Raw genomic sequence first — 46,941 nt, 5'->3', positions numbered from 1 at the left:
CTGAAGGCCTTTTATTAAGATCAATTTACTCAAAGAATATGTAAGATTTAAAATCTGGTTCAAACGTACTATGTTAACCATTAACATTATACTGATGAGCGTTTTAAAACAAGTATTAGGAGTAGATGTTGCCCAGAAGGAACTCGTGGTTACGCTAGGCCGGTTGCTGGCAGATTTAAGTATTGAGTTATATGCTTTTAAAGTTTTCAGTAATAGCGAAAAGGGCTTTATATCCTTGCTGACATGGACTAAAAAGCTGACAGATACGAACATTGGAGTTGGGTTTGTAATGGAAGCGACGGGCGTTTACCATCAGAAGTTCGCTTATTTTTTGGATGATCATGGTTACGCCTTAAGTATAATTCTGCCAAACAAAATAAGCAACTACATCAGAACTTTGGAGGTTAAAACGATTACTGACAAAAGTTGTTCGGAAGCCATCGCAAGGTTTGGGTTGGAGCGAAAGCTAGATAATTGGAAACGCCCTAAAAAAACATATAAAAGCCTGCAACAACTCACCAGAGAGCGAGACCAGGTGGTTTTAGAGCGATCAATGGTAAAAAATCAGCTACACGCGGAATCTCAGGAAGCAGAGCCACATGAGCGGAGTTTGGAGCGTTTGAAGGAGCGGATTAAGTTTCTTAGTAGTCAGGAAAGAGAGATTAAAGAAGATATAGAGCAGGTTGTTAATCGGGATGCTGAGCTCAAAAAAGAAGTGGAAATTATCAGTAGTATTCCAGGGGTAGGAGAATTGACGGCTGCAATTATTTTGGGAGAAACAAATGGTTTTGAATTGATACGAAATAAGAAGCAACTCACCAGTTATGCAGGCTTTGACGTCAAAGAAAAACAATCAGGGACTTCGGTGAAAGGCAAACCAAGAATATCAAAAAAAGGAAACCGAAGCCTTAGGAAAGCAATGTATTTACCATCAATGAGCGCAGTAAAATGGGATGATAATTTCAAAAATATATACGTAAGGATCGTCAGTAAACAGGGTATAAAGATGAAGGCCTTGATAGCTGTCCAGAGAAAATTATTGGAACTGGCGTACACCTTATTTAAGACCAAAGCAAGCTATGACAAATCATACGAAAGCAAAAAGGTGGAACAAAAAAATAGCATGTCAGCACAAAAGGCATAAACATGCTATACTGGCTGGCTCTGGGCCGCCTTCAAACAAAGGTATAAAAAATTGAAATTTTTATAGGTTGTCAACACAGAATCTAGAAAACCGCCCAAACCAACAAACAGAAGACCGATCAGAGCACTTTCTATCATGAAAATTGTTACTAATCCAGCTATAACTAAAAGTGCCGTAATCATGTACTCTTTCTTTTTTGGGGGCGCAACTTGCTGTGCCATTATAGATTGACTTGTTCCTGTTGTTCTCGTGTGCGCAGAGCCGAAACCGCCACCAAATCCTCCGCCGTATCCGGCTCCCCCACCGGACGTCCGGCTTGTGGTATTGATTTGCTGGGTTCCCATCTGATATATCACACTTAGTTTTTGCACATTGTCAGAGCTGCATTGGGTACATTGCATAGTATATAAGGTTTAGGTGTTTGTAATCAAGAATGTTTGAAACTCAGGCAAGTCTATTAGGTTCCATTACTTCGGGTATACGGCAATCTTGTTAAAGGGAATCAAAATCCCCTTGCTTGATATTACTCCGTTTCTTGAAGGTTTCACGTCATCTAGATAATCTGCCAGGTCTATCTGCTTTCGTCCACCGTCACGGTACACGTTTAAAGAGCACCCCCAAGACCCGCAACAATCCCGGCCTTCGGATCGCACAGCATACTCCATTTTTCCATCTCCGTTTATTATTTCAGTGGTATAAACGTAAAATTGGTCTCTTCACCATCCGTATATTCGGTAGTTTTCAGAATTGAACTCGTCAATTCTCTGATTATCACATAATTTTTTTCTTCATTAACCTGACTTCCGGTTTCCCAATATACAAGCCGGTCCGATTTTGTGGAATGCCACTTCCAATTCATATTGGCTTCCTCAACGATATGAGTACCTGCCAAAAACTGACCAAAGTATGTACCTGCCTTAGAAAAAATGACATTAATTTTATCAGCACCGAGATCATTATCGTTCAAAATATATCCGTCCTCAAACTTTGTCAGAGTCCAGGCTCTAGCGAGCAACTCCGTTTTTGATCCTGTGATAGCTATCGATACCTTATCCCCGCTTACTTTCACCGTGTTGGCATTCCAGGTAACACTACCGGATAATTTTGTCCCCTCAATAGAAATGCCAGAGACCTTACCATTGTTTGCCAGTGTAATTTCATTACCACTCACCACCAGATATTTCCCTACAACACCGTTCTTGTTAAGTTCCTGATAAATAAATGTACTGTCTGCCAGAAATTCTATCGAACCCGTTTCTGCCAAAGTTCTCACGGATTCGAGTCCCAAAGTCCATTTACCTAGAATTTCAGTACTCAATTCCGCCTTGGTTTTTTCAATAGCAGGTTGCTCAGGTTGAGGTGCCGTGTCCTTTGAGCATGCTCCTAATAATATTAAACATAGCATTAGGAAAACAGGTAAACATGTTGATTTTTTCATAGGTCAGTTCCTGAAGTTGATTTTTTACAAAATATATTAAAGAGTATCCGCCAAAACAGTAAAAAGATAATTGTAATTGACAATGCATATCAATCGACCGCAAACGCATATACGTCTATTGCATTGGCACTACCGTTTGGTTTACCGGCAAAGAAATACTCTCCCTTCTCCAGCTTTTGTGAAGGGACCAGCTTATATACTCCGTTGCCGGCGGGCAATATGTTGCAACTGATAGTGTTGTTGCCCGACTTGGCTCCTCCGGTAGGTTTTGCAGAGAAATGAGCAGCGGTACGTTTGCCCTTTTCAATTTTGGTTTTGAATAAAACAAACTCCGGCGCTCCTGCCCCAGTATTGACCAGAAAGCTCACCGAATCGGTTGCCTGCGAACGTACTCCTGCACTGGTGCCGGAAATTTCGTACTGTGCAGTAGCACCGCCATATCCGAACGCTTTTAATTTTGTGGCTGTGTTGGCTATATTCTTTTCCAGCGCTTTCAATTCTTTATTACCGGCTACATACAGATAAGGATGATTAATGAGTTCCACCTTTGCCGCAATCTGCTTTTCCTTTACTGGCTTTGCACCTGTAGTTTTTTCCGCCGGCAATGCTTTAGGACTTTCGCTTTTGGCAGCGTTTTCCACCATCGCCGAAATGACCTCATTGGCAACCCCCTGCTTCTTAAGGTTAATAAGCATAGCGGATGAGACATTAAACTTATTCTCCCCGTTGTTGATTGTAGTGATAATCACTGATTTGTCGAGACCAGCTTTGGTAAGCGAGATAATGGTTTGATTGGTTAGTACTTCTGGTGTGCTTTGGGTAAAGCCCTGTGTTGCTAATAAAACACTGGCCAGAGTGGCGGTAGCAAAAAGTTTTCTGAACGTTGACATGAGTTGTAAAGGGGATTATACATGTCAAAACAATACATATACACGTTGTACCCAATCAGTTTTTTCCCAAACAGGCTAAATGATTTCCCAACAAATGATAATTACTTCCCGGATTTACAAGACACCTATTAAATCCTGAAAACCGGTGACTTTTTTACATACTTTCATTTTAGCACTCCTTAATTATTTCTATCTTACCAGCAACTCAACACCTTCCTTTAAAAACGTTATGAAATGATGACGGAGAAAAATCTGAAACTTCACAAGCAATACAAATCGCTGTTCCTTAATCACTCTGAGAGTACCCGAAAAAAAACAATTCTTATTTCTCTGACTATCAGTATTTTTTCGATATCCATGAGCTTCGCCTTTCAGGATAAACCTAATACCAGGGATCCTTATGAGAGACTTTTAGAAACTACAAAAGAATACAATCTGGCTGTTGCAAAAGGCGATTCTGTAGCGATAGCCGAAAATTCTTATTTACTGGGCAAACGACATATTGCCTTAAGTGATTATGCAGAAGGACAAAGGTGGCTTTTAAAAGCTTTAAGAATCCGGGAACGTATAGGTAATTTTGAAGACATAGGTAAAATTTACATGCGGATGCAGGAAATTCAAATTATATTGGGAACGCATCAATCTTCTGCATTTTATGCAAGAAAAGCACTGTTTAATTTTCAAAAAGACGGAAAGAAAAGAGGTTTGATGACAGCCTACACGGCAGTGGGAACTTCATTTATGCACCTTGCCAAAGCAAATAAAGATCACAGTATCAGTCTTGCCGTAAATCCTTTTCTAGACAGCGCCATCCACTATTTCAGACAATCCAACGTTCATGCCATCCCTCTTGGGTTTCATGGTGACGTTGGTGAGAATTACAGACATTTGTCCAATTGCTTCATACAAAAAGGAGATATCCGGCAATATGAAAAATATGTAAATCAGGCTGCTCATATCTTTAAAAGTCAAAATTTTAAAAGAAACGAATTACATTTATCTCTGGATGCTGTCGATATTTACCTCGACAAATCGAACTACCCCAAAGCCGAAAAATGGCTAATCAATGCTGAGAATCTGGTAAAGTATCCTGAAATTACTGACAATCTAAAGCAAAGTTTGCATATAGCCCGCGCCAGATTTTACGCCACACAGGAGCATTGGGCGAAAGCCTACTTTCATGTCCATCGTGCCTATGAATTAGACGTGGCAAATGCTCAGTTATATGGAAGACAATCCGTTGATGGAATCAGAAAAATACACGAAGGTGAATTAAAAGAAGTAGAGTTAAAAGCCCGGCAGAATGAGGTCCGGATTTTACAGAATAATGCTAAAATCCAAAACAAAATGACATGGACCATTTCCCTACTCCTGGCTGTGTCATTGATGACGGCACTATTCTTCGGAATCCTGTATAAAAAATACCTTTCGGTGAGCAGGCATAACGCGTTGCTGATTCGCGAGCAGAGTCATAGAACAAAGAATGATCTGCAATCTGTATGTAATCTGTTGAACTTGCAGCTGTTCAACGTTTCCGACGACGCTACGATACAAGTGTTGCAGGAAAGTTTGCTCCGTGTCGAATCAATGACCATGGTTCATCACCAATTGTATCAGGCCGACGACCTTGCTAAAATCAACCTGGAGCACTACATCAAAGATCTCGTAAATAGCGTGTTAAAGATCTATCATAAAAGCCAAATAAAAACTATTTTCGACATAAAACCCTGCTGGCTAAGTTCAGAAAAAGCGGTTTCATTTGGACTTATATTGAATGAATTAACCACGAATGCATGTAAGTATGGTTTGAATGAGGCCACCGCCCAATTAACCGCCAAGTGTGAAGAACGTGAAGGTGAGATAAACGTTTATTTTTCGGATAATGGCCCGGGCGTATCACCAGCATCCGAAGGCAATGGATTTGGTATAAATCTGATCACAATGCTAACGACTCAACTCAAGGCCACCGGACATTTCAACACAGAAGGAGGCTTTTCATACACCATGACTATTCCAATTACAGATACCTGGAAATCAAAAATCGCTAAAAGAGCTAACGATCCAAATATAATTCATGAGTACAGCCATTAATATTTTAATTGTAGAGAATGATATTTTGCTGGCCACCAATATAAAACTTAGTCTGGAAAAGGAAGGGATTGGTATTGCGGGCATAGCTAGCAACCTGGAAAATGCAGTTGAATTAATGAAGCGGTGTGACGTAGACCTGGCACTGATCGATATTGAGCTTGATGGCCCTGAGGATGGAATTATTACGGCAAGTGAACTTGTCAGAATAAAATGGATTCCGATCATTTACATAACAGGTAATACACCATTAGTCATTGGAGACAGGATTAAAAGAACTTTCCCTGCGGCTTTCCTGCAAAAACCAATCAGAATGAAGGAATTACAAGTGCAAATAGAAATTGCTTTACATAACTTCAATGAAGGGAATTTGCCGAGCCCATCAAAAATAGAAACAGAACATATTTTTCTCCCGACAGTAAATGGACTCGTCAGCGTAAAAATTAATGAGATTCTCTATGTAAAAGCAGAACGCATAAATGCTCAGTTGTTTCTTACCCAGACTGAAAGTAAAAGACTTCATCAAAATAACGGTTCTGCAGTGCTTGCTTTTGTTAACAAAGGCCGCATAGCCTCACGGCTGCCTTCGCAATTTTTCGAACTCTCCCGGTCATTTCTGGTAAACCTAAGTCATGTAACGAGAATAGATGGAGCGACCCTCTATCTGCAGGCTCACTCCATCCCTATTCCTGATGGACGTCGAAAAGCATTACTTGAAAGACTTACTGTCGTTAAGAACAGTTAGACATCAGTCCCTATCTGTCAAACTTCCTCCTGATCGCCTTCGTCAGTTTTTTCACCGATGCTGACTGGGAGTTGTACCCGTTTGCTCCGTTCGGACTGGCTTTATAGTATTCAGACTGCCATAGCTGATCTCCTTTTTTGTTCACCATAGAGGCACTCAGTGCTACCGATTTCCCACCCCAGGAAGTCCAGGTTACACCACCGGAAACCTTGCTGTCCAGCTTGATAATAAAATCTGCGCTGGATTTAGAACCAGCTACATTCCAGTACCCCCACTCCTTCAAGGCACCTGCCAATTCCTGTGCAGCGCTTTGTCCTACGTCGCTTTTATTGGCTTCAATGTAAACGGCATTTCCCTTTTGCAATGCCTGATCCTGACCGCTAGCCCATATGGGGGCTGCAATCAACAATGCTAACATGTAAATTCTCATAGTGGTGACTGATTAGTTCAACCACAAAGCTCGGCAAGGCTCCGGTCATTTTCTATCCCTGAAATCAGCCATTTTACTTACCTGAAAAAATGGCTGATTTCAGGGATAGTATGGCTCTGCTCTATATCCCAACTTTGCAAAACCAATTATTACTCATTCAAAACACACCGTAAAACTTGACGACTATGAAAAAGACACTCATTCTCACACTGATCACGCTATGCACACTTCCTTACTATGCTTCTGCCCAGAATACCTCCATTTTCGTAGGAGGTATGGGTGGAGGAAATCTCTCACTGTATAGTTACACGGGCGATTTTGCCAATACCTGGACGTCTTCCAGTGCCAAACCCGGATTGAATGGTGGGGTCGTCTTCGGAGCAGAATTTGGCAAGATGGCCGTTGTTTCCGGAATTAACTTTATTCAGAAGGGGACTAAATCTGAAACTGACAATTATCGTCTTGATGGCAACTATGTTGGCTATCTGAAAGGCAGAGAGAACACTTCATTCATTAATATTCCCCTCCTATTCCGTTATCAGTTCTTTGGTGATAAATTCGGTTTGGTGGCTTCTGCCGGTCCAACTTTTAACATCGGGCTTACCGGGAGTTCCCGCCTTGAACTGGAAGTGGCTAATGTGGGATCAGAAAGCCAGTCAGGAACGATACGCTTTGGGAAAGGTATCAATAATACATACCGTCGTTTTCAGCCGGGATTTATGCTTGGGCCGGGCATGCTGATGCGCGTAGGCGAAAAGGGCAAATTGGGTGTCAATATCATGTGGGACCTGGGCTTCAATGCCATCAACGAACGTAATGCACAGGCAAGACGCATTGACGGAAAAGTCATGAATGTGTCCACGATTCTGGGCGTCAGCTATACACACCACTTTACTTTTTCTGACAAGTACTAACGCCTCCAAACTCATTCTGCTATGCTGATTTGTAATAACTGTGGCTGTGTGCATCAACAGCAGGTTACGATCTGCACGCAATGCCGGATTCCCGGGGATTTCACCATTACACCCGACCAGCAATACCAGGCACCTGTTACAGAAAGTGTCATGTGTGTCAATTGTGGTAACCATATTGGTTCAGACCTGCTCAGATGCCCGGAATGCCGGTTTCCGTTGGATAAATCGGCCCGGCACCAAACCGATAAAAACCTGAGCCCTTTTACACGTAACCTTAAAACGGGTTAACTCATAACGATCAAACCATTTTGACTATGGCCAGAAATCGCGAACCTCAAATTTTTAACATATCATTTCTGGACGTGATTTGCGGAGCATTGGGAGCTGTAATCTTTCTTTTCATAGCAGTACCCAAAGGCGGCTCATCACCTTCCGGCAAACAGCAGCTTGCGATGTCATACGATACGCTGCACCGTCAGTTTTTTGCAACCATTCATGATAGTCTCAGACATAAAAAACCCGGTGACACTTTACTCGTAGTTTTGGCTGATTACCGAGAACTACCCGGACCTGAAGCATGCCCCGATTGCCCGGAATACTCAGAACTTCCGGAGCGTGTCAGCGAAAGGACGGCAGCGGCAACTATAAAGTCCCCAGGCAAAACGGAAAAAGCCGATACGGCAACTGCAAAACCGCTACCTGCTCGTCCTGAAGATCCAAAAAGAAGCAAATACCTGGGCGATCCGCCCGGTGTACCTTGTAAGGTATCCTTTGAAGTAAGCTGGGCAGACATTGCCGACAACGTCGACTTGTTCGTTTGTAAAGGAAGCAAATGCGTCTCTGGCGGAGCACGGGAAATCAAGGATATCGGACAATGGGACAGTGGCAAGGCGAAAACCAGGTTTTTCGGAAGCGATCTCAGAACTACACAGGAAGCCGTACGCCAGTTTGACAAGATACTTCCTGGTGAATACAAGATTTATGCACGCTTCAAGGAAAGTACCAAAAACAACACTTCGGTGCATGTGCGTGGGCTGGTTTATTCGAAAAGTGAGGCGGGCGAGGAAAAAGGTGAACCATTCTCAGGAACCCTGCAACTTGGTGCGGAAAGAGTACTGCTCGGTACCGTAACCCTCCCCGACAACGGCGACTTTCAGCTTGTAAAAAACTAAATATAGTCTCAGGATCACTCAAAAAATATTCACAAATGATCACCAGTAAACGACTTTTTCACCTGGCAATCAGTATCGTGGCGGCAGTTATGATCTGGTTTGCGCTAATTCTTCTGGCTTCCATGTCCTTAGGAGCAGGATTTAAACGCTTCTTTGAAGCGTTCGGAGGTTCCTTTGGCGGATATGTTCATGCCGTAATTTACACAGCATTCATATTCGGGCTATTAGAGGTTCTGGATTACCAGAAATTTATAAAGAAGCAAAATGAAGGTTTCAAACTAAATCTGCTTCCAGTTCAGGATCAGTTGATTCTTTCACCCGAGGAGGTGGCTAAAATTAAACTCAATGTCATTGATCTGGAAAAACACGGTTTGAGCTATTTGCTGACCGATTTTATCAAAAGGGCCTGCACGCAATACCGCAACAACCAATCGATCGGTGAAACACTGCAGGTGCTGAATGCCCAAATTGACAATAGTAAAACGGAGCTGGAAGGCCGACTGGAAATAGCACGTTTCCTGATCAGCGCCATTGCTTCGCTGGGTTTTATAGGCACCATTCTTCACCTGGCAGCAGCTATAGGTCTGTTTCACCTGGCCAAAACAGAAGAGGGAATGCCGCTGATTACACAAAGCCTCAATGTTTCTTTCGACACAACCTTTATCGCTTTATTTCTGGGCTTGATACTCAGCTATTTCTATCACCGGTATCTGGAAAACCTGGACACATTTTACTCCAGAATGCGGTCTTACATTATAGATAACCTGATCAGCCGTATTTACAAACCTCAGTAATCAGCACACATTTCTTCACCTTTTAGCCGGAAATCATGAAAACACTTCAAAAATTCAATCCGCTATTTTTCCTCGCACTTCTATTTATTTCCGCCTCCTGCGATCCGGATGACATCAATACGCTGGGAGGCAACCTGAATGTAAACAAACAGTCTGTCAACGACTGGACTTATCAGATAATGAACGATGGTTATTTCTGGTATGATCAGATGCCTGCCAAAAGTGCTACGGATTTGTCTGAAGAACCAGGCAATTACTTTGAAAAATTGGTATACCGCAGACAAACCCATGATCGTTTTTCAATGATCACCGATGATATAGATGCCGTACAAAAGCAGTTCAATGGGGTAAGTAAGGTATTCGGAATCCATTATATGATGGCTTACACTGATGCTTCCAAAACTAACGTCGGAGCATTTCTCAGCCACGTTTCAAAAACAAGTCCGGCAGAAAAAGCAGGACTGAAACGTGGTGATGTGATCACCAAAGTGAACGGTACAGCACTGACTGAAAACAATTATGTAAATCTTTTGGGCGGTTCTGAAACCATTAAGGTGAACCTGGGTGCTGTGAATGATGGTGTCGTTCAGACGGATGACAGTAAAACAATTAGCCTTACCAAAGCTGAAGTAACTGAAAACCCTATCGCCTATTCGAAGATTATTACCAAGGGAAACAAAAAAGTGGGTTATTTAGTCTACACCCAATTTGTACCCGGCACGGACGCGAACAAAGAACTGTATGACAACGAACTCAGAAGCATTTTTGCCGATTTTAAATCAGCCGGAGTGAATGAACTCGTCCTTGATCTGAGACTCAACGGTGGTGGCTACATGAGCTCTGCAGTAACTCTTGGCTCGCTGATTGTCAGTAACTACAGCGCTTCCAAGATTTTCTACAAAGAACAATGGAATGACAAGTACATTAAATACTGGCAGGAAAAGAACGGAGCAGATGCACTCACCTATAAGTTCTCTAATGAACAAAGTAACATCGGGGCACAATTGGGCAGGATATTTGTATTGACGTCGCAAGGAACTGCCTCTGCCAGCGAATTGATCATCAATGGGCTGCGTCCACACATGAACGTGGTGACTATCGGAGATCATACTGCAGGTAAAAATCTGTTCGGTACTTTGATCGGAGATGATAAAAAACGCTGGAAATATGGAATTTACATCATGCTTGGACAAACGGTAAATGCAAGCGGAGATTCCGACTACGGCACCTCAGAAGGCATAAGTGCCGACAGGGCCGTGCAGGACAACCAGTTGCCTTACAAAGCATTTGGTGATGAAAACGAAACACTTTTGAATGTTGCTTTGCGCGAAATGGGCATCCAGACCACGCCAAACGCAAGATTGTCGACGCCTGTAACAAGTCAACTGGTTTCCGAAAAACCACTGAGAGATTCGCCGTCGGTCTGGAATGAACAGATGATCAAAGATGTTCAGTTACCTCAAAAAACAGATTTATGATATTTGTTCGAATAAAGCTTATGTCTATTAAAAAATGACAGACCTTGAAACATAGAACTCAATTCTGGATCATTATTGCGTTTATACTGACGCATTTCCAACCGGCCTTTGCACAAAGTCCGGTTGGTGGCGTTTCATATGCCGATAGCCTTCGCGCTTCGTTGAAAAGCAACGCATCGGATACGGCGCGGATAGAAACACTTTTTCTGTTGTCCGATCATTACAGTGATAAAGATACCTCCCTTGCATTTAAATATGTAGATCAGGCCGCTACCTACGCTAAAAGACACCCCTATTATCAGGCACTTACCCACTTCTACCGCGCAGGTGTCTTTTTTGAATTCGACTATGCCAAAAGTCAGGCTCAATATCTGCAAGCCGAACGTCTGTTAAGAAACTTCAAAACAAAAGAAGCGCTCATTTACCGTTCCCGTAGCTGGGCTAATTACGGGGCACTTTATCAAAGACAGGATAATGAAAAAAAGTACGTGGAAGTACTGATCAATCAATCTATACCGTTGGCTGTGCAAGCAGGAGACAGTATCAGAGTGGCGAGAAATTATCAGAATCTCGGAATCATTTTTTCAAACCAGCTGGATTATACCAAGGCTGAGAAATACTTCAGACAAGCCATTTCCATTCTGGAGGCTTCGGGCTCCCGGTCATTGGAGCTCGTAGATGCGTATGTTTTCGGAGCCAAAAACTATATTTATCTTAAAGACTACCCGCCTGTGAAGCCCATGCTTGACAGCGCGCTGGCGATCCTTTCGGTTGATCCGGAGTCTGCCTACCTGACCGACTTATACATGGTAGAAGGCATGTATTATTCCAGACTCAAACAATTTACTTCGGCTTTAAAGAGTTTCAATAAAGGTATCGCACTTGCAGCAAAGCTTAAACGTCCCTACGATGTCCATAGCATTACCCTGCAGAAATATTTCACCTACAAAGCGATGGGTGATTATAAAAAAGCTTTTCAACTCCTGAAAGATTTGGCGGCGCAGGAGGAAGTGTATCCGCATCACAAAAACAGGATGCTCTACTATTATGAACTGGCACAAACGTCGGAGAAGCTTGGTGATATGCGATCGGCTTACAACTGGCTGCACAAATATTCCGTACTAGCCGATAGCGCCAATGAAGAACGAGTCAAAGCAGATATTACCGAGGTAGAAACGAAGTATCAGTCGGCCGAAAAAGAAAAACAGATTTATCAGCTACAGGCAAAAAACGAAAAAGCTGTATTGACCATCAAGAATAATAAACTTGTGAACTGGTTATTAGCCGTTGTTTGCCTCTTTCTTGCAGCTGTCACGATTCTGGTACTTTTGTTTTACAGAAACAATAAACGATTGTGGCAGCAGCAACAGCAATTACATGAACTTGAAGTGCAAAAAATAAAGCAGGACCACCGTATTTCGATGCTTTCCGCCATGCTTGAAGGTCAGGAGCAGGAACGCACCCGCCTCGCCAGGGACCTGCACGATGGATTGGGAGGACTTTTGAGCAGCATCAAAATAGAGCTTTCGCAAGTTTCCCGTCAACCCTTTCCACAAGTCAATGAAGGTATCACACGTACTTTATCGCATCTTGATGATGCAGTAAACGAATTGCGCCGAATTGCACGAAGTCTGATGCCTGAAATTCTGATGAAATACGGTCTGGCGGAAGCCACCAAAGAATTTTGCAAAAACCTGAAAGAAACGGGCGTCAATATGGTATGCCAGGTATTCAACTACAAAGGTACGTTACCACAGGAAAAACAGGTGGTGCTCTATCGGATCATTCAGGAGCTGGTCAACAATGCACTTAAACATGCATCGGCATCTCAGATTCTGGTGATCATCCAGCAGAGCGGGGAAAATCTTTTTGTCACTGTGGAGGACGACGGTAAGGGATTTGATACTACCAAACCCAACACAAAGAATGGAGCCGGCCTGACCAATGTAAAAGCCAGAGCAGATTTTTTGAACGCATCATTTGATATCCAATCAACGCCGGGTAGTGGCACCACCGTTACCGTAGAATGCAGTATATAGCTTATGAAAGTATTTATCATAGACGACCACCCCATTGTTTTGAACGGCTTGAAGAACCTGCTCGAAACAAGACCCGAGATAGAAGTTACGGGTATGTACGACCTTGGCGAACCCATGATTGAAGCCATTGACTCTAATGTGCCTGACGCCATGCTCATGGACGTGAACCTGCCTGACATCAACGGAATAGCCCTTTGTCAGAAAGTCAAACAGAAACACCCGCAAGTCAAAATTGTAGCATTAAGCGTACACAATGAGAAAACAGTCATTATGGGAATGTTACAAAGCGGAGCCAGTGCATATGTACTGAAAAATGCAATCGGTGACGACATTATCGGGGCTCTGCATGCTGCTATGGACGGACAGATATTTCTCTGCCAGGGATCACAAAAGGTATTAAGCAACAATGAAAGTAATGATTTAAAGGAAATCCCCCGCCTGACCCGCCGTGAAAAAGAGATTCTTCAACTGATAGGGAAAGGTTATACAACCCAACAGATCGCATCGGCATTATTTATCAGTACACATACCGTGGAGAGCCACCGGAAAAACCTGATGGAGAAATTTGGCGTTCCCAACACGGCAACGGTCATTAAAATGGCAACTGATTTCGGGTTAATGAATTAAGTTGACTAAAGAGATGTACCTCCTTAGGAGACACATCTCATCAATCTTATAATCTGGGCCGGATTTTAGTAACTACTCGCTTCATTCAGCGAAGCAACGTCCTGCTCGTCCAAAGTAATCTCTGCTGCAGCTGTAATGGTTTTTAGCTGATCCGTTGACGTAGCACTTGCAATCGGTGCAGCCACATTGGGACGCGTAAGCAGCCAGGCCAAAGCAATTGTCGCAGGTGTAGAATTATGCTTTTCAGCTACGTTGTCGAGTGCTGCCAAAACTGCCAGTCCTTTCGGATTTAGATAACTTTTAGCTCCTCCACCCCTTGGGCTCTTTCCAAGATCTGCCTCCGAACGGTATTTACCCGTCAAAAATCCGGACGCCAGTGAATAATAAGGTAGCACGGCCAGATCGTACTTCGCTACAATTGGCGCATAATCCGTTTCAAATTCTTTTCTCTCTACAAGATTATACAACGGTTGGTAAACCTGATAGGACGAGGCACTTTTCTCTTTCGAATATTCCAAAGATGCAATCAGATTCTCCGGGCTCAGATTCGATGCACCAATCACACGTACTTTGCCCTCTTTCACCAGCTGGTGATGCGCTTCAAGCGTTTCATCTACAGGAGTTTTTCCGTCATCCTTATGCGTATAGTACAAATCTATGTAATCCGTCTGAAGTCTTTTTAAAGATTCCTCGACTGTTTTCAGGATGGTTGCTTTGCTCACATCTGCCGGTCTGATACCGTTTTCAAATCCTACTTTCGTTGCGAGTACGATATCGGAGCGGTTACCACGTTCCTTGAACCACTTGCCGATAATGGTTTCTGATTCACCGCCACTGTTACCTTCTGCCCAAAACGAGTAAGTATCCGCTGTGTCGATGAAGTTGAATCCCGAATCAGCAAACGCATCCAGAATTTCAAATGATTGTTTTTCGTTGAGCGTCCATCCAAACACATTACCACCCAAATTCACAGGTGCGATGTGAAGATCTGTTTGTCCTAATTTTACTTTTTTCATTTTAATTAAATTTTATTGAAGCTTAAGCTGTTCAGACTGGGAAGCATCATTGATGTGCTGCCTTTACTTGTATCAGGTGTAAATGTGTACTATTTTTGAATATAAACTACATTTACATGTGTGAAATAGTAAAAACTTCAGCAATGTTGAATAAATGATACAATCAGTAAAGAAAACGTTTGATATCCTTGAATACATGGCCGCGAATGGAAACCTGGTCAGGCTACAGGATATAGCTGAAGCGCTGTGCATTCAACCAACCACTGTACATAATTTTCTTGCCAGCCTTAAGCAACTCGGCTATATCGAACAGGACGAGCTCACGCCTCGTTACAGACTTACAGCTAAAATAAATACCCTCGACTTTTCCAGAGCGTCCATTCATAAGCTTCGTAGCGACTTCAAGCCGCTGTTGGAAACGCTTGCTGAACAGACCGGCGAAACGGCTTACCTGGCTGTGCAAATGGGAAGTTATTTTCGGTACGAGTGGATTTGCGAGCCTAACCGTACGATTAGGATCTCGCTGGATATGGGACGGGAATATGAAATGCAGCACACTGCCATTGGAAAGCTATTTATGGCTTATTCGCCTCAACTGGCAGGTGTTATCCAACGTAATCTTGACCCGGAAACAATCACGAAACAGCAGGTTGAACTTTCCCAAATAGTAGCCAATGGATATGCACTTGATTTAGAAGAATATGAAAAAGAACTTCACTGTGTAGCTGTGCCCTACCTGTGTTCCGGGCGCGTGGTAGCGGTAATCGGTCTATCGGGACCGGCTTATCGCTTTGATGTCACACGTTTGCATCAATCTGCGGAAATAATCAGGAATGCATTGCGGTCTTTACATAAATAATGCTACCTCATTTGAACCTGACCTCAACAGACAGCCCCACCTGATATGGCTGAGACTTCCAGGTATGTGCCCCAACTGACCGTTTTGAAAAACTATATTGAGCGTAAGGGCCAATCTGAATCCTGCTGTGCTGTGTATCAACTATCTGCCTTGCTATTCCTGCATTAGCCCAATACATATTTTGTCCCGTTGGCCATACACGTGTGTATTCTGCTCCTAATGTTGCACGATTAAGCTTTGCAAAGTTGTCGGGAAGCAGCAAAGTTCTTCTTACCGATAACCCAAGCAAATGCAACTTCTCATCAATCTTATGCAACTCCCCTATCGGCAAGGCAGTATATCCCTGATCGTCCTGTCTGTCAACTTTAATTCTCGAACTACCAATTTCATATGTATTCCAATTACGCAGATACCCGTAACTGAGCAGCAACTGGAATTTCCTTTTTTCAATACCGGCGGAAATCTTATAAGAAATAGATCTGGCAGATAAGGCAGGTGCAAATTTTACATTCTGGTAAGACAATTCCGGCAGTGAATTCAGATGGACAATTTGAAAAGTCGGCAACGCCGCCATTGAGAAAATCCACTCAGTAGGTGAAGTAGAATAATTTTTAACAGAAGGGGTCATTGAATCAACTTCAGGAATCCCGATAACACTGGTAAGATTTATTTTTTCAAAAAAAATATCCCTGCCGTCAAGCAAATGTAATTCTGTCTGCTTGGATAATTCTTCTGACTTCGTTTCAACCGTTGTGCTTTCATTAAAAATAGCAGCTGGAACACCAGATCCTGTTTTATTGATTTGCTCATTCTCCGGCACCAAAATCCGTGAGACTGGTTGTACTACAGTGAGACTTGGATTTACTGGTCCAGTTTCCATTTTTTTCGATGGAAATTCCGGGTTACTATTTGCTGAAAAGTTACTTCTGGTAGGAGTTGATACCGATTGACCATTTTCCGTTTTTGATCTGATATCGTTACTTGAAACTGAATCCTGACCTTTTCCCCGAACAGATTCCTTTTTCTCCGATAATGAAAATACCTTCTCCCGATGACCGCCTGACTTCAGATTCTCCGGAACATATAGCAGTCCCATGAGAACGATCACAATTGCTGCTCCCCAATAATAAAATGTACTTATACCTGCAGAAGAACCAAAAATGTTCCGGCGCACCGACTCATCCACCTCAGGCGCAAAATCATCAAATCTTTCCCGCAGGTGTCTGCCCAGCTGGTCGTCAGGATTTTCTTCCGGTGTATTCATAATCCTCTATTCCGGTTTTCTGTAATTTTTTCATCAACAGGACTCTGCCCCGTTGCAACTGAGATTTCGATGTTCCTTCAGATATGCCTAGCATCTCGCCAATCTGCTGGTGGGTGTAACCATCAATCAGATAAAGGTTCACAACCGTTCTGTAACCATCCGGAAGAGAATTAAGCGTTTTAAGCAGCACTTCCATGTCCAGTTGGTCAATAATCCGGCACGAGTCGTTCAGCTCTATATCAGTAACATTCAGCTCAATGGATGTACTCAGCAACTCTTTTTTTGTTGTCGCGTGATAATAGTTAATCGCAGTTCTCACTACTAATGACTTAACCCATCCATCAACCGATTCAGCATCCCTGAGCTGATCTATGTTTTTGAAAATCTTGATAAACGACTCCTGCAAAATGTCATCTGCCTCCGCCTCGGTTTTAGCATACCGGAAACACAATCCTTTTAGTTTGTTCTTATAGTGATCAAAAAAAGTATTTTGCGCACGACGCTCCTGCCTGCGACATCCTTCAATGATGTCGGCCAGTGAACCAGTACTACGCTTTTTAAACAAATTCATTAGGGGTGTTCAATTATCGCCGGAGCGATTGTGTCATAAAGACGATTGATCTTCTCAAAGATCCTCAGTATAATCCCAGATAACTTCTTGTGATAGGATTTCCGTTGCTGTCAAAAACGATGAACCAAGCTTGTGACCCGTACATAGTTCCATTATGTTTTTGAGTGCCTACGTGATAGCTAACTACGCCATCATACTCTCGCTTTTGTATCCCGGCAAATTGTCCGGTAAAACCGAATCCCTGATAACGAGGCTGCGCCAGGTAATTTTGAATACTGACCGGCAAATCGGTTAGCCCGGACAAACTCGTGAGCTGATCCCCGCCGGCAACCAGCGTCAGGTCGTTGTTAAAGATAAGCTGAAAGTACGTATTGCCCGAACGAACATTCAAATTGTAAATAAGCTTTCCGTCATTTGTATTTGTTATCGTTGCATTGGAGAACTGTAAACTCTTACCAGCTATGTAGTCACGGATGGACTGAGGGATATCCTGGATCTCCTGAGTTGTCACTTCAGATTTAACCGGACGCATCTCCAGATTGTAAGTATTCTTCCCGGAAAGATATGTAACACCCCACCTAAACAGATAACTTTCATTATTCCATTCATAGTCGGCCAATAGCCATCTTCCATAATTCCCCTCCGTAACCCAACTGTATTCCTGCTCCTTAAAGTTAGAAAAGCTTCCCCCTGCTATAGAAGAAGGATTCAGAAGATTTTTTAAACTATCCGGTACAGGCTCTCCGGCAAGGCGATAGGATACAATAATGTTATCGGGGTTCACAGCAGCATTGTATTTTTTCGAAGCGGATTCCAGATCCACATTCCATACCCTGTCTTTGATCACCTCACTGAAAACGAGATTCTTCGGATTTTCATAACTCTTTTCAATCAGCTGAATCACTCTGTCGGGTACTGTGACCCTCTGTGGATTGACTTCCTTCACCTGATTACAGGACACAAAAGCGGCCAACACAAATACCAATTTGGAAATTGATTTGATCATATAAAAACGTGGTGAAAGATTACCGGCTGCGTTATGACCAAGAGATAATAGTTTAAGAAATTTCATGATCGTTTAAATTTTCTTTTGGTTAAACCCATTTTTCGAACACGATAATCTGGCAGCCGGCCGCATCTTCAGATTGAGTATTCATGGTGTTTTTTAAGTCAGACAGGAAAATTTAAAACGGGGTTGCATGAAATGCTAAAAAATATTCGGAGTAAAAAAATCGCTCATTCTAAAACTACTTTTTCTTAATCGTTCGAATCTGTATTTCTGGCATAATTTTATCTGTTACTCATCAGCATCTAACTTATAATAAAAGCAACTCAATGGCAGTAATTGGTGATCTGATCAAGAAAGCCCTCGATATAACCGGCAAAATAATATCCGAACCCGAGGCAACAGAAGCACAGCAAAATGTACTCAGAAAATTACTTGAAAAAGCAAAATTTACTGCCTTCGGAAAGGCCTATCATTTCGCAGAAATTCTGGAGCATCCTAATCTCATTTCCGAATTTCAGAATAGAGTTCCGGTACATGATTACGACAAACTAAATACAGAATGGTGGCATTATTTGCTTAAAGGTCATCAAAATGTAACATGGCCGGGAGGTCAGCAATATTTTGCGATAAGCAGCGGTACCACAAGTAGCAACAAACATATTCCGGTCACGGATGACATGCTGACATGTATACGTAACGCCGGAATTTCAGAGATTACCAACATTTCAGCATTTGACTTACCGGGAGAGTTTTTCACCAAACAGATACTAATGCTGGGTAGCAGTACCAGTCTTATCCACAAGGATGATTTTCTGGAAGGCGAAATAAGCGGAATCAGCGCTTCTAATCTGCCGACATGGTTCAATGGATTCTATAAGCCGGGCCCGGAGATCGCCTCAATGAGCGATTTTGATCAAAAAATTACAGCCATCGCAGAGCAGGCTCCCGACTGGGACATTGGCTGTTTATCCGGTATTCCTGCCTGGATCGAACTTATGTTAAAAGAGATCATTCGTTATCATAAGCTTGAAAACATTCATCAGATTTGGCCAAATCTGATGGTTTACACCACTGGGGGCGTAGCATTTGAGCCTTACAGGAAGAGTCTCGAAAAGCTGTTTGCACATCCATTAATTTACATAGATACTTACCTTGCATCAGAAGGGTTTATTGCCATTCAAAAGCGGCCTGATACTTCTGCTATGGCACTCTTTCCCGACAATGGCATATTTTACGAGTTTGTTCCTTTCACTCCTGAAAACGTAGATGAAAACGGACTTGTCAGAGAGAACGCTACCGTTCACGCACTGGCCGACGCGGAAGAGGATATAGAATATGTGTTATTGATCTCAACAGTTTCCGGGACCTGGCGCTATATGATAGGCGACACCGTGATTATCACAGATAAGGCCCGTTCAGAAATAAAAATTACGGGCCGTACCAAGCATTATCTTAATGTGGCCGGAGAGCAGCTTTCTGTTACGCAAATGAACGAGGGACTGGCAGTACTGGAACAGCATTATGACGTTTCGATCAAGGAATATGTGGCCTCTACGGTTCATGAAAATGATCAGTACATTCTTAAATGGTACGTAGGTTGTGATAAAATACCAGATCGGCAAAAGGTAGCAGACACCCTGGATGCCGCTTTAAAAGAACGAAGTAAAAATTACGCCGTAGCCCGTACGAGAGCACTGAAAGGAGTTCAAGTGGAGCTTATTCCCGAGCAACTGTTTTACCAATGGAGCCAGGAAACTAAAAAGAAAGGTGGGCAGGTTAAAATTCCACGCGTCATGAAGCAGGAAGATTTTGAGGAATTCGGGTTATTCGTGTCCCGCAACATTTGAGTTTTTCAGTCCTTCTTCCAGTGCTCTCACCTGTTCCACAATATCATCCGGCGATAAATACAGGCGTGCAATCTTACGCTTGTATTTATCCGGTAGCGAAGTGTGATCCAGAATATAATGTTTGGTAGCAATAATATACCTGCCCAGGCCGTGATTTACCGCAAATGTATCTGCTGTACGTTCCGCTTTCCTGACGTATTTGGGAGATAGCAGATATCCCAATCCGAAACAAACCATTCCCCATACGCTCCTGTTTTCATAGTCCATAACATGTCCCAGTTCGTGACCGATCCATCCAATCAGAACCTCAGCCGGCAACTGGTGAATCGGCTCCGCGGCATGTGTGAGCCTGAAGAGCGCGCTAATATTGATCTGATACTCACGCTGATTCGTAAAAAATGAACGTATTACCGGCTGAGCCTGCATAACCGAACCCTTAATCCGCTGCCGGAATTGGAAGCGGATAGGTGTATGAGCCAATTCGGGATAGAAAGAAAGTGCCGTGGCAATCTCTGCCGAGAGAACCGAAGGAATCTTTTTATTGGTAAAATCAGAATTGATATGATGTTGGTAGTTCATGGAGGTACTACTGATTTTCATGGCCGAAATACTTTAAGATAGGCCTGAAAATATCGTACCGGACGTTACCTGATCATTATACCAACATAAGTCTTCTTTTGACGCGTGCCGCCTGGTCGTCGGACAGGCATAGTAAATAGGAAACAAAATCATCTGAATCGATTCTGATGTGATAGCCCTGTTCGGCTTTCGACATCATCCATGTAAACTGAGCATGTTCGTGTTCGATCTGTTCGACCGGATAGCAATGTCCTGTAGCCAGCACACAAAAAAGTTGAGATTTGAATTGTCTGGCAAGATTGAGAATGTCCTGAATGTGATTATTCATTGTAAAGGGTTATTAAGTGTAAGAATTAGTTAGTTTCAACAAAAAGGGTTTTGGTTGATGATTACACATAGAAATACTTTGTATTAAAATCCGCGCATCAATCGTTTCTGACTGCCCTTTTCTGTCTGTGTCAGACCAATTTTTTGCACGATTTACTGCGCTGCTACACCTAAAAAATTAAAAGATTGGTTGCCGGGAAATGCTGTTGAAAACGGAAATCCAGAACCGTACAACCATTAAAATAGTCTTAAATTTACTCAAAAAAAATTATTTCCTAAATCCACAAATCAACGATAGTTCGGGTTTCGCCGCGCAAGATATACCATATAATGATCTGAAACTAAGCTTACTATTAATATCATGGTATTCCATGATTCCCGGAAAAAGCCCTTGCACTTATAACAACATCATCCTGACCCGATAACTACAGTCAATAGACTTTGAAAGAGTCAAAAAGTAACTGGCAGTACCATCACATAAAAAATCCTTCGCAGAGCCGAGCAATACAATCAGCTTAACGAAGGGAAAAGTAAATTTATTTCTGGCTGTAGATTTATGTCGACTATTCAGACCAGCACTTTTTTCATCATGATATCGGTTTGCTCATCTGTTCCCATTCGGAAAGCATGTTTGTCAAATGCTACAAAACCATTTTTTTCATAGAATCGCGTAGCCTTTGCATTTTCTTCCCAAACGCCTAGCCAGATATACGTAACACCACTACCTGCGGCCACTTCTAAGGCCTTATCATAAAGTAATTGACCTAGCTTTTTACCGTGGTATTCACTTTTCACATAAATCCGTTCTATTTCCATAGAGGCCTCATCGTGTAATTCGGTCTGCGCAGATCCAAAATTCACTTTCAGGTAACCTACTGCCCTACCTGCGTCACTTAAAATATAAAATTGGGAATCAGGATTTAGCAATTCTCCTTGTAACTTTCCCAAAGTCAACTTATCCTGAGCATATTGCTCCATATCTTCCTGAGAATTGTGAGGTGCGAATGTCTCAAAAAATGTTTCCTTCGCGATTTGCAAAATACTTGCCAGGTCCTCAATATCAGCTTTCGTAATTACCATCATTTAATGTTGAAATCTAAAAATCCCGCTAAGCTAACAACAAAAATGCCTATCACGATAGACCAAAACGGAACTATCATGATAGGCCACCAGATTGTTAGAAGGTTAACTAATAATATATAGCTAACCTGTTATCGTCACTTTTACCCTACTTACCACCCGGATTTCGTTTGGAAGCCTGGTTACCATAGTTGCTGGTTTTACCGGTATGATTTTTGATGTTCCTGGGAGCCGATCCGCTTCCTTTTTTCATGGTTGTATCCGGCTCAGTCATGTTCTTTCTTCGTTTTTCGACAGCCTCTTTGGTCGTGAGCATGGGCTTGGGATCATCCACTTTTGAATATTGATCAGGTTTCTTCGGCTTGGATCCCGATGCCGCGGGGGCAGCCGCAGCTCCTTCTCCTCCGCCAGCATCGTTCGCCTTCGCAGTGGTGTCTTTGTCCGCCTCATTAGCAGGTTCCACTTTCTGAGTCTCTGTTCCACTGGAGCCCTTTCCTTCTGAATTGGTGTTACTTTGCGCGTTACACACTGTAGCCGCAAATAACAGAGCTGTAAATGATACAATTGATAATTTCTTCATGACGTTCGGTTTTTAAAATTCGTTGGTTCAACATAGAACACGATGACTCTAACTCACACCTTAACAACATCGTCGATCTCATCTGTGCTCATTTCATCAATGTTCACCACGCTTTGTAAAAACATGTGCCAGCAACCACAGAGGTCAGGCTCGTCACAAAATAAACAGACCCGAAATAGCTATTTCGGGTCTGTTTGTTAACCTGGTAAAGATTAATTGCAGGCCTCTCAAAATTCTTTCTCTTGAAGAGAGACGACGACTCAAATGCTATTTTACACGTTTCGCATTTGCTTCAAAGGTATACAATGTCCCCTTCAGATTATCCTGATCAACTTTAGCAAGGTCAATGGCAATTTCACCAACTTCTGCCGATTCAAAGTATAGGACCAGTTTATCAGCTGTCTCTTCAACTCTGGTGATCGGTCTTTTCGGTGCTGAAGCATCCGCAGGTACAGATAATTCGCCGGTCAGTTTTCCATCCTGACGAACAAGATCAGTCAGAAACTTCATATCACCCATTGGCGTGTCTTTGACCGAAATCTCCCATTTACCTGCAAAGAAATCCGGGGTAGTCTGACCGTACGTCACTACACCCACAAACATGATAATCGTCAACAATAGGTACTTCATTTTTTTCATGTCCATTTCAATTTTAAAAGTGAATAAACAAAGGTAAATTATTAATATTATTATTATCTAATTTTTAGATAATAAATTTTCCTGACTTACTTTTGATGAATACTACGGGTTTATGTTAAAATCAGTAGCAGAAAACACGTTGAATCATTTCCAAAAAACGGGGAAATTGTAGTTTTGCTTCCTCAAAAGATATAGGTACATCAAATGCAATTACCCAGCGAACAGGATTACATCCAGCAAATCTCTATTGACTGTGTCATTTTCGGTTATCAGCACGACCAGCTCCATGTCCTGATACCGAAACTTAAATTTGAGGGTAACTTTTTTGCCTTACCGAGTGGTTTCGTACTCCAGGACGAGGATCTGGATGCTGCAGCGACGCGGATATTACAGGAACGTACGCAAATATCGGGTGTGCAACTTCACCAATTTTACTGCTTCGGAAAAGCCAACCGTAACAGCCGCGCATTCATGGATCTTCTGATCCGATTGAATCCCGAACTCGATAATCTGGAACAAGCGAACAGAAAGGAATATGACTGGTTTACCCGCCGCTTTATATCGGTAGGCTATTACGCATTGGTTGATATCAACAAGGTCATTGCCCGGAAAAGCGATCTGGATCAATCTGTTGCCTGGCGTATGATAGGGCAATTACCTGATATGATCATGGACCATAATCATATTGTTCAGCGTGCTATACATAGTTTGAGATCGTCTTTTGATGAGAGACTCAGCGCTTTCGAGCTATTGCCGGAGACTTTCACGATGAAGGAATTACAAAAAATGTATGAATCAATATTCGAAAAGCAATTTCCGATGAACAACTTTCAAAAGAAGATACTCGATATGGATGTACTGGAACGACTTGAGAAAAAATTCACCGGAGCTGCCAACAAAGCTCCTTACGTGTACAGATTAAAAGACAACTTACGCAAATGAATAGTTATTTCTTTACGAACTGATTATGTATTCGGGGATGGGCTAACTTATCCATCCCCGAATTGTCATTCTACTCATTCTTACGGGCTACCATAAAGCTTTGTAAAAGAACAGAAACCATCACAAACGATATGCCTACATAGAACGATGTATTCACAGTTTTACTTTCTCCAAAGAACAAAAACGCCATAATGATTGCGTAAATCGGCTCCAGATTAAAACTCAGATTAACGGTGAATGCTGATAACTTTTTCAAAGCCTCTGCAAAGAGTACATAAAGCCCTACTGTACAGAAAAGAGACAACAACAGCAGATAAAAGGTGTCTTTCAAGGAAGGGATGAGACTTTCTACGGGAAAGAATAACAGATACAAAGGCATGACCAGCCCGAGACCAGCGGTACCGCCAATCATCTGATAGTAGTTGATCAGTTTACTATCGTAATTACGAACCAGTCTTTCATTGTAGATAGTATACAGCGCCGCAAAGGCGGAAGAAACAGTCCCCAGTATAATTCCAAGTTGATAAGAGGCATCAAAATGAAAAATCAGCCCTATCCCAATCAGAGTTATCAAACTGAGCAGTAATTCAGAAAGAATCAATTTTCGCCTGATCATTGCACTGAATATCGCAGTAAAAAAGCTTGTCAGACAATAGCAGACGACTCCTATCGATATGTTGGAATACTTGATACTTGCATAGAAGAAAACCCAGTGAACGGTTATCAGTAAACCAACTTTTGCAATGTTTAACTTATCGCGGAGTGGGAAGTCAGCATGAACTTTGAGCAGTTTGAGAATCATGAACAGCCATATTGCTGAAAACAATACCCTGTACCAAACAAGCAAACCTTCATTGAGTGAGATTAATTTACCGAACACGCCGGTGAAGCCAGCAAGTATTACAGCCGTGTGTAATACCAGATATGATTTTTTCATAAGAAATGATATTCCTCTAATAACTTTAAATTACCAATTTGTAAAAGTGGAGGCATAACGAACCATCCCTTTGGTCAAGGGAAGCGTGGCCTTCACGAATTCATTGAAAATTTAAGGCATTGGGGGTGAGATCACATTCCTACGGTTCATGCAGCTATTTTGTTTTTTGCAAAGGTAATAAAATCATGCTGCATTCGTAAAATCTGGTCCAGAAACTAGGATTGTAAAAGTTTTTGTCAGAAATAAAATACTATTCATCAACAGGTTACATTTTGGCTTTAACTTCCAGTTTGCCGCCTGTGTCTCTGAACACACACCTCCTCACCTCTACAATACCTTTGTAAACAGTATTCAGAAAAAAATAACCCGGCTTCGCTAAAGGAAATCCGGGTTAGTGCATCACGAAAACAAATCATTTCATTCCACAGGATGCTCAGTCAGCCTTGTATTCAGATTATCATATCTCAACAGACCTTTCCAGCTACCTCTTACCTCGTGATTTTGTCCTGTAGTTTTGTTCACGATTGATGCTTTGAATGAGCAATTGATCACATGAGCCTGAACACTCCGATCGATAACAATCTTTGACTTTGCAGGAACATTTATACTCACCGTGTCCGACCAAAACTTTCCGTACGGCACTTGCACTGAATCCCGGCTAACCGGCAGCTTGGTCGCGAAGTAAGAAAACGAGCCATCCGCGATCAATTGTGACGGTACATGCACTTCAAATTTTTCAAGATAAAGGTCTGCTGGAAGTAAGTTAGGTTCCGATACCTGAAAATAGGAAGTCTTGGCAAGCTTGGAATAGTCCTCTGTGAACTTCCTGGCCAGCTTTGCATTACTGTAGTTATAAATAGTGGTATCTCCAAGACCGACCATCAGTGTATCAATACGATCACCGTCCGACATAAAATACTGAATATCTTTAAGTTGATAGTCAGCTTCAGGCGTAATTTCAGGCTCAGTTCTTGATGGTTTGGAACAGGAAGCTAATCCAACCATGCAGCCAAAGGCTACGCTCAAAGAAAGTAATTTTACGTTTGAATTTTTCATGCTAAAATATCTTTTACTGCAAAATTGTAACCGAATGGTTAATTGATAGAATAAGAATTCCGGATATCGTTTTTACTCTAAAAAAAGCAGTTTTAGAATGTAATCTGATTGCTGCCGGTTTCACGTTTCATTTCCGAAGAAGTTTTCAAGTTATCCATAATCCGAAAGATCCCCATGCTGGAATGCTTTTTTAATCATCAACCGATAATACTGTCAACAGAATCAAAATCACCAAACATAACAAATCATGCCAAGTAACAATCAAATAGACGACGAACAATACGATGACGAGCTCCCGGGAAATTATCCGGCTAATGAGGACGTGTTTCGTCAGGGACTAATAGAATCGGAAGTGGATCCTGAGGATATTACCAGGTCAAAAGAGCCCCTGGATGTCGATGCAGAAGAATGGAATGAGAAAACGTTTGCTACAGATCCTGTAGGCGACGATCTGGATGTTCCCGGTTCGGAATTTGACGACGAGGATGAAAAGATTGGTCGTGAAGACGAGGAAAATAATTATTATAGTCTGGGCGGCGACAACCATGAACGTCAGGAGGAAAATCAGGGAGATTGATCAGCAGCAAGCAAGCAGCTACTATCTTTTCAAAAAACCGAAGCACTGCCCTACAATGCAAGACTTCGGTTTTTTTCTGGAAACCACCTTAACGTTAACTGCAAAAAATGAAGGTAAAAAGCATCAAACGAAGCAATATAAGCGCAACTCTTTCGATCTATCTATAATACATCCTCTACTCATATGTTATGCTATTCGATTTTCACCTGTTTGTATTCTGTGTACTTATTATTCAACCGCTTTGTGAGATAGAGGCTCAACCTCGTTTCACACGAATGAGAGCCGGATTTGCTATTGACGCTGGCGGAACAGCGCCCGCTGGGGCAGTTTCTGCAGAGATGCCCTTGTACTATGGCGAGCATGGCTTTCTGAATATGCAGGCAGGGATAGGGCTTGCAGATTTCACAACACTTGAAAATTCATTCTCCACATCTTTTTCAACTACTTACAACCGGATCTTGAACGGATACCGTCGCGACCTTTGTCGGCCAGCGCCTGATCATAACAAATTTGAGTTATATCTTGAAACAGGATTAGCCCTGTCTACTTTCCATCCCAGAACTTTCTATGCCGGTAAGAATCGCTTGCGTTATCATTTTCATCAGATGGGGATTATTGGTTTGCGAACCCATTATGTAAGCCCTAAATGGATTTATACTTTTAAAATCAGGGCAACACCGTTATTAACCCCAGACATTCAATTTTGGGCCGGAGCATCAGCTGGTATTGGCTGGCGATAATGTGTACCGCCAGCTAATACCTTTTCTTATTTTTTCAAATACCTATACACTTCACTCCCCGCAAGCAGAAATGCTCCTACACCAAAGTCAGCGGTAGATTCCGCATTCACAACCTGCCCCGGAATTGCCTTCTCTCCTATTGGCTGAACGTAGCCCAGTTTGCCGTCCTCCTGCAGAGCCACTTTTGAAAGGTAACTCCAACTCTTCTTGACAGCTGGCAAATATATTTTTTTACTAAGAATTCCATTATTGATTCCCCACATGATACCATACGTAAAAAACGCAGTTCCGCTTGTTTCAGATCCGGGAGCATGTAGCGGGTCCAACATGGATCGCGTCCAGTAACCTTCAGGCTGCTGAGATTTCAAAACTGCCTCAGCCATTCCTTTGTATTTCGCGAGGTACTCCGCACGATGCGCGTCGTTCTTGGGAAGATCCTGTAACACTTTCGCTAAACCGGCAATCACCCAGCCATCGCCCCGCGCCCAGAAATCTTTTTGCCCGTTGGCACTTTTATGCTTAGGGAAAACGTATTTGGCGTCTCTGAAATAAAGCTTCGCCTCACTATCATACATGATACTGTTTGCGTAAGTAAAATACTCATAAAGTTTATCCAGATAGATCTGCTTACCGGTAACCTTGTACAATTTGGTCATCACCGGCATTACCATATACAAGCCATCGGCCCACCACCAGTAATCATTCGCAGACGTGCTCATCTGATACTCCATTACTTCAATGGCTCTGGCAATTTTCTGCGGATCTTTCTCCAGGTTATACAAATCGATATAGGTCTGAAAGCAGATTTGCCAGTCACCAAACAAAACATAATCGTCCTTTTCGCCATAGCTGTACTTCCAGGCTGACTTATCATCTGACTTGGCTCCTTTCCACTCATTGTGCACAGCCCAGTCTTCAGAATATTTACGGTAAGCCTCATTTTTGGTAAGTGCATACAATTCCATATTGCCTGTGTGGTACGCCGCATGATCCCAGAAAGCCCGTTTTTGAGCAGGATTATTTTTCTGCCAGTAATCGTTGGCTTTCGTGACGCTGGCCAGTACCTCGCTTGCCGCAGGTAGGGATTGAGCCTGAATTTTGGATGCTGTCACAAAGAATAACAGCAATAAAAGAGAATGAATGGTCTTTGTCATTTTGCAATAGATTATGAGTTACAAAGGTACCGACCCCTTCTTCCGGATAAATACTATAATTTGACCAAAAACAAGCAATAACAGCCTACTTCGCATTCCGTGGCAATTGAATTATCGAAAATCAACCAGTCAAATCAGAAAACAAATTGTTCCGCAACCCATTTTTATAATTATTGCAATATTATCTTATCCTCATACCTTACATCCAGTGCTGGTTACAATATTTTAATGTCCTTTTAACACCGTTTTAACCCCCTATTAACTGTAAATAACTGTTTTTGTACCGGAATTCACTCCTCCAACAAGCCCAGATTGATGGCCAAGGCATTTAGAAAATATTTCCACTACGTTGTAATACTCCTGCTGACCGCATGGGGCATTCACCGCGCCCATGCCGAGGAACAGCAGCTACAAGAAAATACCTCTCTTTATTTTGCCAACATCTGCGTAGGTCCGAATCTGGAATGCAACGATCTGATCATTGGTCATGGTCACTCCGGAAAAGCATTCAGAGACCGTGTTAAATACATCACTGAGGAAAATTTCAGAGCTGTTTTCAAATCTTCAGTTCAGAAGCAGGCTCAGGCCGCTACCAACTATTTTACCTCGACAACAGTAAGCCTTTCTCATTACCTGCTTCGTTTGCCTGTTCTTACCATTGCTGATAACCTTTCAGTATATATAAAATCTTCTCTGTACCTCCTGCTCCGCGTTTTGAGGATTTGAGAGTTTAGGGCGTACTATATCTTATCTACACTGTTCAGCCTGGTTTTCCATTAAACTATGCCCTGGTACCGACATGTAGTTACAATCCGAATTTCACTATTTCATATAACACCATCATCATGAATAAGCTTATCATGTGCCTGAGTCTGTGTGCCTTGTTTTTCCAGACAAGCTGCGACTCCAAAAAAGAAGAAAAGGAAGAAGAACACACACAATACCTTGTTACAAGTCCCTTAGAACGAGATACATTGGTAACCAAGGAGTATGTAAGCCAGATCAAATCTATCAACCATATTGAGCTTCGCGCTCTTGAAAGAGGTTATCTTCAGAAGATATACGTCGATGAAGGACAGGCTGTTAAAAAAGGACAACTGATGTTCCAGATCATGCCTTTGATTTATCAGGCTGAGACTCAGAAAGCACAGGCTGAAGCAAACTTCGCTGAAATTGAATTTAAAAACACGAAGTCACTTGCTGACAGCAATGTGGTGTCTAAAAATGAGCTGGCACTTGCTCGTGCGAAATTCGATAAAGCCAAAGCAGAATTGAGACTTGCGCAAACACACTTGGGCTTTACGGAAATACGTGCTCCGTTTGACGGCATCATGGATCATTTTCAGGTGCGGCTGGGTAGTCTTGTAGATGAAGGGGATTTGCTCACAACCCTTTCAGACAACAGCCAAATGTGGGTTTATTTCAATGTGCCGGAAGCCGAATACCTCAATTACAAAACCAGAGAGAGCGGTAAAGATCCGTTGAAAGTACAACTGGAAATGGCTAACCAGCAACTTTTCGATCACCCGGGTGTAGTGCAAACCATCGAAGCCGACTTCAATAATGAAACAGGTAACATCGCTTTCAGAGCAACCTTCCCTAATCCGAAAAGATTGCTGAGACATGGTGAAACTGGTAATGTTCAAATTAAGGAAGAATTGAAAAATGCGCTGATGATTCCTCAGAAAGCTACGTTTGAGGTTCTGGATAAAAAGTATGTCTATATCGTTGACAAGGACAATGTAATCCGTTCCAGAGAAATCACCATCTCCGCTGAGCTTCCTCACATTTTTGTAGTATCCGGTGGTCTGAAGAAGGATGATAAAATCCTGCTGGAAGGCCTGCGTCAGGTGCATGAAAACGACAAAATTCAGTACAAGTTTATGCAGCCTGATTCGGTGATATCTCATTTAAATCTGTACGCTGAATAGGCGGTCATCCCAAACGAAAAGACATGTTTAATAAATTCATAAGACGCCCTGTATTCGCTATCGTAATTTCGATTATGATAGTCTTTGTAGGAGTATTGGCGATCAAGAAACTACCTATTTCCCAATTTCCCGACATTGCTCCGACCACGGTCAATATCTTTATTGCCTACCCCGGAGCCAGTGCTGATGTATTGGTAAAATCAACATTGATTACACTTGAACAGGCTATTAACGGGGTGCAGGACATGCGGTACATCGCAACGGACGCAACCAGCGCAGGGGAAGCGACGCTTCGGATTATTTTTGAGCCCGGAACTGACCCTAACGATGCGGTGATTCGTGTAAAAACAAGGGTTGACCAGGTGATGCCTTTGCTACCTGAACTGGTACAACGTGAAGGGGTGATTATCACACCTATTCAGCCTAGTATGTTGATGTACGTTAACCTTTATTCGAAAGAAAAAAGTATTGACGAGAAGTTCCTTTTCAACTATGCAACGGTGAACATGATCCCCGAGATCCAGCGGACAAAAGGGGTTGCAAGAGCACAGATCCTTGGTAGCCGTCGGTACGCGATGCGTGTATGGCTGAATCCGGATCGTATGCGTGCTTACAGTATTTCTACTGAGGAAGTAATGAAAGCGCTGGGCGAGCAAAGTATTATCGGACGCCCCGGCCGACTGGGACAAAGCTCTGGTATTGCGGCCCAGTCTCTGGAATACGTACTTACCTATAAAGGGCGCTACAGCGAACCGAAGGAATACGAGGATATTATCATTCGCGCCAATAAAGAAGGAGAAAGTATTCATTTGAAAGACATAGCGACCGTGGAATTGGGTAGTGAGTTCTTCGATATTTACTCTAACCTGGATGGTCACCCGTCTGCCGCGATCGTACTTCGCCAGAATTTTGGCAGTAATGCAAGTGATGTAATCGAAGAGGTGAAAGCGAAGCTGGAAGTAATGAAAGGTTCTTTCCCTCAGGGAATGGATTACAAGATAAGTTATGACGTATCGCAGTTTCTTGATGCATCTATTGAGCAGGTAATTCACACGCTTCGTGACGCCTTTATCCTGGTAGCTATTGTTGTATTCATTTTCCTTGGTGACTGGCGTTCTACTTTGATCCCGATTCTGGCCGTGCCGGTTTCGTTGATCGGAGCGTTCTTTGTGATACAGGCATTCGGGCTATCCATTAACCTGATCACTCTTTTCGCACTTGTATTAGCTATTGGTATTGTGGTTGATGATGCCATTGTCGTCGTCGAGGCCGTCCATGCCAAGATGGAAGAAGAGCCTCACCTATCGCCGTTCAATGCTGTAAGAAAAGTACTCGGAGAAATCAGCGGTGCTATTATTGCGATCACCATGGTTATGGTTTCGGTATTCCTGCCCATTTCATTCATGTCAGGACCTGTTGGTACGTTCTATCGCCAGTTCTCGATTACCATGGCAAGTTCAATTGTGATTTCTGCCTTGATTGCCCTTACGCTGACACCGGTATTGTGTGCGATGTTGCTGAAAAACCATCACGGACATGCGAAGAAGAAGAACCTGCTTACAAAGGCATTGGATAGCTTCAACCGTGGATTTGATAAACTGACTGGCAGATATGTGAATCTGTTGAAAAAGATCGTAAGTCGTCGTGTGTTGACTTTCATTATTCTTGGCGTTTTCTGTCTGGGTATTGCTTACGAAAACCAGATACTTCCATCAGGTTTTATTCCAAATGAGGATCAAAGTACGATTTATGCGATTGTACAAACGCCTCCGGGATCGACGCTTGAAAAGACAAATGAAGTATCGCAACGTCTTCAGAAGATATGCGAAGAAGTACCGGGCATTGAGTCGGTATCGTCACTTGCAGGTTACGAGATCATGACGGAAGGTCGTGGATCCAACGCAGGTACCTGTCTTATCAACCTGAAACCATGGTCGGAGCGTGATCACAACGTGAAAGAGATCATGGAAGAACTGGAAGAAAAATCGAAAGGACTGGGCGCGGTTGTTGAATTTTTTGAACCGCCGGCAATTCCAGGTTTTGGTACATCGGGTGGTTTCTCCATGCGTTTGCTTGATAAAAACACCAATACTGACTACAGTGAGTTTGACAAAGTGAACAAGGAGTTTTTAGAGAACCTTGGTAAACGCAAAGAGCTGACCGGTCTGTTTACCTTCTTTGCTGCCAACTATCCTCAGTACGAACTGGAGATTGACAATAAACTGGCCATGCAGAAAGGCGTGTCAATCGGTAAGGCGATGGATAACCTCAACATCATGATCGGTAGTACCTACGAGCAGGGTTTTATCAAGTTTAATCAGTTCTTTAAAGTGTACGTACAATCCGATCCGAAGTTCAGAAGACTTCCTTCCGATCTGCTGAACCTGTTTGTTAAAAATGAAGCAGGCGAAATGGTACCTTATTCAGCTTTCATGAAACTGAAGAAAGGTCAGGGTCCTAACGAGATTACCCGTTTTAACCTGTATAATTCAGCGGCGATCCAGGGACTTCCTGCCAAAGGATATACAACAGCTGATGCCATTCAGGCAATTCGCGAAGTTTCGGCTAAGACGTTGCCCAAAGGATATGACATTGCATTCGAGGGTTTATCTTACGACGAAGCAAGCCGGGGTAATGAGGCACTTGTCGTTTTTATGATCGTACTCACATTCGTATACTTTGTACTTGCAGCGCAATATGAAAGTTTCATCATTCCCCTTGCCGTTGTTTTCTCACTACCTGTTGGCGTATTCGGTTCTTTCTTTATGCTGAAAGTGATGGGTCTTGAAAATAACATTTATGCACAGATCGGTCTGATCATGCTCATTGGTTTGCTCGGTAAAAACGCCGTACTGATTGTCGAGTTTGCCGTTCAGAAGCGGCATGAGGGTATGACCATTCTGGATGCAGCGATTGAAGGTGCGAAAGTGCGTTTCCGTCCTATTCTGATGACCTCGTTCGCCTTTGTAGCAGGTCTTATTCCGTTGATTATCGCAACAGGTGCAGGTGCTATCGGTAACCGCACAATCGGAGCATCGGCGTTAGGAGGTATGCTCTTCGGGACCATTTTCGGGGTAATTATCATACCGGGCTTGTATTTCATATTCGCGAAGCTCGCCGATGGTCGCAAATTAATCAGAGATGAGGAAGATGGCTCACTGACAGAAGAGCTCGTACATGCCATTGACACTTTCCCTCAAACAGACGAAAACCAGGATCATGCAAAATAAAAGAATCATAAACTGGGTAGGGCTCGTATTCATGAGCCTTGCCTACACCGCCTGCCATGTGCCGGTTGCAGTACAAAAAGATGAGAACAAGAGTGTTCCGGCTCAATTCAGCAGTTCTCTTGACTCGACCAATTCTGGTAAAATTAGCTGGAAAACATTCTTCTCAGATCCTAATCTGAATGCATTGATTGATTCAGCATTCAGCAATAACCAGGAGCTGAACATAACCATGCAGGAAATAGAGATTTCCAAAAACGAGATCAGCGCACGCAAAGGGGAATACCTGCCATTTGTGGGTTTGAAAGGTGGACTGGGTGTAGAAAAAGCCGCCCGTTACACCAACATTGGTGCAAGTGAGGCCACAACGGATATCAAGCCGGGCAGAGAAACGCCGGAACCGCTTCCGGATGCACAGATCGGAGCTTACGCACGGTGGGAAGTCGATATCTGGCACAAATTGCGTAATGCGAAAAAATCTGCCGTACAACGTTATCTATCATCCATGGAGGGAAAGAACTTTATGATGACAAACCTGGCTGCGGAAATTGCGAATTCCTATTATGAGCTGCTTGCTTTGGATAATCAATTAAGTATCGTTCAGCAGAACATTGAAATACAAAGCAATGCCTTGCGGATCGTAAGATTGGAGAAAGATGCCACGCGTGTTACGGAGCTGGCCGTGAAGCGTTTCGAAGCACAGGTGTTGAAGACTCAGAATATGCAGTATGGAATTCAGCAAAAAATCGTTGAAGCTGAAAACCGCATCAACTTTCTGGTCGGCAGATTTCCGCAGCATGTAGCCCGTAGCACGCAGAATTACGAAACACTTGTACCTGATGTCATGAAAGCAGGTTTGCCAGCTCAACTGCTGGCCAATCGCCCGGATATCAGACAAGCCGAACTCGACCTTTCTGCTGCAAAGCTGGACATACAGGTTGCGCGCGCTGCGTTTTATCCTTCTTTGGGTATTTCGGCGAGCATCGGTCTGCGTGCATTCAACCCGGCTTACCTTGTGAAGTTACCCGAATCGTTGATGGGATCACTCATTGGTGATATGGTAGGCCCTTTGATCAATAAAAATGCGATCAGAGCTACTTACTTCAACGCAAATGCGAAGCAGATTCAGGCCGTTTACAATTATGAGCGCACGATTCTGAACGGTTATATTGAAGTGAGCAATCAGCTTTCCAATATTGATAACCTTGAAAAAAGCTATGATCTGAAAAAGAGAGAGGTGGAAACACTGAATCAATCGACTGCAATCTCAAACAGACTTTTTATGTCGGCCCGGGCAGATTATATGGAAGTGTTACTGACCCAACGCGAAGCACTCGAAACTAAATTCGAATTGGTAGAAACCAGAATGCAGCAAATGAATGCAATGGTGAATGTCTACCGTGCGCTGGGTGGAGGCTGGAATTAATTAACCTATGATAATTTAGTACCCCTGTAAAAAAGAATGGGTGATGCTCAAACTGTGGCATCACCCTTCTTTTTTGGTTTCCCTTAAAGTAATTTCATTTTATTGATAACCCGGATTCTGAGTAATCTGAGCATCATTCAGGTTAATCGCATCCTGAGGAATGGGACGGTAAATCTTGTCGGCTCCACCTATCCCAAGAAATGCTGCATTCACTCCTATCCGTCTGATATCAAAATTGTAACGTCCGGTAAGGTCTTTCAGCCTTTTAGTACGACGTAGCTCAGGCCAGCGGTTATATTCGCCCACAAATTCTTTGGCAGTTTCAATGTGGTAAGCGTCCAAAGCGGCAATCTGGCTACCTGCCGTAGCGATGTCAACATTTGGCACCAGCTTCGTTCCATTCTTCGAATTGCCCGGACGATCCAGCACCTTTTGCACATACTGAGCAGCAGTTGGTAAGTCATTCAGACCTATACATGCTTCCGCATACAGGAAGTAGGTTTCTGCAACACGCGCCAATACGATATCTCTCACACTTGCATGCGTATTGAAAATCGCTCTGGTCGATGGACTGTCAAACTTCTTCACAACCGGCATAAACATATCACTTTCGAAAGAAGCCCTGTAGCGGTTTTCGTCCGAACGGAAAGGATAGAAACGGAAATTGCTTGCGATCTGTCCGGCATGTGCAGCGCGGTAGGCTATCGAATCAGCAGCAGTATATTCCCTGCCCCATACACGCGGATAATGCGCACGGATCGGAATCGTATTCTTGTTTTTCGAAGCATCATAGTAATCAAAATACTGATCATAGATTGTCAGCATAAACGTCGCTTCGTAACGTGCATCGTTTTCTTTAAAGAAATTATGCAGGTTCCACGACGGGAAGATATTCCCATTCATATACTTGTGGTTCAACTCCGACCCTCCAAGGTAAGGTCCAAAAATTCCCTGCTGATTATTTCCGTCAGATTCAGAAGCAATCGATTTTGCGTCATATTGTACTGCGAATATCACCTCTTCATTGTTCTGATTGGTTGGTGACCAAAGCTGCTCAAATGGTATCGTAATATTCTGACCGTTGATCGCAGCAGTTGCGTAAGTTTTCGCTTTTTCAAAATCGGCGTTACTTCCCAAATCCCAGCCCCGTGTCAGATACACCTTCGCCAGATAATGGTTCGCAGTTCTCTTATTCACCTTCGCCTTGGCAGTTCCCAGATCAGGAAGTGCGGCTTCCATTTCTGAAATAATAAACTGGTAAGAATCCGCCAGTGAAGCACGTGGCAAATCCATTCTTGGCGCAAAAGTAGCCTCATTGTTAATGATTATACCACCAAATTGCTCTACCAAAAGGAAATGGTAGAACGCACGCAGAAACTTCAGTTCAGCTGTTAAAATTTTACGGTTTGCATCGCTGAGCTGTGCTATATCGCTATAATACAAAGCCATGTTAATGGTTTGTATTGCGTTATAGCTGTTTTGATAAAACGTCTTCACCTGGCCATTCTCAGGATAAAGTTGCTCATATTCCATCAGTCCGCGCTCTGCAAATCCGCGTGATAAGTTATAAATATCAGTTCCGGCCAACTGCAGCCATGGCGTATTGCGATACGATGTCCGCAGGGTATTGTAAGAAGCAGTTACCAGAGTCTGATAGCCGGTTTCTGTCTTATAGAAGTCGTCGTTTGAGATACCTCCTTTGTTATCTTCTTCCAAAAAGTCGCTGCACCCTGTAAGCATAAGCGCTACGACAACGAGTGGTTTAAATATTTTCTTCATTGTGATTTCGCTTAGAATTTAACGTTAACTCCGATCTGGTAAGTGATGTTGCTTGGTCCGTTACCACTTGCCAAGGCTGTTGTAGCATATTCAGGATCCCATCCCTGGTACTTTGTGAAAGTAAACGGATTCAATACGTTTCCATAAATTCTCAGTTGGCTCATTTTCATTCTTTCCAACACTTTGGATGGCAATGTGTAACCTAACGTGATGTTGCGAAGCTTTACGAACGACGCATTGGTATAGTTACCATTGTTTCCGTTATAAGGTCCGGCATTCACCGAATGAGGATACTTCGCATCTTCGTTACCAGCGCCACTTGTTCCCCATGTAGCTGTAGGAGCGCCGGCAGCATTTGTTCCCCATGTATTCCAATCGTAACGATCTACCCCTGGCGGAACGTAGTAATCAAAGTTAATTTTCGGCCTTCCGCGTTGGTTATTGCCTGGTCCGAATTCTTCTAAGAAACGGTCATTTACAAATACTCCCTGACGTGTGAAGAAGTTGAAAGAGAAATCCCAGTTTTTATAACGAATATTCGAAGTCACACTTCCAGTCCATGTAGGATCAGGACTACCCAAAATTACTCTGTCATCTGCAGCTGTGATCCTTCCATCACCATTTTGATCCTGAGCGATCGACTGGCCAGGCTGTTGTCCCCATTTCAGAGCTTCTTCAGCTTCTGACATTTTCCAGATGCCTGTCAATCTGTAATCATAAATTACATTGATAGGCTTGCCGATAAAACGGGCTTCACCCGGTACATCTTCTTTTTTACCATAAAGGGACTCAATCGCATTACGGTTACGTGAGAAAACGAAGTCAGTGCTCCACTGGAAATTTTCGGTACGTAAGTTGATAGTTTGCAAAGAAAGTTCTATACCTCTGTTGCTTACGGACCCGATGTTGTCTGTCATACTTGGTACGCCCGACTCAATGGTAAGTGCGCGGCTCATCAGCAAACCATCCGACAATTTATCATACAAATCAATAGCACCGGATACGCGGTAGTTGAACAAGCTATAGTCGATACCAAAGTTTAATTCACGTGTTTTTTCCCAGGTAATACCTTGGTTCACAGGACGACCTGGCGCAAAACCAGATACCACACTTCCGTCATAGTCGTACCATACAAGACTCCCTGTTTCAGGAGTTTGCTGTGCTCCGTAAGCGCTGATCCCATTGTTGTTACCAGAGAAACCAACACTCACACGTGCTTTCAAATCAGACAGAAAACGTGCTTTTGCAAATTGTTCTTCGGAGATTCTCCAGGCCAGAGCCGCAGATGGAAAAGCCTTCCATTTGTCTCTCAATTTGGAACTACCATCGTAACGCAATGTACCGGTTACAAAATATTTTCCTTTGTAATCGTAGTTGGCGCGGGCAGCATACGAAAGCAGTGCTGTTTCAGAATAAGCGGTATTCGAACTAGCATTTACAAGTGTTCCGCTGAACAAATTATACCATTGTGAATCGTAAGGCAGATTGTTAGATGCTGCCTGAATACGCTCAAAACGAGTTTTGAAAGCACTATGAATCAAGGATACATTTATATTGTGACCGCCGTTCAGACTTTTTGTATAGTTCAAGACATTGTCCCATGTAAACTCAAAGTTTTCTGTGTTGGACTGAAACGCATGATCCTGGCTACGGTTTCCGTTTACCACACCATAGTAACGACCTGTTCTGCTTCTGTTGAAACGAGGAAGTAAGGAAGAACGAAAAGAAAGTCCGTCGAAAGGACGAATCTCAGCGAAGATACTACCCAAAATATCATATCTGCGAATTTCTTCAGTTCCGCTGTTAATCTCCAGAAGCGGGTTTGGCGAACTTGTGAAGTTACCTGTTCCCTGAATAGAAGCTGCGATACCCGGTTGCTCAATCAGATTACCATTTTCATCATAAGCTCCAAGAATATTCGGCATACGCAATACATCGCGGTAACCATTTTGGCTACCCGAGTTATTGATACCCATTGTCATATTCACGCTTCCCCCTGCAGAGAAAAACTTGGATGCCTTGTGTTCTGCTGACAACTTGATAGTATAGCGGTTCAAATCTTCATTGATAAAGTTTCCTTCTTCATTCTGATAACCCAAACCCAGGTTATAGGAAAGCTTATCACTATTACCCGAAATACCCAGATAATGGTTTTGCTGCTTTCCGCTACGCGTTCCCAGTTTCAACCAATCCTCGTAGTTTTCTTCATACAAACGGCGTTCGAGCAACGGACTGTTTTGCAAAATCGGCCCTTTTTGTGGCAATGAATAAGCTCCGTTTGCATATTGATAATAAGCTGAGGTACGGAAATCAACCCATTCTCTCCCATCCATAAAGTCAGGAATACGGGCCAATTCTCTGATACTGTAATATCCGTCGTAGGTAACCTGTGTACGCGTTCCGCCAGGCTTTCCGGCATTTTTAGTACGAACAATTACAACCCCGTTAGAACCCCTGGAACCGTAAATTGCCGTAGAAGACGCGTCTTTCAAAATATCAATTTGCTCGATATCATTGGGGTTCAGAAAGTTAATATCAGAGGTTACCACACCATCAACCACATACAGGGGACTGCCACCTGCCAGGGAGTTTTGCCCACGGATCTGAATGGAAAAGCCACCGCCCGGACGCACCGAATTGCTGCTGATATCAACACCTGCCACAGCACCCTGAATCGCACCCAAGGCGGAAGTGGTACCGCGGGATGTAATTTTTTCTGCGTCAACTGATCCCACAGACCCTGTCAAATCTTTCTTTTTCACAGTTCCATAACCGACAACTACCACCTCACTCAGACTTTTCGTATCTGGTGCCAGATTGACCTTCAGCTCATTGCTATTGGTGATAGCAACGTCCTGGGTAATATATCCGATGTACGAGAATGTAAAGGCTGTTACATCATCAGGAACTGAAAGACGAAATTTTCCATCAATATCAGTGCTGGTTCCGACCGTACTTCCCTTTGCCTGAATATTTACACCCGGCAATCCGGTTCCATTTTCATCCAACACCACACCAGAAATCGTCTTGTCCACAGCGGATGTATTCATTCCAGTAGTAACCCTGGGCTTATTGGTTGCCTGCGGCTTAAGGATGATTGTCTTGCCGGAAATTTCATAGCTGATCTGCAACTTCTGAGATAACCCCTCCAGAATATCAGAAAACCGCGTGTTGGGCATATCAAACGAAATCTTACGATTGGCGTCGATCAGTTCCGGGCTGTATAAAAAATTGACACCCGCTTTCCCCTCCAGATATTCCAACACCTTTTCCACTTTTCCTTGTTGGAAAGAGACAGATATGCGTTGATTCAGAAATTCCTGCGCGCGAAGATCTCTCGCCTGAGGAGTACCCAGAAAGACAAGCACCAATCCCAGACCCATCACCATGCGGCGAAATGTCATGGATTGATTTTGATAAAAGTTAAGTTTTCTCATAAATGGCTGTTTTTTGAATAAAGAGTTACGTGACCAGCCTTCGGACTGACACCAATAGATGAGCTAGTAAATAGTATAAAAGACATATATTATTGATTTATATATCGATTAGAGCAAATCCCGAATGCCATACCCTCCAAAACTGAATTTTTTTCAAAAAATGATTCAATTTTTATTTCTGTTCAGATAGTGTTCACAGTTGCTCTGAAATATAGAGCGCGTGAGATTACAATAACAGACTGAAAATGAATATTAAACAGAAATTGATCAGAAGAAATCAGTGGCAACCGTCACCGGATATGGTGACCAAACCATTTTTATCGATAGCAAATTGAAGATTCAGACCCAGGCACACCATACGTAGTTTCTCTACAAGAGGTTGGTCACCCAGTCGTGCTGTAAGCGTACAGTTTTGTAACTTCTCAGCATCATATTTTATTCTTACAGCATAGGTATTTTTCAGGGTTTCAAACACCTCTGCAACAGGTGTTCTCCTGTAAATGAAGTTATTACTTTCAATCGGAAGATTCCCGGCACCAGCAGTACCCTCATCCACAGCGGAAGGAACAGGTAAGGTACCGGAAATAAAGTCGCTGAACTTTACTTCCTGATGTGCCTGGAGGATAAGTTTTTTTACATCAGATTTGGGCTGTTTTTCGGAATCATCTGTGTGTGGTGTAAAATTCACGGAAACTGTTCCCGTTTTGACCCTTACAAGCGGGGCCTCGTTCTTAACATCTTTTATTCTAAAACTTGTGCCAAGTACGCTTGTTTTTAAGCGGCTTGAAGAAACGACAAATGGCCGGTGCGGATCTTTCGTTACTTCGAAAAATGCTTCTCCCGTCAGCTCTATTCCACGCAAACTGTCACTAAATTTTTCAGGATACACTATTTTGCTATTAGGAAGAACAATTACGGTACTTCCATCTGGCAGCGTAATATGTCCGGGCTCCTTTCCTGAATTAGCGAATTGTAACCAACGTACGTCGCTCTGGGCAGTCCTCTTACCACTAATCGGATTATCCTGATTTCTGAAATTGTAATAAGCGAGCGCAGCAACCAATAGTATGCTGGCAGCGACAGAAAACCAGCTGAAGTCAGAAGTGATTCTTCTTTTTTTTCTTATCGTTTTGTCCAGGATTCCCTCTACATTATACGCAACAGACTCCTCAGAAACAGAAAGCCCATCTTCCAGCAGCGACTGAATTATTTCCTTTGCGAGATAGAAATTATCCTCCTGATCGGGATGAGACAGCAGCCAGGCATGCCAGTAGGTATCAAGTGCATCTGTTGGATGACTTATCCACTGGCGGAAATCGGGATCGCTGAGCAGGAGCTCTATATCTTCGTTGCTGGACAATTTACAATTCGTATTTACTGGTATAACACTTAGAGTGGATTTCTCTACTTATACCCTTTTGAAAAGCATTTTTTTTCGAAGTATGCAGAAATGACGATTCAAAGGCCCTATTTTAAATAACAAAGCAGCATAAAACTACAGACAACTGATACCATTGTTCTCTCAGATAATTCAGACCTCTGTACAAAAAGTTGCTGGCTGTTTGTTTATTGACGCCCATAACCGTAGCAATCTGATCTACAGATAATTCCTGAAAATACTTAAGATACAATGCCTCACGTTGACGCTCAGGTACCCCATCCATCAAATGAGAAAGCTTTCTTTCGTTAAAATTTTTGGTCTCGAATTCGATTAACCTGCTCTCTGAATCAGACTCGTCTTCCATCCAGAATGGTACAGAGATTTCTATAGCACTCTTCCTCAGAGCAAGAAATACATTATTCCGAATTGTCTTGAACAGATAAAACCGGACACTTTCCGGCGATCCCAATGACGCACGGTGTTCCCAGAGATAAATAAAACTTTCCTGGAGACAGTCTTCGGCTTGCTCACGATCTTTGGTAAAACGGGTAGCATACTGAAAAAGTGGCGCATAATACCTTTTCAACAGGATTTCATACGCTTTCTTATTTCCTGCTTTAAAGGAATTCCAGAGCTCCGGATCATCAGAATACAGTTTCATATCGCATACAATTGGTAATGGCAAAACATTGTTGCGAACCGGATTATGGCCTTATACCATCCTCACCTGCCCGCAATAATGGCTACCAAAAGCGATAATTCTTTTTATATACTGTAATTTTCTGTGAGAGTTTCAGATATTTTTTAAACTTTTCCTGAAAAGGTTGTATTAAACAGCTTCACCCGAAGAAGGTATAAATTCGAAAGACGGTAATGAGGCAGCGAATTGAACAGCAGTTTCCCTTTCTTTAATAACAGCCATAAATCCGCTCTTATGCCTGAAAACGAATCCTTCGCATTCCGAAACATTTTCAGGAATCTGTCCAATAGTTGTATCCCTGCTATTGATCTGCCATCCATTAGCATGAGACATTACTGCATAAAGATGCTCCTTCTTAGATTTCCATACAGAGGAATGTGCCTCAAAAACAGCTACGTTATTGTCCAAAATGAGTCTTTCTGCATAGGCAGCTTCTGACTTCGCTTTTTTCAAAGCCGAATTGACCTCATTTTCAATAATTAATGCAGCGAAATCTACTGCACGCCAGAAATTCCCCAGTTGTTCCTCTCCGCTTACATTTTCTCTGTTAAACCCGCCGATCAAAGCGGAAGTATTACGAAAACCCTTTGGCAGCAAGTCGAGCGTTGCAAAAATATTGTCCCGGTTGGTATCCACGGCGTCTATACTCGCAATGAATCTTTCGAAATAAGGCTGCGCCTCCACGGGGCAAACTTCATTTTTTACATGTTCATATATAAGTCCGGCTGCAGATTGCAGGCTCATATCCTGATGGTGATCGAAGTTGAGCATGGTTGCATCATACACTCCCCCTACATCTACTACTGCCACAGTTGCATCAGTGATTGCTTCGTTTAATACTTCCTGGTTTCTTGTTCGGATCAGCTCCAACTGATATCCTGCCCGTCTGAGCAAAGCAATAGCCACTACTTCGTCTGCATGAAAGAAAGTATCATGCGTAATTACTTTTAGATATTTCATGTGGCAAGTATACCAAAACTAATCCCAAAATAACACAACGCCCCAAAACGTATAGTTGTAGACACATTCTTTGCGGCATTCAATACTCAGTTTGTCCCTTTTCGACACGTACCAGTCGAAGATCTCGTATTTTCTTGAAACACCATAAGATAAATTTCGACAATCCCTACGTAGCCAATCTCCAACTTTCTGATTATTAAATCGTTAAAATCTACACGAATGAATTAAGGTTCGTAGATTTATTTTAAATCATACTACATGAACAATTTCTATATAATTTATCAAAATCGATTGAAACGTAAATTTGGCATACAAATTGTAAATGACAGGCAGGATATGTAACAGACTGATTATTTATCCCGATAGTACTAATTGCTTACGTATAATTCATTAAAAAATTCAATCTCAAAACATCTACTAATCTTCACACCTTATGAAAAAGTTGCTTCGAAACTTTTATTTGACCTGCCTTGCAACGGTTGCCATGGTCGGTGTCAGTACGGCACAGGAAAGGCTTACGGCTATTGAGTATAGAAATATAACTATTGCTCCGGATGGAAGAAGTTTCTCTATGGATGTGTGGGCGCGTTCCGTGGAACCTGCATACACGACAGCAGCTGCCCCGTGGGAAACATTTGAGATCAAAATAGATCTCACACTGGTAGGAGGCGCTACAGAAGTAGGGAACCCTACAGTAACCAGTAATGGAATTTCCACTTCGCCTGTCGTAACAAATAATGTATTGGGAGGTACGGGTCCACGCTTAGCATTCTCACTCACCAGAGGTACTGGTGCGAATCTTACTGCGGCTGCACAAAGACTGGTATCCGTTTCTGTACCAGTATTAAACGGAATTGTGACGTCGGCCTCAGTTGCAGCCACAAGACCTTCTCCGGAATCGCCATTGTCACGAGAAACATATTGGACGAGCTCAGTTAATCCTTCCGTATTTCGCTCATTGATCATTCCTGTCGACACCCCACTCCCGGTAAAACTGAGTTCATTTCGGGCCACAAAAGAAGGAAGCACTCTTGCTCAGCTTAATTGGACCACAACTGAAGAGGTTAATTCAAGTCGTTTTGATATAGAACGTAGTGCAGATTCAAAAAACTGGCAGATCATTGGCAGCGTAGCTTCCAACGGAAACTCAACTGCCACGAATAGCTATAATTTTACAGACGTAACACCATTAAGCGGTATCAATTACTATCGCCTTAAAATGGTTGACCTTGATGAAACATTTGCAAATAGCAGCATTCAAACCGTCTCCTTTGGAGATTTCTCTGACAGAGCGGTTAGTGTTTATCCAAATCCGGTTTCAGACGTACTTTACCTGAATGATGCCAATCTGGTCTCTGTGAAGCAAATTGCATTAGTTACAACTGACGGCGTAACGGCGTTTCAGGCAAACTCCATCAATTCGGATGGTATTTCGGTCAAAAATTTGTCTGGCGGACTTTATGTAGTTAAGCTGACTCATCATGACGGATCGTCCACCAATCACCGTGTACTGATCACTCGCTAGTACCTTACCATTTATTCATAACTAATCTTATACGAACATGTTAAAAAAAATATCCTTCCTTGCTTATTTCGGACTTGCCTTACTACTTGTTAACTGTAAAGGAGAAGATGGTGCTGTGGGGCCTGCCGGAGCTACCGGTGCGAAGGGCGATGCAGGTACTGTAGGTCCTGCCGGTCCAAAAGGCGATACGGGTGTCAGCGGGGCAGCTCGCTATTATTCCCTTGGAGTAGACTCTACAGATGAAAACGGCTACATCTTTGTGGACATTCCCGCAACTACTGCCGCTGAAGAAACTTTCTGGGGAAATGCTGCGGTGCTGGTTTTCCTAAAATCGAATGGTGTATACTGGGCGCTTCCGGCTACAGTTACCTTTCCTGGTAACGTCGAAAGCACATTTGCTTATTACCATGGATATGCGCAAAAGGTATTTTATGCAGAAATCTTTCAAAAAGATTGGACAGGAAAATCCAACGGCGTCACTAATGCTCCTGTAAGAAAGGTAGATGATATCCGTGTCGTTGCTATTCCTGCAACTGCCATGCGTTTAAATGGCCAGGTTAACTGGAAAAGTCTGGACGCTGCAACGGCTGCACTTGGGCTCACTGAAAGTGATCTTAAATCACTGTAAACTGGTTCAATAGTCAAGCATATTGTACAGGAAAAAGGTACTTGCCATAGGGTGAGTACCTTTTCTGCTTTACGCCAACATCAATGAGTGCCGATTTTATATACTTTTGACCTGGATCAATGTTTTGGAAATCTTTCAGCAGCATCTTTGCCGGCTAACTGATAAAGGCTTGCATGAAAAAGAAACATTTTAAATACATTAATACCCTCTTTGTAGTGGTTCCCATGACTTTGATTATGGCGTTTGTTGGCATTATGCGTAACTACGGAATGGGGCCAGAATGGTTTTCCAAATTCCTCAAAGCGTGGAGTGTGATGCTACCGGTGGCCTACTTTGCGGCATTTATAATTATTCCCAACGCGAGAAAACTCGCAGAAAAGGTTACCTCCAGACCTTAGAACAAAATCTGATGGAAAACATTTATGACCAGGCAGCCAAATACATAACGGATAGAATTGAAGTGACAGAGGATGAGCTCACGATAATTCTCTCCTACTTCAAGCCTATGAAGGCGCGAAAAAATCAGATTCTTATCTCACAGGGACAGACCAGCCAAAGGACATTTTTTATTGGTAAAGGGTGTATAAGAATCTATTTCATTACTGAACAAGGTCACGAGGCAACACGTTATTTTGCATTCGAAAATGATATCGCCGCAGCCCTAATTAGTTTTATTACCCACAAACCTTCCCCTGAGTACATACAATCTGTTGAGCATGCCGATTTACTGTACATTGAGCAGGACGACTTTTTTTACCTGCTCGAAATCATTCCGGCATGGGAAAAGTTCTATCGAAGTTTTCTGGAAAAAGCCTATGTGAATAATACCAACAGGCTCATGTCTTTCCTCACAATGAATGCCACAGAAAGATATACACGACTATTGGATGAATATCCTGATGTAATCAAACGGCTATCCAACAAAATGGTGGCCACTTATCTCAACCTTTCTCCTGAAACACTGAGCCGGCTGAAAACGAGGCTTCAGTCAGGTCAATAGCGTTTGCTTTT

General features: G+C 42.8%; 44 protein-coding genes. 23 read left to right on the top strand and 21 right to left on the bottom strand.

Features of this window, described 5'->3' with window-relative positions; translation table 11 throughout:
* Positions 1–94 precede the first annotated feature (94 nt).
* Positions 95–1,144: a transposase gene (locus DSL64_RS22230; protein ID WP_199539468.1), complete on the top strand. Its 1,050-nt coding sequence runs from the start codon at positions 95–97 to the stop codon at positions 1,142–1,144.
* 5 nt (positions 1,145–1,149) lie between these two features.
* On the opposite strand, the gene DSL64_RS22225 is transcribed toward DSL64_RS22230, so the two are convergent.
* The 3 genes from DSL64_RS22225 to DSL64_RS22215 form a co-directional block, all read right to left on the bottom strand.
* Positions 1,150–1,545 (bottom strand): hypothetical protein, encoded by a 396-nt coding sequence (locus DSL64_RS22225; protein WP_147300404.1) that lies wholly within the window; start codon positions 1,543–1,545, stop codon positions 1,150–1,152.
* A 281-nt stretch (positions 1,546–1,826) separates the two neighbouring features.
* The gene (locus DSL64_RS22220; RefSeq protein WP_115833140.1) at positions 1,827–2,549 is read right to left on the bottom strand and encodes a hypothetical protein; all 723 of its coding nucleotides are present in this window, start codon (positions 2,547–2,549) and stop codon (positions 1,827–1,829) included.
* Positions 2,550–2,671: 122 nt separating this feature from the next.
* Positions 2,672–3,472, bottom strand: coding sequence for a hypothetical protein (locus DSL64_RS22215; protein ID WP_115833139.1), 801 nt, complete (start codon positions 3,470–3,472; stop codon positions 2,672–2,674).
* A 234-nt stretch (positions 3,473–3,706) separates the two neighbouring features.
* On the opposite strand from DSL64_RS22215, the gene DSL64_RS22210 reads away from it, so the two are divergent.
* Positions 3,707–5,563, top strand: a complete 1,857-nt coding sequence (locus tag DSL64_RS22210) for a sensor histidine kinase (protein ID WP_115833138.1) — start codon at positions 3,707–3,709, stop codon at positions 5,561–5,563.
* Complete coding sequence (locus DSL64_RS22205; RefSeq protein WP_115833137.1) at positions 5,547–6,305, top strand: response regulator transcription factor; 759 nt, start codon at positions 5,547–5,549, stop codon at positions 6,303–6,305. The genes DSL64_RS22210 and DSL64_RS22205 overlap by 17 nt, the downstream gene beginning before the upstream one ends.
* A gap of 10 nt (positions 6,306–6,315) precedes the next feature.
* Here the strand turns inward: DSL64_RS22205 and DSL64_RS22200 are convergent, their stop codons facing one another.
* On the bottom strand, positions 6,316–6,735 hold the full coding sequence (locus tag DSL64_RS22200; protein ID WP_147300403.1) for a hypothetical protein: 420 nt from the start codon (positions 6,733–6,735) through the stop codon (positions 6,316–6,318).
* 185 nt (positions 6,736–6,920) lie between these two features.
* Here DSL64_RS22200 and DSL64_RS22195 point away from each other — a divergent pair, with 185 nt between their 5' ends.
* From DSL64_RS22195 to DSL64_RS22170, 7 genes are read left to right on the top strand one after another with little or no spacing between them, the layout of a single operon-like run.
* Positions 6,921–7,649 carry an outer membrane beta-barrel protein gene (locus DSL64_RS22195; RefSeq protein WP_115833135.1) on the top strand — a complete coding sequence of 243 codons (729 nt, stop codon included), beginning with the start codon at positions 6,921–6,923 and terminating at the stop codon, positions 7,647–7,649.
* Positions 7,650–7,670: 21 nt separating this feature from the next.
* Positions 7,671–7,937 (top strand): hypothetical protein, encoded by a 267-nt coding sequence (locus DSL64_RS28855; RefSeq protein WP_147300402.1) that lies wholly within the window; start codon positions 7,671–7,673, stop codon positions 7,935–7,937.
* A 26-nt stretch (positions 7,938–7,963) separates the two neighbouring features.
* On the top strand, positions 7,964–8,821 hold the full coding sequence (locus tag DSL64_RS22190) for a hypothetical protein (RefSeq protein WP_115833134.1): 858 nt from the start codon (positions 7,964–7,966) through the stop codon (positions 8,819–8,821).
* Positions 8,822–8,856: 35 nt separating this feature from the next.
* Positions 8,857–9,615 carry a MotA/TolQ/ExbB proton channel family protein gene (locus DSL64_RS22185; protein ID WP_115833133.1) on the top strand — a complete coding sequence of 253 codons (759 nt, stop codon included), beginning with the start codon at positions 8,857–8,859 and terminating at the stop codon, positions 9,613–9,615.
* 35 nt (positions 9,616–9,650) lie between these two features.
* Positions 9,651–11,093, top strand: a complete 1,443-nt coding sequence (locus DSL64_RS22180) for a S41 family peptidase (RefSeq protein ID WP_115833132.1) — start codon at positions 9,651–9,653, stop codon at positions 11,091–11,093.
* Between the two features lie 44 nt (positions 11,094–11,137).
* Positions 11,138–13,132 carry a tetratricopeptide repeat-containing sensor histidine kinase gene (locus DSL64_RS22175; protein WP_229217184.1) on the top strand — a complete coding sequence of 665 codons (1,995 nt, stop codon included), beginning with the start codon at positions 11,138–11,140 and terminating at the stop codon, positions 13,130–13,132.
* Positions 13,133–13,135: 3 nt separating this feature from the next.
* Entirely contained in the window at positions 13,136–13,759 is a 624-nt protein-coding gene (locus DSL64_RS22170) for a response regulator (protein ID WP_115833131.1), read from the top strand.
* Between the two features lie 65 nt (positions 13,760–13,824).
* On the opposite strand, the gene DSL64_RS22165 is transcribed toward DSL64_RS22170, so the two are convergent.
* Positions 13,825–14,775 carry an aldo/keto reductase gene (locus DSL64_RS22165; RefSeq protein ID WP_115833130.1) on the bottom strand — a complete coding sequence of 317 codons (951 nt, stop codon included), beginning with the start codon at positions 14,773–14,775 and terminating at the stop codon, positions 13,825–13,827.
* Between the two features lie 154 nt (positions 14,776–14,929).
* On the opposite strand from DSL64_RS22165, the gene DSL64_RS22160 reads away from it, so the two are divergent.
* Positions 14,930–15,634 (top strand): IclR family transcriptional regulator, encoded by a 705-nt coding sequence (locus tag DSL64_RS22160; protein WP_115833129.1) that lies wholly within the window; start codon positions 14,930–14,932, stop codon positions 15,632–15,634.
* Between the two features lie 7 nt (positions 15,635–15,641).
* Here the strand turns inward: DSL64_RS22160 and DSL64_RS22155 are convergent, their stop codons facing one another.
* The 3 genes from DSL64_RS22155 to DSL64_RS22145 form a co-directional block, all read right to left on the bottom strand.
* On the bottom strand, positions 15,642–16,898 hold the full coding sequence (locus tag DSL64_RS22155) for a hypothetical protein (RefSeq protein WP_115833128.1): 1,257 nt from the start codon (positions 16,896–16,898) through the stop codon (positions 15,642–15,644).
* Complete coding sequence (locus DSL64_RS22150; RefSeq protein WP_115833127.1) at positions 16,873–17,469, bottom strand: RNA polymerase sigma factor; 597 nt, start codon at positions 17,467–17,469, stop codon at positions 16,873–16,875. The genes DSL64_RS22155 and DSL64_RS22150 overlap by 26 nt, the downstream gene beginning before the upstream one ends.
* A 64-nt stretch (positions 17,470–17,533) precedes the next feature.
* Positions 17,534–18,541 (bottom strand): hypothetical protein, encoded by a 1,008-nt coding sequence (locus DSL64_RS22145; protein WP_115833126.1) that lies wholly within the window; start codon positions 18,539–18,541, stop codon positions 17,534–17,536.
* A gap of 263 nt (positions 18,542–18,804) precedes the next feature.
* Between DSL64_RS22145 and DSL64_RS22140 the strand changes: the two genes are divergently transcribed.
* Positions 18,805–20,325, top strand: coding sequence for a GH3 family acyl-acid amido synthetase (locus DSL64_RS22140; RefSeq protein WP_115833125.1), 1,521 nt, complete (start codon positions 18,805–18,807; stop codon positions 20,323–20,325).
* Here DSL64_RS22140 and DSL64_RS22135 read toward each other — a convergent pair.
* The 5 genes from DSL64_RS22135 to DSL64_RS22115 all read right to left on the bottom strand — a co-directional run bounded on the left by DSL64_RS22135 (position 20,302) and on the right by DSL64_RS22115 (position 23,530).
* Positions 20,302–20,925, bottom strand: a complete 624-nt coding sequence (locus DSL64_RS22135; RefSeq protein WP_229217183.1) for a hypothetical protein — start codon at positions 20,923–20,925, stop codon at positions 20,302–20,304. The two genes, DSL64_RS22140 and DSL64_RS22135, sit on opposite strands and share 24 nt — an antisense overlap.
* Positions 20,926–20,980: 55 nt before the next feature.
* Positions 20,981–21,232: a hypothetical protein gene (locus DSL64_RS22130; RefSeq protein ID WP_115833124.1), complete on the bottom strand. Its 252-nt coding sequence runs from the start codon at positions 21,230–21,232 to the stop codon at positions 20,981–20,983.
* A 566-nt stretch (positions 21,233–21,798) separates the two neighbouring features.
* Complete coding sequence (locus DSL64_RS22125; protein WP_115833123.1) at positions 21,799–22,314, bottom strand: GNAT family N-acetyltransferase; 516 nt, start codon at positions 22,312–22,314, stop codon at positions 21,799–21,801.
* Positions 22,315–22,459: 145 nt separating this feature from the next.
* A complete protein-coding gene (locus DSL64_RS22120; protein ID WP_115833122.1) occupies positions 22,460–22,891 on the bottom strand; it encodes a hypothetical protein in 432 nt (143 codons plus the stop codon).
* 267 nt (positions 22,892–23,158) lie between these two features.
* Positions 23,159–23,530 (bottom strand): hypothetical protein, encoded by a 372-nt coding sequence (locus DSL64_RS22115; protein ID WP_115833145.1) that lies wholly within the window; start codon positions 23,528–23,530, stop codon positions 23,159–23,161.
* A 204-nt stretch (positions 23,531–23,734) separates the two neighbouring features.
* Here DSL64_RS22115 and DSL64_RS22110 point away from each other — a divergent pair, with 204 nt between their 5' ends.
* Positions 23,735–24,472, top strand: coding sequence for an NUDIX hydrolase (locus DSL64_RS22110; RefSeq protein ID WP_115833121.1), 738 nt, complete (start codon positions 23,735–23,737; stop codon positions 24,470–24,472).
* A gap of 70 nt (positions 24,473–24,542) precedes the next feature.
* On the opposite strand, the gene DSL64_RS22105 is transcribed toward DSL64_RS22110, so the two are convergent.
* Complete coding sequence (locus tag DSL64_RS22105) at positions 24,543–25,409, bottom strand: DMT family transporter (RefSeq protein WP_115833120.1); 867 nt, start codon at positions 25,407–25,409, stop codon at positions 24,543–24,545.
* Between the two features lie 417 nt (positions 25,410–25,826).
* The gene (locus DSL64_RS22100) at positions 25,827–26,465 is read right to left on the bottom strand and encodes a hypothetical protein (RefSeq protein ID WP_115833119.1); all 639 of its coding nucleotides are present in this window, start codon (positions 26,463–26,465) and stop codon (positions 25,827–25,829) included.
* 247 nt (positions 26,466–26,712) lie between these two features.
* Here DSL64_RS22100 and DSL64_RS22095 point away from each other — a divergent pair, with 247 nt between their 5' ends.
* Both DSL64_RS22095 and DSL64_RS22090 read left to right on the top strand, forming a co-directional pair.
* Positions 26,713–27,042, top strand: a complete 330-nt coding sequence (locus DSL64_RS22095; protein WP_115833118.1) for a hypothetical protein — start codon at positions 26,713–26,715, stop codon at positions 27,040–27,042.
* A gap of 188 nt (positions 27,043–27,230) precedes the next feature.
* On the top strand, positions 27,231–27,782 hold the full coding sequence (locus tag DSL64_RS22090; protein WP_147300401.1) for a hypothetical protein: 552 nt from the start codon (positions 27,231–27,233) through the stop codon (positions 27,780–27,782).
* A gap of 26 nt (positions 27,783–27,808) precedes the next feature.
* Here DSL64_RS22090 and DSL64_RS22085 read toward each other — a convergent pair whose 3' ends face one another.
* A complete protein-coding gene (locus DSL64_RS22085; protein ID WP_115833116.1) occupies positions 27,809–28,936 on the bottom strand; it encodes a glycoside hydrolase family 88/105 protein in 1,128 nt (375 codons plus the stop codon).
* 315 nt (positions 28,937–29,251) lie between these two features.
* On the opposite strand from DSL64_RS22085, the gene DSL64_RS22080 reads away from it, so the two are divergent.
* The 4 genes from DSL64_RS22080 (at position 29,252) to DSL64_RS22065 (ending at position 35,520) form a co-directional block, all read left to right on the top strand.
* Positions 29,252–29,662 (top strand): hypothetical protein, encoded by a 411-nt coding sequence (locus tag DSL64_RS22080; protein ID WP_115833115.1) that lies wholly within the window; start codon positions 29,252–29,254, stop codon positions 29,660–29,662.
* A gap of 119 nt (positions 29,663–29,781) precedes the next feature.
* A complete protein-coding gene (locus tag DSL64_RS22075; RefSeq protein WP_115833114.1) occupies positions 29,782–30,867 on the top strand; it encodes an efflux RND transporter periplasmic adaptor subunit in 1,086 nt (361 codons plus the stop codon).
* Between the two features lie 23 nt (positions 30,868–30,890).
* A complete protein-coding gene (locus DSL64_RS22070; RefSeq protein ID WP_115833113.1) occupies positions 30,891–34,097 on the top strand; it encodes an efflux RND transporter permease subunit in 3,207 nt (1,068 codons plus the stop codon).
* A complete protein-coding gene (locus tag DSL64_RS22065) occupies positions 34,087–35,520 on the top strand; it encodes a TolC family protein (protein WP_115833112.1) in 1,434 nt (477 codons plus the stop codon). Before DSL64_RS22070 ends, DSL64_RS22065 begins: the two co-directional genes overlap by 11 nt.
* 99 nt (positions 35,521–35,619) lie before the next feature.
* Here the strand turns inward: DSL64_RS22065 and DSL64_RS22060 are convergent, their stop codons facing one another.
* From DSL64_RS22060 to DSL64_RS22040, 5 genes are all read right to left on the bottom strand, one after another.
* On the bottom strand, positions 35,620–37,299 hold the full coding sequence (locus DSL64_RS22060) for a RagB/SusD family nutrient uptake outer membrane protein (protein ID WP_115833111.1): 1,680 nt from the start codon (positions 37,297–37,299) through the stop codon (positions 35,620–35,622).
* 11 nt (positions 37,300–37,310) lie between these two features.
* Positions 37,311–40,736 carry a TonB-dependent receptor gene (locus tag DSL64_RS22055; RefSeq protein ID WP_115833110.1) on the bottom strand — a complete coding sequence of 1,142 codons (3,426 nt, stop codon included), beginning with the start codon at positions 40,734–40,736 and terminating at the stop codon, positions 37,311–37,313.
* 277 nt (positions 40,737–41,013) lie between these two features.
* Positions 41,014–42,096 (bottom strand): FecR family protein, encoded by a 1,083-nt coding sequence (locus DSL64_RS22050; protein WP_115833109.1) that lies wholly within the window; start codon positions 42,094–42,096, stop codon positions 41,014–41,016.
* A gap of 112 nt (positions 42,097–42,208) precedes the next feature.
* Positions 42,209–42,778 (bottom strand): RNA polymerase sigma factor, encoded by a 570-nt coding sequence (locus DSL64_RS22045; RefSeq protein ID WP_115833108.1) that lies wholly within the window; start codon positions 42,776–42,778, stop codon positions 42,209–42,211.
* A gap of 168 nt (positions 42,779–42,946) precedes the next feature.
* Positions 42,947–43,777: an MYG1 family protein gene (locus DSL64_RS22040; RefSeq protein WP_115833107.1), complete on the bottom strand. Its 831-nt coding sequence runs from the start codon at positions 43,775–43,777 to the stop codon at positions 42,947–42,949.
* Between the two features lie 433 nt (positions 43,778–44,210).
* On the opposite strand from DSL64_RS22040, the gene DSL64_RS22035 reads away from it, so the two are divergent.
* The 4 genes from DSL64_RS22035 to DSL64_RS22020 all read left to right on the top strand — a co-directional run bounded on the left by DSL64_RS22035 (position 44,211) and on the right by DSL64_RS22020 (position 46,930).
* Positions 44,211–45,302 (top strand): T9SS type A sorting domain-containing protein, encoded by a 1,092-nt coding sequence (locus DSL64_RS22035; RefSeq protein WP_115833106.1) that lies wholly within the window; start codon positions 44,211–44,213, stop codon positions 45,300–45,302.
* A gap of 37 nt (positions 45,303–45,339) precedes the next feature.
* Positions 45,340–45,930 (top strand): collagen-like triple helix repeat-containing protein, encoded by a 591-nt coding sequence (locus tag DSL64_RS22030; RefSeq protein ID WP_115833105.1) that lies wholly within the window; start codon positions 45,340–45,342, stop codon positions 45,928–45,930.
* A gap of 173 nt (positions 45,931–46,103) precedes the next feature.
* Positions 46,104–46,328: a DUF2798 domain-containing protein gene (locus tag DSL64_RS22025; RefSeq protein WP_115833104.1), complete on the top strand. Its 225-nt coding sequence runs from the start codon at positions 46,104–46,106 to the stop codon at positions 46,326–46,328.
* 11 nt (positions 46,329–46,339) lie between these two features.
* A complete protein-coding gene (locus DSL64_RS22020; protein ID WP_199539466.1) occupies positions 46,340–46,930 on the top strand; it encodes a Crp/Fnr family transcriptional regulator in 591 nt (196 codons plus the stop codon).
* Positions 46,931–46,941: the final 11 nt, after the last annotated feature.

Origin of the sequence: Dyadobacter luteus (assembly GCF_003383615.1) — a bacterium.
In the GTDB taxonomy this organism is placed as follows: domain Bacteria; phylum Bacteroidota; class Bacteroidia; order Cytophagales; family Spirosomataceae; genus Dyadobacter; species Dyadobacter luteus.
The sequence above is the reverse complement of the archived record's forward strand: the minus strand, read 5'-3'. Positions and strand labels throughout refer to the sequence as shown.

What these genes read in the sequence shown, in the direction of transcription:
- DSL64_RS22165 (WP_115833130.1), bottom strand. Translation starts at nt 14,775, where the DNA reads ATGAAAAAAGTAAAATTAGGACAAACAGATCTTCACATCGCACCTGTG.
- DSL64_RS22055 (WP_115833110.1), bottom strand. Translation starts at nt 40,736, where the DNA reads ATGAGAAAACTTAACTTTTATCAAAATCAATCCATGACATTTCGCCGC.
- DSL64_RS22145 (WP_115833126.1), bottom strand. Translation starts at nt 18,541, where the DNA reads ATGAAATTTCTTAAACTATTATCTCTTGGTCATAACGCAGCCGGTAAT.
- DSL64_RS22170 (WP_115833131.1), top strand. Translation starts at nt 13,136, where the DNA reads ATGAAAGTATTTATCATAGACGACCACCCCATTGTTTTGAACGGCTTG.
- DSL64_RS22025 (WP_115833104.1), top strand. Translation starts at nt 46,104, where the DNA reads ATGAAAAAGAAACATTTTAAATACATTAATACCCTCTTTGTAGTGGTT.
- DSL64_RS22090 (WP_147300401.1), top strand. Translation starts at nt 27,231, where the DNA reads ATGCTATTCGATTTTCACCTGTTTGTATTCTGTGTACTTATTATTCAA.
- DSL64_RS22205 (WP_115833137.1), top strand. Translation starts at nt 5,547, where the DNA reads ATGAGTACAGCCATTAATATTTTAATTGTAGAGAATGATATTTTGCTG.
- DSL64_RS22190 (WP_115833134.1), top strand. Translation starts at nt 7,964, where the DNA reads ATGGCCAGAAATCGCGAACCTCAAATTTTTAACATATCATTTCTGGAC.
- DSL64_RS22065 (WP_115833112.1), top strand. Translation starts at nt 34,087, where the DNA reads ATGCAAAATAAAAGAATCATAAACTGGGTAGGGCTCGTATTCATGAGC.
- DSL64_RS22140 (WP_115833125.1), top strand. Translation starts at nt 18,805, where the DNA reads ATGGCAGTAATTGGTGATCTGATCAAGAAAGCCCTCGATATAACCGGC.
- DSL64_RS22215 (WP_115833139.1), bottom strand. Translation starts at nt 3,472, where the DNA reads ATGTCAACGTTCAGAAAACTTTTTGCTACCGCCACTCTGGCCAGTGTT.
- DSL64_RS22085 (WP_115833116.1), bottom strand. Translation starts at nt 28,936, where the DNA reads ATGACAAAGACCATTCATTCTCTTTTATTGCTGTTATTCTTTGTGACA.
- DSL64_RS22150 (WP_115833127.1), bottom strand. Translation starts at nt 17,469, where the DNA reads ATGAATTTGTTTAAAAAGCGTAGTACTGGTTCACTGGCCGACATCATT.
- DSL64_RS22030 (WP_115833105.1), top strand. Translation starts at nt 45,340, where the DNA reads ATGTTAAAAAAAATATCCTTCCTTGCTTATTTCGGACTTGCCTTACTA.
- DSL64_RS22200 (WP_147300403.1), bottom strand. Translation starts at nt 6,735, where the DNA reads ATGAGAATTTACATGTTAGCATTGTTGATTGCAGCCCCCATATGGGCT.
- DSL64_RS22040 (WP_115833107.1), bottom strand. Translation starts at nt 43,777, where the DNA reads ATGAAATATCTAAAAGTAATTACGCATGATACTTTCTTTCATGCAGAC.
- DSL64_RS22020 (WP_199539466.1), top strand. Translation starts at nt 46,340, where the DNA reads ATGGAAAACATTTATGACCAGGCAGCCAAATACATAACGGATAGAATT.
- DSL64_RS22155 (WP_115833128.1), bottom strand. Translation starts at nt 16,898, where the DNA reads ATGAATACACCGGAAGAAAATCCTGACGACCAGCTGGGCAGACACCTG.
- DSL64_RS22130 (WP_115833124.1), bottom strand. Translation starts at nt 21,232, where the DNA reads ATGAATAATCACATTCAGGACATTCTCAATCTTGCCAGACAATTCAAA.
- DSL64_RS22185 (WP_115833133.1), top strand. Translation starts at nt 8,857, where the DNA reads ATGATCACCAGTAAACGACTTTTTCACCTGGCAATCAGTATCGTGGCG.
- DSL64_RS22120 (WP_115833122.1), bottom strand. Translation starts at nt 22,891, where the DNA reads ATGAAGAAATTATCAATTGTATCATTTACAGCTCTGTTATTTGCGGCT.
- DSL64_RS22095 (WP_115833118.1), top strand. Translation starts at nt 26,713, where the DNA reads ATGCCAAGTAACAATCAAATAGACGACGAACAATACGATGACGAGCTC.
- DSL64_RS22035 (WP_115833106.1), top strand. Translation starts at nt 44,211, where the DNA reads ATGAAAAAGTTGCTTCGAAACTTTTATTTGACCTGCCTTGCAACGGTT.
- DSL64_RS22070 (WP_115833113.1), top strand. Translation starts at nt 30,891, where the DNA reads ATGTTTAATAAATTCATAAGACGCCCTGTATTCGCTATCGTAATTTCG.
- DSL64_RS22075 (WP_115833114.1), top strand. Translation starts at nt 29,782, where the DNA reads ATGAATAAGCTTATCATGTGCCTGAGTCTGTGTGCCTTGTTTTTCCAG.
- DSL64_RS28855 (WP_147300402.1), top strand. Translation starts at nt 7,671, where the DNA reads ATGCTGATTTGTAATAACTGTGGCTGTGTGCATCAACAGCAGGTTACG.
- DSL64_RS22060 (WP_115833111.1), bottom strand. Translation starts at nt 37,299, where the DNA reads ATGAAGAAAATATTTAAACCACTCGTTGTCGTAGCGCTTATGCTTACA.
- DSL64_RS22230 (WP_199539468.1), top strand. Translation starts at nt 95, where the DNA reads ATGAGCGTTTTAAAACAAGTATTAGGAGTAGATGTTGCCCAGAAGGAA.
- DSL64_RS22225 (WP_147300404.1), bottom strand. Translation starts at nt 1,545, where the DNA reads ATGCAATGTACCCAATGCAGCTCTGACAATGTGCAAAAACTAAGTGTG.
- DSL64_RS22080 (WP_115833115.1), top strand. Translation starts at nt 29,252, where the DNA reads ATGGCCAAGGCATTTAGAAAATATTTCCACTACGTTGTAATACTCCTG.
- DSL64_RS22105 (WP_115833120.1), bottom strand. Translation starts at nt 25,409, where the DNA reads ATGAAAAAATCATATCTGGTATTACACACGGCTGTAATACTTGCTGGC.
- DSL64_RS22045 (WP_115833108.1), bottom strand. Translation starts at nt 42,778, where the DNA reads ATGAAACTGTATTCTGATGATCCGGAGCTCTGGAATTCCTTTAAAGCA.
- DSL64_RS22135 (WP_229217183.1), bottom strand. Translation starts at nt 20,925, where the DNA reads ATGAAAATCAGTAGTACCTCCATGAACTACCAACATCATATCAATTCT.
- DSL64_RS22220 (WP_115833140.1), bottom strand. Translation starts at nt 2,549, where the DNA reads ATGCTATGTTTAATATTATTAGGAGCATGCTCAAAGGACACGGCACCT.
- DSL64_RS22210 (WP_115833138.1), top strand. Translation starts at nt 3,707, where the DNA reads ATGATGACGGAGAAAAATCTGAAACTTCACAAGCAATACAAATCGCTG.
- DSL64_RS22195 (WP_115833135.1), top strand. Translation starts at nt 6,921, where the DNA reads ATGAAAAAGACACTCATTCTCACACTGATCACGCTATGCACACTTCCT.
- DSL64_RS22180 (WP_115833132.1), top strand. Translation starts at nt 9,651, where the DNA reads ATGAAAACACTTCAAAAATTCAATCCGCTATTTTTCCTCGCACTTCTA.
- DSL64_RS22115 (WP_115833145.1), bottom strand. Translation starts at nt 23,530, where the DNA reads ATGAAAAAAATGAAGTACCTATTGTTGACGATTATCATGTTTGTGGGT.
- DSL64_RS22100 (WP_115833119.1), bottom strand. Translation starts at nt 26,465, where the DNA reads ATGAAAAATTCAAACGTAAAATTACTTTCTTTGAGCGTAGCCTTTGGC.
- DSL64_RS22110 (WP_115833121.1), top strand. Translation starts at nt 23,735, where the DNA reads ATGCAATTACCCAGCGAACAGGATTACATCCAGCAAATCTCTATTGAC.
- DSL64_RS22125 (WP_115833123.1), bottom strand. Translation starts at nt 22,314, where the DNA reads ATGATGGTAATTACGAAAGCTGATATTGAGGACCTGGCAAGTATTTTG.
- DSL64_RS22160 (WP_115833129.1), top strand. Translation starts at nt 14,930, where the DNA reads ATGATACAATCAGTAAAGAAAACGTTTGATATCCTTGAATACATGGCC.